At 63.6% G+C, this 57,010-nt stretch carries 49 protein-coding genes, 3 tRNA genes, 1 pseudogene and 1 riboswitch (2 of these 54 running past the window's edge); of the genes and pseudogenes, 15 read left to right on the top strand and 38 right to left on the bottom strand.

Translation table 11 applies throughout. The features are described from left to right. Both tsf and rpsB read right to left on the bottom strand, forming a co-directional pair. Positions 1-823, bottom strand: partial view of a translation elongation factor Ts gene (gene tsf, locus QN084_RS18770; protein ID WP_021472575.1) — the 5' portion only. Its footprint begins 14 nt before the window's first position; 823 of the gene's 837 nt are visible here — the first part of the coding sequence; it begins with the start codon at positions 821-823; its stop codon lies off the left edge, out of view. A gap of 123 nt (positions 824-946) precedes the next feature. After that, a complete protein-coding gene (gene rpsB, locus QN084_RS18765) occupies positions 947-1,786 on the bottom strand; it encodes a 30S ribosomal protein S2 (RefSeq protein ID WP_062095912.1) in 840 nt (279 codons plus the stop codon). 410 nt (positions 1,787-2,196) lie between these two features. Between rpsB and QN084_RS18760 the strand changes: the two genes are divergently transcribed. Next, entirely contained in the window at positions 2,197-2,727 is a 531-nt protein-coding gene (locus QN084_RS18760) for a M23 family metallopeptidase (protein WP_069694531.1), read from the top strand. Positions 2,728-2,797: 70 nt separating this feature from the next. Here QN084_RS18760 and QN084_RS18755 read toward each other — a convergent pair whose 3' ends face one another. Beyond that, the gene (locus QN084_RS18755; protein ID WP_069694485.1) at positions 2,798-3,988 is read right to left on the bottom strand and encodes an acyl-CoA dehydrogenase family protein; all 1,191 of its coding nucleotides are present in this window, start codon (positions 3,986-3,988) and stop codon (positions 2,798-2,800) included. Positions 3,989-4,149: 161 nt separating this feature from the next. On the opposite strand from QN084_RS18755, the pseudogene QN084_RS24115 reads away from it, so the two are divergent. Then, a pseudogene (locus tag QN084_RS24115) lies at positions 4,150-5,637 on the top strand (AAA domain-containing protein); the annotation flags it as partial. 46 nt (positions 5,638-5,683) lie between these two features. Beyond that, positions 5,684-6,970 carry an AAA domain-containing protein gene (locus tag QN084_RS18745; protein WP_352231291.1) on the top strand — a complete coding sequence of 429 codons (1,287 nt, stop codon included), beginning with the start codon at positions 5,684-5,686 and terminating at the stop codon, positions 6,968-6,970. Positions 6,971-7,057: 87 nt separating this feature from the next. Here QN084_RS18745 and QN084_RS18740 read toward each other — a convergent pair. The 5 genes from QN084_RS18740 to QN084_RS18720 all read right to left on the bottom strand — a co-directional run bounded on the left by QN084_RS18740 (position 7,058) and on the right by QN084_RS18720 (position 10,946). After that, positions 7,058-7,131: transfer RNA gene (locus QN084_RS18740), tRNA-Ile, on the bottom strand. Between the two features lie 83 nt (positions 7,132-7,214). After that, positions 7,215-8,411: a glycosyltransferase gene (locus QN084_RS18735; protein WP_069694484.1), complete on the bottom strand. Its 1,197-nt coding sequence runs from the start codon at positions 8,409-8,411 to the stop codon at positions 7,215-7,217. A 110-nt stretch (positions 8,412-8,521) separates the two neighbouring features. Further along, positions 8,522-9,424: a DMT family transporter gene (locus tag QN084_RS18730; RefSeq protein ID WP_021472569.1), complete on the bottom strand. Its 903-nt coding sequence runs from the start codon at positions 9,422-9,424 to the stop codon at positions 8,522-8,524. Beyond that, on the bottom strand, positions 9,424-10,050 hold the full coding sequence (locus QN084_RS18725; protein ID WP_021472568.1) for a CDP-alcohol phosphatidyltransferase family protein: 627 nt from the start codon (positions 10,048-10,050) through the stop codon (positions 9,424-9,426). Before QN084_RS18725 ends, QN084_RS18730 begins: the two co-directional genes overlap by 1 nt. A gap of 47 nt (positions 10,051-10,097) precedes the next feature. Next, positions 10,098-10,946 carry a phage holin family protein gene (locus tag QN084_RS18720; protein ID WP_021472567.1) on the bottom strand — a complete coding sequence of 283 codons (849 nt, stop codon included), beginning with the start codon at positions 10,944-10,946 and terminating at the stop codon, positions 10,098-10,100. Positions 10,947-11,118: 172 nt separating this feature from the next. Between QN084_RS18720 and QN084_RS18715 the strand changes: the two genes are divergently transcribed. The 5 genes from QN084_RS18715 to QN084_RS18695 all read left to right on the top strand — a co-directional run bounded on the left by QN084_RS18715 (position 11,119) and on the right by QN084_RS18695 (position 16,933). Next, positions 11,119-12,348, top strand: a complete 1,230-nt coding sequence (locus QN084_RS18715) for a multidrug effflux MFS transporter (RefSeq protein ID WP_031216611.1) — start codon at positions 11,119-11,121, stop codon at positions 12,346-12,348. 35 nt (positions 12,349-12,383) lie between these two features. Next, positions 12,384-12,563 (top strand): YMGG-like glycine zipper-containing protein, encoded by a 180-nt coding sequence (locus tag QN084_RS18710; RefSeq protein WP_069694483.1) that lies wholly within the window; start codon positions 12,384-12,386, stop codon positions 12,561-12,563. Positions 12,564-12,646: 83 nt separating this feature from the next. Then, a complete protein-coding gene (locus QN084_RS18705) occupies positions 12,647-15,175 on the top strand; it encodes a DUF2156 domain-containing protein (RefSeq protein WP_069694482.1) in 2,529 nt (842 codons plus the stop codon). Beyond that, the gene (locus QN084_RS18700; RefSeq protein WP_069694481.1) at positions 15,172-16,455 is read left to right on the top strand and encodes an alpha/beta hydrolase; all 1,284 of its coding nucleotides are present in this window, start codon (positions 15,172-15,174) and stop codon (positions 16,453-16,455) included. Before QN084_RS18705 ends, QN084_RS18700 begins: the two co-directional genes overlap by 4 nt. Positions 16,456-16,525: 70 nt before the next feature. After that, complete coding sequence (locus QN084_RS18695) at positions 16,526-16,933, top strand: hypothetical protein (RefSeq protein ID WP_021472562.1); 408 nt, start codon at positions 16,526-16,528, stop codon at positions 16,931-16,933. Positions 16,934-16,979: 46 nt separating this feature from the next. Here the strand turns inward: QN084_RS18695 and QN084_RS18690 are convergent. From QN084_RS18690 to QN084_RS18650, 9 genes are all read right to left on the bottom strand, one after another. Beyond that, positions 16,980-17,052: transfer RNA gene (locus tag QN084_RS18690), tRNA-Asn, on the bottom strand. A 115-nt stretch (positions 17,053-17,167) separates the two neighbouring features. Further along, a tRNA-Asn gene (locus QN084_RS18685) sits at positions 17,168-17,240 on the bottom strand. Positions 17,241-17,322: 82 nt separating this feature from the next. Continuing rightward, a complete protein-coding gene (dnaG, locus tag QN084_RS18680) occupies positions 17,323-19,206 on the bottom strand; it encodes a DNA primase (protein WP_069694480.1) in 1,884 nt (627 codons plus the stop codon). A gap of 16 nt (positions 19,207-19,222) precedes the next feature. Continuing rightward, positions 19,223-20,539, bottom strand: coding sequence for a deoxyguanosinetriphosphate triphosphohydrolase (locus QN084_RS18675; protein WP_021472560.1), 1,317 nt, complete (start codon positions 20,537-20,539; stop codon positions 19,223-19,225). A gap of 62 nt (positions 20,540-20,601) precedes the next feature. After that, entirely contained in the window at positions 20,602-21,783 is a 1,182-nt protein-coding gene (dusB, locus tag QN084_RS18670; protein ID WP_021472559.1) for a tRNA dihydrouridine synthase DusB, read from the bottom strand. 59 nt (positions 21,784-21,842) lie between these two features. After that, entirely contained in the window at positions 21,843-23,309 is a 1,467-nt protein-coding gene (locus QN084_RS18665) for a YibE/F family protein (protein ID WP_021472558.1), read from the bottom strand. A 19-nt stretch (positions 23,310-23,328) separates the two neighbouring features. Further along, on the bottom strand, positions 23,329-24,291 hold the full coding sequence (locus QN084_RS18660) for a GNAT family N-acetyltransferase (protein WP_021472557.1): 963 nt from the start codon (positions 24,289-24,291) through the stop codon (positions 23,329-23,331). A gap of 2 nt (positions 24,292-24,293) precedes the next feature. Next, positions 24,294-25,679, bottom strand: a complete 1,386-nt coding sequence (locus QN084_RS18655) for a glycine--tRNA ligase (protein WP_021472556.1) — start codon at positions 25,677-25,679, stop codon at positions 24,294-24,296. Positions 25,680-25,749: 70 nt separating this feature from the next. After that, positions 25,750-26,754, bottom strand: a complete 1,005-nt coding sequence (locus QN084_RS18650; protein ID WP_069694479.1) for a DMT family transporter — start codon at positions 26,752-26,754, stop codon at positions 25,750-25,752. Positions 26,755-26,777: 23 nt separating this feature from the next. Here QN084_RS18650 and QN084_RS18645 point away from each other — a divergent pair, with 23 nt between their 5' ends. Continuing rightward, a complete protein-coding gene (locus QN084_RS18645) occupies positions 26,778-27,008 on the top strand; it encodes an RNA-binding S4 domain-containing protein (RefSeq protein ID WP_021472554.1) in 231 nt (76 codons plus the stop codon). Here QN084_RS18645 and QN084_RS18640 read toward each other — a convergent pair. After that, entirely contained in the window at positions 27,005-27,652 is a 648-nt protein-coding gene (locus QN084_RS18640; RefSeq protein ID WP_021472553.1) for an alpha/beta hydrolase, read from the bottom strand. The two genes, QN084_RS18645 and QN084_RS18640, sit on opposite strands and share 4 nt — an antisense overlap. 77 nt (positions 27,653-27,729) lie before the next feature. Between QN084_RS18640 and QN084_RS18635 the strand changes: the two genes are divergently transcribed. From QN084_RS18635 to QN084_RS18625, 3 genes are all read left to right on the top strand, one after another. Continuing rightward, entirely contained in the window at positions 27,730-28,545 is an 816-nt protein-coding gene (locus tag QN084_RS18635; protein ID WP_069694478.1) for an SGNH/GDSL hydrolase family protein, read from the top strand. A gap of 82 nt (positions 28,546-28,627) precedes the next feature. Next, a complete protein-coding gene (locus QN084_RS18630; RefSeq protein WP_021472551.1) occupies positions 28,628-29,728 on the top strand; it encodes an ATP-binding protein in 1,101 nt (366 codons plus the stop codon). A gap of 276 nt (positions 29,729-30,004) precedes the next feature. Further along, positions 30,005-30,418 (top strand): hypothetical protein, encoded by a 414-nt coding sequence (locus QN084_RS18625; protein WP_069694477.1) that lies wholly within the window; start codon positions 30,005-30,007, stop codon positions 30,416-30,418. Here QN084_RS18625 and metX read toward each other — a convergent pair. Further along, positions 30,405-31,544, bottom strand: coding sequence for a homoserine O-acetyltransferase MetX (metX, locus tag QN084_RS18620; protein WP_069694476.1), 1,140 nt, complete (start codon positions 31,542-31,544; stop codon positions 30,405-30,407). The two genes, QN084_RS18625 and metX, sit on opposite strands and share 14 nt — an antisense overlap. A gap of 15 nt (positions 31,545-31,559) precedes the next feature. Beyond that, positions 31,560-31,675, bottom strand: a riboswitch (SAM riboswitch). 159 nt (positions 31,676-31,834) lie between these two features. Beyond that, positions 31,835-33,151, bottom strand: coding sequence for a bifunctional o-acetylhomoserine/o-acetylserine sulfhydrylase (locus tag QN084_RS18615; protein WP_062095884.1), 1,317 nt, complete (start codon positions 33,149-33,151; stop codon positions 31,835-31,837). A gap of 236 nt (positions 33,152-33,387) precedes the next feature. Here QN084_RS18615 and QN084_RS18610 point away from each other — a divergent pair, with 236 nt between their 5' ends. Further along, on the top strand, positions 33,388-34,026 hold the full coding sequence (locus QN084_RS18610) for a VOC family protein (protein ID WP_021472547.1): 639 nt from the start codon (positions 33,388-33,390) through the stop codon (positions 34,024-34,026). Between the two features lie 133 nt (positions 34,027-34,159). On the opposite strand, the gene QN084_RS18605 is transcribed toward QN084_RS18610, so the two are convergent. The 8 genes from QN084_RS18605 to QN084_RS18570 all read right to left on the bottom strand — a co-directional run bounded on the left by QN084_RS18605 (position 34,160) and on the right by QN084_RS18570 (position 41,962). Then, positions 34,160-34,915: a CPBP family intramembrane glutamic endopeptidase gene (locus tag QN084_RS18605; RefSeq protein WP_069694475.1), complete on the bottom strand. Its 756-nt coding sequence runs from the start codon at positions 34,913-34,915 to the stop codon at positions 34,160-34,162. 43 nt (positions 34,916-34,958) lie between these two features. Continuing rightward, positions 34,959-35,759 (bottom strand): DeoR/GlpR family DNA-binding transcription regulator, encoded by an 801-nt coding sequence (locus QN084_RS18600; RefSeq protein ID WP_062095880.1) that lies wholly within the window; start codon positions 35,757-35,759, stop codon positions 34,959-34,961. Positions 35,760-35,780: 21 nt separating this feature from the next. Then, complete coding sequence (locus QN084_RS18595) at positions 35,781-36,635, bottom strand: class II fructose-bisphosphate aldolase (protein WP_069694474.1); 855 nt, start codon at positions 36,633-36,635, stop codon at positions 35,781-35,783. Further along, positions 36,617-37,585, bottom strand: coding sequence for a 1-phosphofructokinase family hexose kinase (locus QN084_RS18590; protein ID WP_069694473.1), 969 nt, complete (start codon positions 37,583-37,585; stop codon positions 36,617-36,619). The genes QN084_RS18595 and QN084_RS18590 overlap by 19 nt, the downstream gene beginning before the upstream one ends. Next, positions 37,582-38,505, bottom strand: coding sequence for an ROK family protein (locus QN084_RS18585; protein ID WP_069694472.1), 924 nt, complete (start codon positions 38,503-38,505; stop codon positions 37,582-37,584). Before QN084_RS18585 ends, QN084_RS18590 begins: the two co-directional genes overlap by 4 nt. 10 nt (positions 38,506-38,515) lie before the next feature. Further along, complete coding sequence (locus QN084_RS18580) at positions 38,516-39,433, bottom strand: SIS domain-containing protein (protein WP_062095872.1); 918 nt, start codon at positions 39,431-39,433, stop codon at positions 38,516-38,518. Positions 39,434-39,635: 202 nt separating this feature from the next. Further along, a complete protein-coding gene (hutI, locus tag QN084_RS18575) occupies positions 39,636-40,865 on the bottom strand; it encodes an imidazolonepropionase (protein WP_069694471.1) in 1,230 nt (409 codons plus the stop codon). 11 nt (positions 40,866-40,876) lie between these two features. Beyond that, positions 40,877-41,962: an NAD(P)/FAD-dependent oxidoreductase gene (locus QN084_RS18570; protein WP_069694470.1), complete on the bottom strand. Its 1,086-nt coding sequence runs from the start codon at positions 41,960-41,962 to the stop codon at positions 40,877-40,879. 337 nt (positions 41,963-42,299) lie between these two features. Here QN084_RS18570 and QN084_RS18565 point away from each other — a divergent pair, with 337 nt between their 5' ends. Next, complete coding sequence (locus tag QN084_RS18565) at positions 42,300-43,538, top strand: IS256 family transposase (RefSeq protein WP_168529793.1); 1,239 nt, start codon at positions 42,300-42,302, stop codon at positions 43,536-43,538. Between the two features lie 61 nt (positions 43,539-43,599). Here the strand turns inward: QN084_RS18565 and QN084_RS18560 are convergent. The 3 genes from QN084_RS18560 to tdh form a co-directional block, all read right to left on the bottom strand. Further along, positions 43,600-44,795 (bottom strand): IS3 family transposase gene (locus QN084_RS18560; protein WP_259362723.1). Its coding sequence is split into 2 segments (ribosomal slippage): positions 43,600-44,528 and positions 44,528-44,795, totalling 1,197 coding nucleotides; the frame shifts between segments, so codons are not numbered across the junction. 214 nt (positions 44,796-45,009) lie between these two features. Next, positions 45,010-46,209 carry a glycine C-acetyltransferase gene (locus tag QN084_RS18555; RefSeq protein ID WP_069696420.1) on the bottom strand — a complete coding sequence of 400 codons (1,200 nt, stop codon included), beginning with the start codon at positions 46,207-46,209 and terminating at the stop codon, positions 45,010-45,012. Positions 46,210-46,252: 43 nt separating this feature from the next. Then, on the bottom strand, positions 46,253-47,299 hold the full coding sequence (tdh, locus tag QN084_RS18550; RefSeq protein ID WP_021471366.1) for an L-threonine 3-dehydrogenase: 1,047 nt from the start codon (positions 47,297-47,299) through the stop codon (positions 46,253-46,255). A gap of 108 nt (positions 47,300-47,407) precedes the next feature. Between tdh and QN084_RS18545 the strand changes: the two genes are divergently transcribed. Then, the gene (locus tag QN084_RS18545) at positions 47,408-48,337 is read left to right on the top strand and encodes a LysR family transcriptional regulator (protein WP_021471367.1); all 930 of its coding nucleotides are present in this window, start codon (positions 47,408-47,410) and stop codon (positions 48,335-48,337) included. Here the strand turns inward: QN084_RS18545 and QN084_RS18540 are convergent. The 7 genes from QN084_RS18540 to gatA form a co-directional block, all read right to left on the bottom strand. Further along, a complete protein-coding gene (locus QN084_RS18540; protein WP_069696419.1) occupies positions 48,326-49,528 on the bottom strand; it encodes a Gfo/Idh/MocA family protein in 1,203 nt (400 codons plus the stop codon). The two genes, QN084_RS18545 and QN084_RS18540, sit on opposite strands and share 12 nt — an antisense overlap. 26 nt (positions 49,529-49,554) lie before the next feature. Then, on the bottom strand, positions 49,555-50,598 hold the full coding sequence (locus QN084_RS18535) for a LacI family DNA-binding transcriptional regulator (RefSeq protein WP_069696418.1): 1,044 nt from the start codon (positions 50,596-50,598) through the stop codon (positions 49,555-49,557). Between the two features lie 53 nt (positions 50,599-50,651). Continuing rightward, positions 50,652-52,310, bottom strand: coding sequence for a type 2 periplasmic-binding domain-containing protein (locus tag QN084_RS18530; protein WP_069696417.1), 1,659 nt, complete (start codon positions 52,308-52,310; stop codon positions 50,652-50,654). 82 nt (positions 52,311-52,392) lie between these two features. Next, positions 52,393-53,316: a carbohydrate ABC transporter permease gene (locus tag QN084_RS18525; RefSeq protein ID WP_069696416.1), complete on the bottom strand. Its 924-nt coding sequence runs from the start codon at positions 53,314-53,316 to the stop codon at positions 52,393-52,395. A gap of 57 nt (positions 53,317-53,373) precedes the next feature. Then, a complete protein-coding gene (locus QN084_RS18520) occupies positions 53,374-54,408 on the bottom strand; it encodes an ABC transporter permease (RefSeq protein WP_021471372.1) in 1,035 nt (344 codons plus the stop codon). A gap of 243 nt (positions 54,409-54,651) precedes the next feature. Continuing rightward, positions 54,652-56,160: an Asp-tRNA(Asn)/Glu-tRNA(Gln) amidotransferase subunit GatB gene (gene gatB / locus QN084_RS18515; RefSeq protein WP_069696415.1), complete on the bottom strand. Its 1,509-nt coding sequence runs from the start codon at positions 56,158-56,160 to the stop codon at positions 54,652-54,654. Beyond that, a protein-coding gene (gene gatA / locus QN084_RS18510) for an Asp-tRNA(Asn)/Glu-tRNA(Gln) amidotransferase subunit GatA (protein ID WP_062095855.1) crosses the window boundary here: on the bottom strand, positions 56,160-57,010 show its 3' portion. 706 nt of this gene lie beyond the right edge of the window; the window shows 851 of its 1,557 coding nt (coding positions 707-1,557); its start codon lies beyond the right edge, outside the window; it ends in the stop codon at positions 56,160-56,162. Before gatA ends, gatB begins: the two co-directional genes overlap by 1 nt.

Genomic DNA, 57,010 nt, shown 5'->3' with positions numbered 1-57,010 from the left:
GGAAACGGGTAACTGCGGTTGCCTTGACGCCGGCTTCCTCGAGGACCTGGGCAACGGTCTTCTTGGAGTCCTTGGCGAATGCCTGGTCAACCAGAACTTCACCCTTGTAGAAGCCCGTCACGCGGCCTTCGACGATCTTGGGAAGTGCAGCTTCCGGCTTGCCTTCAGCCTTGGCGGTCTCTTCCGCAATGCGGCGCTCGGACTCGACCAGTTCGGCCGGAACGTCTTCGCGGGTCAGGTAGTTCGGAGCCATGGCGGCAACGTGGACGGCGATGTCGTGTGCTGCGGTGGCAGCGGCTTCGCCTTCGCCGTCAACAGCGAACAGAACGCCGACCTGGGCCGGGAGGTCCTTGGAGGTCTTGTGCAGGTAAGCGTCAACCGTGGTTCCCTCAACGCGGGAGATACGGCGGACAACAACCTTCTCGCCGAGGACTGCGCCCTCTTCGATGACGACGTCGGCAAGCTTCTTGCCGTCTACCTCGGTGGCGAGCAGGGTGTCGAGGTCGGCTGCGCCGGACTCGACTGCAACGTTGAGGACCTTGTCAGCCAGCTGGATGAACTTGTCAGCCTTGGCGACGAAGTCGGTCTCGCAGTTGACCTCGATCATTACGCCAACGCCGCCGGTGACCTTGGCAGCAACCAGGCCCTCGGCAGTGGAACGGCCTTCGCGCTTGGTAGCGCCCTTGAGGCCCTTGATGCGAATGATTTCGATGGCCTTCTCGGCGTCACCGTTGGCCTCGTCAAGAGCCTTCTTGACGTCCATCATGCCGGCGCCGGTGCGCTCGCGCAGGGCCTTGATGTCAGCAGCAGTGTAGTTCGCCATGGGAACCCCTCTGTCTAGAAATTTTTGGTGTTTACGTAACTAACAGGACGGCAACCCACAGTGTGGGCCGCCATCCTGTCAGTAGCCCCCGACGCGGTTTCCGGCGTCAGGGAAGGTACAGATTTACTTGGCTTCTTCAGCTTCGCCGGCTGCGGGAGCCTCGGTTGCTTCAGCGGCCTTGGCTTCTGCTTCTGCCTTGCTGCCTTCGAGGAGTTCGCGCTCCCACTCGGCAAGCGGCTCTTCCGGAGCTTCGGTGGTGCCGGAGGAGCGCTGGTTGCGGGCGATGAGGCCCTCAGCAACGGCGTCGGCAACAACGCGGGTGAGCAGGTTCACGGAGCGGATGGCGTCGTCGTTGCCCGGGATCGGGAAGTCGACTTCGTCCGGATCGCAGTTGGTGTCCAGGATGGCAACAACCGGGATGTTCAGCTTCTTGGCTTCGTCAACAGCAAGGTGTTCCTTCTTGGTGTCAACAACCCACAGAACCGAAGGAGCCTTGGTCAGGTTGCGGATACCACCGAGGTTGGCTTCAAGCTTGGTGAGTTCGCGCTTGAGGAGCAGGAGCTCCTTCTTGGTGTATGCCGAGCCTGCGACGTCGTCGAAGTTGATCTCTTCGAGTTCCTTCATGCGCTGGATACGCTTGGCGACAGTCTGGAAGTTGGTCAGCATACCGCCGAGCCAACGCTGGTTGACGTACGGCTGGCCAACGCGGGTAGCCTGCTCGGCAATTGCTTCCTGGGCCTGCTTCTTGGTGCCGACGAACAGGACCGTGCCGCCGTGGGCGACAGTAGCCTTGACGAACTCGTAGGCGCGGTCGATGTAGGACAGCGACTGCTGGAGGTCAATGATGTAGATGCCGTTGCGCTCCGTGAAGATGAAGCGCTTCATCTTCGGGTTCCAACGACGGGTCTGGTGTCCAAAGTGGACGCCGCTGTCAAGCAGCTGGCGCATGGTTACGACGGGCATGCCGACGCTCCTTCCGGCAGGTCATTCATGAGAGAGCCCCGAGGGCTGCTCTTACCCTGCCAATAGTTGACGGTTTTTTAGCCATGGCCCGGACGGGCACGGCTCCTGGCATCCATTGCACTTCCCATCCGGACAAGTCAGGCCGGACCGCAGGAGGCACAATCCTCCGCAGCGTGGAGCCACGAGGCTCCGCTGATGGAGGGCTGGATACGCGTAGTCAGGTTGAGCCCCTCACGCACCTGAATGAGACGCGCTCCTGAATAAGCTTGAGGGCACAGCAAACTGCTCCATCAAGTGTACTACAGCAGACCCGCATTTTTGACCGTCCGCCGGGGCAGGCCAAGGCGTGCTTATTCACATACGGAACCCGGGCCATGGCCCCGTGCAGCCACACGCTGGAGGCTGGTTCCATGACCCTGCCGAAGATCGCTCACCTCCTGCTGGCAGCCGCCGTGTTGGCAGGCTCCGCCCCTGCCGCGCCTGGCGCGGCACCGGCTCCTGCGCAGCCACGCTGGGACTGGCCGCTGTCCCCCAAACCCAAGGTGGCGCAACCGTTCGATCCTCCGGACAAGCCTTGGCTCAGCGGGCACCGCGGCGTGGATCTGGCGCCGGAGTCCTCCAGCACTCCCGGGAAGGCGGATTCGCAGGTCTTCGCCCCGGCCGACGGCGTGGTGACCTTCGCCGGCGTCGTTGTTGACAGGAAGGTCATCACCATCGACCACGGCGGCGGCCTGCGGAGCAGCTTCGAGCCGGTGGCCAGCGAACTTCAGCAGGGCGACCCCGTGGCGAAAGGGCAGGTGATCGGCACAATCGAGGACATCGCGGGGCATTGCCCGGCAGCTAAGTGCCTCCACTGGGGTGTCCGGCGCGGCGACGACTACGTCAATCCCTTGGCGTTCGTGCAGGACCTGCGTCCCTCAATACTGCTGCCGCTTGATTGAACAGACCGGCCCGCCCTTGAACCGGCCCATGCCGCGGCACCATTGTGCCCACCCCCGGCGCGCCCGATCCTTAGACGATCGCGGAGACTCCCGTGATGGCGCGCCCAGTGACCAGCGTGTTGATCTCGTGCGTGCCCTCATACGAATAGATGGCCTCGGCATCAGCGAAGACCTTGGCCATGCCGTAGTCGGTGACTATTCCGTTGCCGCCCAGGATGCTGCGTCCGAGCGCAACACTTTCGCGCATGCGGGCTGTAGTGAAGGCTTTCGCCAGCGCCGACTGTTCATCCTTGGCAGCTCCGGCGTCCTCCAACTGGGCCAAGCGGACCATCATGCCCATGGAAGCCACGGTATTGCCAAGGATCTGCACCAACTGGTTCTGCACCAACTGGAAGCGGGCCAATGGCCTGCCGAACTGCTGGCGCTCCACAGCGTAGCTGCGCGCCACATCGAAGGCTGCCAACTGCAGTCCCACGGCTTGCCATGCAACCGCAAGCCGGGTGACCTTCAGGACCTTGTTGGTGTCTCGGAAGCTGTTGGCGTGCGCCAGCTTGAAGAAGTCCGGCACCACCACGTCCTCCAGCGTAATGTCCGCGTTCTGCACGGTCCGGAGGGAAATCTTGTTCTCGATCTTGCTCGCAGAGAAACCGGGGAGGGAGGTGTCCACCAGGAACGCCTTGACCTGATTGTCCTCAACGTCCTTCGCGTAGATGACAACCCAGTCCGAGAACGTCGCGTTCCCGATCCACCGCTTGGCGCCATTAAGAATCCAGTTGTCACCGTCCCGCCGGGCGGTGGTTCGGGTTCCACCGGCCACGTCGGAACCTCCCAGCGGCTCGGTCAGCCCAAAGGCTCCGATCTTCTTCAAGGAGTAGATGTCCGGAAGCCACGCGTCCTTCTGCTCCTGGGAAGCCAGGGCTTCGATGGAACCTGTGAAGAGCCCGTCATGGACACCCATGAACGTGGCGATCGATGCGTCAGCCCGCGTCATCTCGGCATGCAGGATACCTGCGAACACATTGGAGTAGCCCTGCCGACGGACTGGGCTGACAAGGTCCAGTTCGGCAAGTTTGGGTATCAGGTCCGTGGGAAACTCGGCGCGGTTCCAGCAGTCCACGGCGATCGGCTTGACCTCGCGGGCCAGGAACTCACGAACTTCTGCCAGGCGGTCCTGTTCCTTTCCTGTCAGCAACTGCTCGAAAGCATAGAAGTCGCCGTCGGCGTAGGGCAGGGTGGCGGGATCGAAGGGGGCGTTCGACATGTTCTCTCCTCCTGGATTGGTCCACAGCGACCAAGACGGGTTTCGGCAAGTTACCGACGGGTATGTTACTGGTCAGTAACATACCTCACTCCCCCGCTTCGGGCAATGTCTTCCCTCCGGAGTGGGACTCCTGCCAGTAGCCTCGGGGCTTAAGGGCAAGAATGATTGGGGCAGCCATGATCGATCCACGTCAGGAAGTAGTCCTCATCCGCAACAAGGAGCGGGGCGGGTTTGACGACAAGACAGCCCAGGTGCTGGCGTACCACGAAGCCGGAAACGTCATCAACGTGACCTTGGGTTCACGGAACGGCGGCAGGAGTTACCGCTATGCGGCGACGAACGTCGTCGTCCTTGGCAATCCGGAGGTCATCGTTATCCATCGCGCGGACGTGGTACAGATTCGGGGCGGCACCATTCAGGGCGTCACGGAGGTCCTCCGCTTTCCGGGCGGGCGCGAGTCCTGGTTTCGGGTCTTCTACAGCAGCGAGTCAGGCGACGGGTACACGACATGCCCTGAGACCCAATTGAGGGTGACCAGAAAGCCGGAAGAGGTCCAGGCAGCAGAAGCAGTACTGGACTATTGGCGGGACCTCGCCGCCAACCTGGCGCCGAACGATTTCCTTCGTCGTGAGTATTCGAACTTCAAGGACATCCCTGCTGACAGCGCCTTGCGGCTCTTACTTGAGGGCAGGCCCCCAATGTCCGTAGATCCCGCCGCCCCAGTACTGGAGCCGTTCTCATCCAATATCAGCCAGCGCGACGCCTTGGTCATGGCGCTCGGAAACCGGATCTCCGTTATTGACGGCCCTCCGGGGACAGGCAAGACACAGACGATTGTGAACCTGATAGCCAACCTGGTCAGCGTTCAAGGGAAGACCGTCGGAGTTGCCTCCTTGAACAACGCAGCGGTGGAGAACGTCCGCGACAAACTCATTGATCATGGTCTGGGACATATCGTGGCCGACCTCGGCCGCCAGGACAAAAGGGATGAGTTCTTCCTTCGCCAAGGCGACCGGAACTCCGACCTGGACGCCTGGCTCCGTGGTCCCATACCTGAAGAGATCCCCAATGAAGATCTGGAAAGTTCCACCCGGCAATTGCGGACGCTGCAGGAGACATCCCGGCAGCTGGCACTGTGGCAACAGGAGCTGGATGCTTTCCAGCTTGAACGGGATCACTTCCTGCTAAGCGTGGACCGGGCAGACTTGCCGGAGTTGGAGGGCCTTTCGCGTCTGCAAACCTCCGGCCAGGTACTGCGGTTCCTGGCTGAAACGGTCTCTGCACCGCCAGCCCCTGGCAGGCTGGGGAAGTTCATCCGCCGGCTCCGGCTTCGACTTCGATATGGACGTCTTAGCCAACTGGACCTGGGCGACAGCAACACAGTCCTTAGCCTCCACCAGGCCTTCTACGATCTCAAAGTCGCCGAGCTTGAGAAACAGGTGGAGAAGGCTTCCGGGCTGTTAGCTTCTTCGGAGTATGCCCACGTTCAGACGGAATATTGCAGCTCTTCCAAGCGGCGCTTGGAGGGACTGCTCCGCCGGCGGTACATGGCCATGCCACGGCGGATCTACGCCAAGGAAACCTATAACAAGCAGTTCGCAGACTTTACTGCCGACTACCCGGTACTTCTCAGCACGTGCCACTCCCTCCGCCGGAACGTCCCAAGAGGGCAGTTGCTGGACTATCTGATTATCGATGAAGCCTCGCAGGTGGGTGGATCTGCTCGCTGCCGGGCTGGCATTGTCATGTGCCAGGAACGTAGTGATCGTTGGCGATCTGAAGCAACTTCAGCACATAGCCACCCCAATCAGGGCCGCCAAAACCCCTCCGGTCCCCCACTTCGATTACAAACGGCACAGCATCCTCTCCGCCGTCATCGCGGCGTACGGGCCATCACTCCCCCGCACCATGCTCCGGGAACACTATCGCTGCGACCCCGCCATCATCGACTTCTGCAACAAGAAGTTTTACGACGGTCAATTGATACCGGTCCCTCCAGCGGGTCCACGACACCACCCAGCCCTGGTAGTCGTCCGGACCACGGCCGGCAACCACATGCGGGCCCATAGCTCCGGAGGCCGCACGAATCAACGCGAAGCGGAGGTCATCGCGAAGGAGGTACTCCGCGACTTCTGCCAGGACGTGCGCCGGGAGAACATCGGCGTCATTAGTCCCTACCGCCGGCAGGTGGACAAGATAACGGACGCCCTCCTCGAGCGCATCCAGACGGACGATGCCTTGATCAATGACGTCCAGGCGGACACGGTCCACAAGTTCCAAGGCCGGGAGAAGGAAGTGGTCATCATGAGCACAGTCGTCGATGAAACCGCAGAGGGTCACCGCGGAATACAGTTCGTCGATGATCCCAACCTCGTCAACGTGGCTGTCTCGCGGGCCACGAAGCGGTTCGTGTTGGTCACTAATTACGACATGGTGCCCCAAAGCCGCAACCTCCGGGACCTCGTCCTGTTCATCCGCTACAGCAATCCGGGTGAAGGAGTGGTCGAGAGCACGGTCGTGTCGGTATTCGATTTGCTCTACAGGGAGTACTCGGCGGTGCTGCAACCCCTCGCGGACAGGCTCAAGAAGGATTCAGCGTTTGCTTCGGAGAACATCATTCACACGGTGTTGAGCGAAATACTCACAGAAGCCCCGTTCACCGACCTTGCGTTGGCGCCCCAGGTCCTCTTGAAGAGTTTGCTGCGGGCTACCACGGCGCTCACACCGGAGCACATCAGCTACATCAACAACGGAGCTACTTTCGACTTCGTGATTTACAACCGCATCACGCGGCAGGCAGTCCTGGCAGTAGAGGTCGATGGCTTCGAATTCCACGAGAACAATGCCGTCCAGCGGGTGCGTGACGCCCATAAGAATGCCATCTGTGCGGCGCACGGGCTTCCTCTCATCCGCCTGGCTACTACGGGCAGCCGTGAGGAGGCACGGATCCGGCAGGCGTTGTCGCACGCCTTGGACAACTAAGCATCCGCTGCCCTGGCTCCGAATCACCAGGAGATACAAAAGGAGCCGTGGTTGACCTCCCGGACGTCAACCACGGCTCCCGTGATGTAGGGCTACTCGGACTTGAACCGAGGACCTTAGGATTATGAGTCCCGCGCTCTAACCAGCTGAGCTATAGCCCCGTGAAGCCCTTCAATCCGCCATGAAAGACGTTTGGAGGGCAAAGCACTCTAGCAATACTAATAGCTGGAAGGCAGTGCTCCGGTCACACCACCATGTCGTCATAGCTCGCGCCCCGGTACAGGTCCTCGAAAGTCTGCAGGGTGCTGTTGATGCTGTGCGGTTCCACCATCTCGCGGCTGACCTTGCCCATGGCACGCAACTGGTCCTCGGGAAGCTTCACCAGCTCGGTGATCTTCGCGGCCAGTTCGTTGCTGTCATTCGGGGTGAACAGGTAGCCGTTCTCCCCGTCGCGGACCAAGTGCGGCAGCGCCATGGCGTTCGCCAGCAACACAGGCGTGGACGCAGACATGGCTTCGAGCGTTACCAAGGACTGGAGCTCCGCGGTTCCAGGCATGCAGAAGACATCGGCCTTGATGTAGGCCTCCCGCAATTCTTCATCACTGGCCAGGCCCAGGAACTTCACGCGATCCTGCAATCCGAGCTTTGCCACTTGCGCTTCCAGTGCCGGGCGGACTTCGCCACCTCCCACGATCTCAAGGTGCACGTTCAATTCGCGCGGGGTCTTGGAGACGGCGTCAATGAGCACGTCCACATGCTTTTCTTCGGCGAGGCGACCGACGAAGAGCACGGTGGGATGCGCAGGCCGCTCAACGGTCTCTCCGGGCTGCAGCTCATAGGCGGCCGAGTCGATGCCGTTGGACAACGGCAGGACCTTGCGAAGGAAGGCGTGCTGGTGCATCGCCTTTGCCGCGAGGGGCGTTGGCGTGGTGACGACGTCCGCCTTGCCCATCACCTTGCCCATGTCCTTCCACGAGATCCGTCCGACGATGTCCTTGAACCACTGTGGGAAGGGCAGGAACGGGTTCAGGTTTTCAGGCATGAAGTGGTTGGTGGCCACGATCCGCACACCGCGCTTTACAGCCTCATAGAGGACATGCTCGCCGATCATGTAGTGGCTCTGGATGTGGACGACGTCAGGCTGGACCTTGTCGAAAAGAAGTCTGATTTCCTTCTTGATCTCCCACGGGAAGCAGATGCGGAAGTATTCGTGCGTGGGAACGCTGTGCGAACGAAGCCGGTGCACCGTGGCTTCATCCCGGAACTCCGTGAAGCTCTTGCCCTTGTCCTGCCGGCACGCCAGGACGTGCACATTGTGTCCACGCGCCGTCATTCCCTTGGCCAGGCGGTACCCGAACTGGGCTGCTCCGTTGACGTGCGGGGGGTATGTGTCCGCCGCAATCAGGATGGTAAGGGGTTTATTGGTGTCGGGAATGGTCACGTGGAGAACTCCTGATGGTCACGGTGCGGACAGCATGGAAGGTGGCTATGCTGCGGTGTCGCCGGTTTTGCCGGACCGCCGAAGCGGTGGCACAAGGTACTGCTTACCCCCTAGGCCTTCCGGTGAGGTCCCTTGGCTTCTTTCTTGCGCTTGGTAACTTCCGGGTGATGGCGGCTCAGGGCGATTACCCCCACGATAGCAAGGACGGCCGCCGCAGCCATGGCGATTGCCATGACGGTGTGGACATCGGGACGAAGCTCACCCAGGATGATGATGCCGATGGCAATGCCCACCATGGGGTCGATGACGGTCAATCCTGCAATGACCAGGTCCGGCGGTCCGCTCGAGTAGGCGCTCTGCACAAACCAGGAACCGAGTCCGCCCGCGGCGGCGATGGCGATCAGCGTGTACCACTGGACGTTGAGCAGGAACAGCCCGTTGGGATCCAGCAGGTGCTTGCCGATGATCCGCGTCAGAACGGCGACAAAACCGAAAAGGACACCTGCCCCAATAATGTAGATGAAGGCGCTCATCCTGTGCTTGAAAAGCACGGCCAGTGTCCCGAACAAACCGACGGCCAGGGCCAGCAGCAAGACGATGGTCAGCTCGTCCTCAGCGCTCACGTGGTGGTTTTCCTGCGTTACCGTCACCGCCAGCAGCACGAACAATGCCGATCCCGTGACGCACGCCGTGATGGCCACTACCGTGGCGCGGTTGATGCTGAGGCCTTGGTCCTTTGCGTTCACCACAGTGGTGATCACCAGCGCAATCGCGCCGATGGGCTGCACCACGGTCAAAGGCGCCGAGACGAGGGCCACCGCGTTCGCTGCCATGCCCAGCGCCAGCAGCAGGAGGCCGAACATCCACCGCGGGTTACGGAGCAGGCGCAGGAACCCGTTGGAGCTGAGGGCGAGGCCGCCGGTATCGGCTTTGACCGCACTGCCCTGCCGCTGGGCACCGATGGCGAGGAAAAATGCGCCAAGCACTGCCAGGACGACCGCAAGCCAGACCATCAGCCGTTTCCGCCGTCGTCTTCGCTTTGCAGGTCCTTGCCTTTCCGCAGGATGGCCCAGAAATAGTTGTAGGCGGCGATCCAGTGCCCCACCAGGCCAAGGCCAAGGAACGTCCACGCCGCCACGAAGTACACGTCAGTGAAGGGAATCTGGAGTTTGGAAAGCACCAACAACGGAGTGCCCAGCAGCAACAGCGCCGTACGGATCTTACCGACGACGCTCACGGGGAGGTCCGGGTGGCTGCGGAAGTAGATCAGGGAGGCAGTGGCCAGGATGATGTCCGGAACCACCAGCGCGGCCAGGTACCACCACTGCACGACGCCGGCAACCGCCAGGGTGACGGCCACCGCTATGAGGGCTGCCCGGTCCGCCATCGGATCCAGTATCCGGCCAAGCTTGGAGGTCTGGTCGAAACGCCGGGCGATGTAGCCGTCCACCCAGTCGGTGCTGCCCATGACCACCAGGACCAGCACGGCAAAGCCGTACTCCCGCTGGGACAGGACAAGCCAGACGAAGAGCGGGACACCCATGAAGCGCAGGACCGTCAGGATGTTCGGGACGGTGACGATGAGGTCGTGGTCCACTTGGGGACGGTCGGGGCGTGACCCTGCACCGATCAGCCTCATGATGTCCCCCTCCTCTACTTCAGTGTGTGCGTTACTGCCGCAAGCTTTTACTTCTTGAGCAGCTTCCGTAGCGCAACCACGAAGACGGCGGCAGCGGCAGCAAACGCCACGAGGTCCTTCCAGCGGGCGGCAAGGCGCCCGGTGAAGTCCTCGGGAACCGATTCGCCGGCAGCGGCGAACTTGGCGGCCGCAAATTCACGGCCTTCCTGCAGTTTCTGGTTGGCAGTCTCCAGCAATGCCTGCCCCTGCTTCTTGACGTCAAGCTCCTCGCCAAGTTCGTCGCGGACACCGGTAAGGTGCTCGCGGCGCTTGTCCAGCCGGCGCCGCAGTTCAGCTTCGGTGGGTGCCTTGGCGGCATCGGCGTCCTTGGCGGCCTCCTTGGCCGCTTTCTCAGCCTTCGCTTTTTGCGCTTCAGCTTCCTTTTGGGCCTTGGCCGCCTTGGCTGCGGGGGAATTGGGATCAAGGATGGACTCATCGAAGGCCGAGCCTTCCTTGGCAATGCCCAGGTCATGCTTGATCCCGCGGATAGTATCCTCCGGAACCAGCGGCATGGCTGCCCTGAACTTGGCGGTGCCTATCAAGGCACCCAAGGCAACAATCAGCAGGAACACCGCAGCAACGATCAGGGCTGCGAGCCATCCGGGCATAATGGTGGCAAGGCCGAGGATGGCTGCCACCACCAGTGCAATGACCAGGAGCATCAGGAAGACGAGGGCAACGCCGAAGAACGCACCCGCCACACCTACCTGTGCGGCTTTGCGTTTCAGTTCGACCCTGGCCAGCGCCAGTTCGTCATTCAGTTGCCTGGGTGCCAAACGGGCAACGAGCTTGAGGGTCTTCGGCAAACTACGGATGGCTGGGCCTTTGCCGGTCCGACTGGTGTGACGTCCGCTCATGGGTTCCGCCTAACTGCTTCCTCTGGGCTTCGTGATGGGTGAAAGCGGCCAAACAGCACGCCGCAGGCACTTGTCCTCAAAACTATCATTCAGGTTCGTGCTGAACTTCAGCCATCGAGCCTGCGGCGCGCCCGGCATGGGCCCATAAATATGATGTTTCACCATAGGATGGATAATCGTGACCCATCACCTCACTCCGGGCGATTCCCTGAGCCGACGCGAAAAGCTTGTCTATATCCTGCTCCTCGGTGCATTGACGGCTTTGGGCCCCTTCACGGTAGACCTCTACCTGCCGGCGTTTCCCGCGCTTGAGGAGAGCTTCGACGTCTCCGCGGCCGCTATCCAGCTGACACTGACCGGCACCACGGTCGGGTTCGGCCTGGGACAACTGGTGGTGGGGCCCTTCAGCGACAAATTCGGTCGCAGGTTGCCGCTGATTCTTGCGACGGCGCTTCACATCGGTTCCTCTCTGGGCGCCGCCCTTTCCACGGACATCGGCGTCCTCTCCCTGTTCCGCGTGCTGATGGGCATCGGCGCGGCCGGCGGCGGCGTGGTGGCAATGGCGATGGTCCGTGACCTCTTCCACGGCTACGCCATGGTCCGGATGTTCTCGCGCATGTCGCTCGTGAACGGTTTGGCTCCCATCCTTGCCCCGATCATCGGGTCCCAATTGCTGCTGGTGCTCCCGTGGCCCGGCATCTTCTACTTCCTTGCCTGCTACGGCACGCTGGTGATCCTGGCGGCCATCTTCTTCATCAAGGAAACCCTTCCGGCCGAGCAGCGCGGAAAGTCCGACGTCACTGTCCGCCAGCGCTACAAGAAGGTGCTGACGGACCGTATCTTCGTGGGCATGCTGATGGTGGGAAGCCTGAACTTCGGCGGCCTGTTCGCATACTTGTCTGCCTCGACGTTCCTCTTCCAGGACATTTACGACTTCTCCGCCCAGGAGTACGGCCTGTTGTTCGGCGTCAATTCACTGGGCATCGTGGCAGGCGTGCAGATCAGTTCCCGGCTCATCAAGCGGGTGGCACCGCAGTGGATTGTTGCCGGAGCCACACTCTTCATGCTGGTGATGGCCGCGCTGATCATCGTCCTGGACCTGATGCAGGTGGGACTGTGGGGCATCCTGGTCCCGCTGTGGTTCTACATCTGCGCCACCGGCTTCATGTTCCCATGCGTCCAGGTCTTGTCCCTGGCCAATCACGGGGCCCAAGCCGGCACAGCGGCCTCCATGCTGGGCGCAGCCCAGTTCCTTATGGCAGGTGTGGTTCCCCCGGTGGTCGGTTGGCTCGGCGTCAGTTCGGCAGTGCCCATGGGCGCTGTCCAGGTCGTGTGCATCTCCGGAGCCATTTGTGCGCTGTGGCTGGTGGTCCGTCCCCGTTCGGTCCCGTCCATCCACTGAGGCGATTCACCCGTGGTGCGCATAGGCTGGAACCCATGGCGAAAAAACCGCACCGCAACGGCCGTGGCCTGTTCCTCGGAGCCTTGCTTGGCGCCGTCGTCGGAGCCTTGCTGGGCCGCCTCGCCGGCAGCGCGTTGTTCGGCGCCATCCTGGGCGCCGTCATTGGCTCGGCCCTGCTGTACCGCGTGAATCCCGGTCCCTGGAACAGGGGGTAGGAACGTCTCCCCTTCCAAGGGCCCGCAAGGCAGAATAGTGGCCAGCCGGGGTTACCCGCGCCTGCCTGTGGAGGGGACATCACATGAGTACGGCTGTGGAACAAAAGGGCAACTGGCGACGCTTGGCTGCCTTGCGCAAGTTGCCGTTGACGCTGGGACTCATCGCAGTCCTCTGGATTGTGGGTGCAACCACCGGTAGCTTGCTCGCCGGCCCTCCTGAACCGCTTCTTGAACAGGTGGGAATCGGCTTGGCCGTGGAGCCCGGGCCTTGGTGGGCGGTCTTTACGTCAGGGTTCTTTGCCTCCTCCCTCCTGGACTATCTCGCCTGCACCGTGATGATCCTCATCGGGGTGGGCATCGCCGAGCGGACCATGGGCCCTTGGCTTGCCTTGGCCGCCTTTGTGGCGGGTTCAGCCCTGAGCGCGTTGGTGCTGGTGGCACTGGTGGAATACGGCACGGACAACAGCGATCAATGGCTCAGCTTCCTGGGCGGCGAGTATGTGGTGGGTGCTTACGGCGGTGCCGCTGCCGCCCTGGGATGCTCGACGGCGGCGCTTGAGTCCCTGTGGCGCCGGCGGCTGCGGACGTGGCTGGTGGCGGCGACGCTCATGTTTGCGCTCTTCGTGGGCGTGGCCCAGACCTTGCAGGCCCTCAGCGGAGCAGTCATCGGCATCCTGGCGGGTTGGGCCGCCCAATCGTGGATACTCCGGCGCCAGGCAGGGAAGCTGCACTCGTCGAGCCTTCGGGAGACCCGTTTCCTGGTGGGCACCGTGGTGGGCGTGTTCGCTGTGGGACCGCTGCTGACGCAGCTCACCGGCACTCTGGACGTCGGTCCCCTGTCGGTGGTGTCGCAGGTGATGCTGCAGGCCAGTCCGACGGCGGACGAGGTCCGCGAGGCCTGCGACGACGACCAAAGCTGCGTCACCCTGCAAGGCGTGGTGGGTGTCCAAAGCTTTGGTGCCACCATCCTGAGCTTGATACCGGTCTTGCTGCTGCTGGTGTGCGCCGAGGGCCTGCGCCGGGGACGCCGCCTTGCCTACCGGCTGACCCTCACCATCCAGTTGTACCTGGCGGCTGTCACTACCTTCGCCGTGCTCCAGTACGTCACCGACCCCGACGTGACGCTCGGCAACGACGACGTCGGCTACTTGCTGCTGTACGCCATCCCCGCCATTGTGGCCCCTTTGATCATCGTTTTCCTCCTCCTGGCCAACCGGCATAAGTTCAGGGTCGAATCCAGTGACGCCAGCTATCGCGTCCTCGGCCGGACCACGTTGATCATGGCTGGTGCGGCAGTAGCCCTCTATGCGCTTTTTTGGTTCCTTGAGGGAAATCCGGGATGCTCCACGGGGTGGGACCTTGCAGGGCAGCTGACGCACATCCTCGTACCGTTCCCGGTCCCGTTCGTCACCGAACTTCCCCAAGGTCTTCTCAGCACCGTCCTCTACGGCCTGGGCGGGGACGTCATCTGGCTGTGCATCCTGTTCCTGGTGCTGGGCAACTACCAAAAGTTCCGGGCCGTCGCGACCGACCCTGCAGCCGACCTTGGCCACGCCCGCGAGCTGATCCACGACGGCGGCGGGTCGTTGTCCTGGATGGCGCTGTGGGAGAACAACCAATACTGGTTCACGCCGGATCGCAAAGCAGGCGTCGCCTACCAGGTCCACAACGGCGTTGCCCTCACGGTGGCCGGGCCGTTCGGTGCCGCGGAACACCATGCGGACGCCGCCACGGGATTCCTGGCCCACTGCTCGGCCCTGGGCCTCACTCCCTGTTTCTATTCCGCAACGGACGAGCTGGATGGCCCGCTCCTCCCCCGCGGCTTCCGCAAGCTCGAGGTCGCCGAAGAGACCCTCCTGAACATCCAGACGATGACGTTCAAGGGCAAGGAATGGCAGAACGTCCGCACGGCCCTCAATCGCGCGGACAAACTTTCCATCACGGACCAGTGGCACCATTACCGGATGATGCCGCCGGGCATCCGGGCACAGTTGGCGGAGATCTCCGAGGAGTGGGTGGCGGACAAAGCCCTGCCGGAGATGGGTTTCACGCTGGGCGGCCTTGACGAACTCAAGGACCCCGAGGTCCTGTGTTGCGTGGCTGTGGACGATGACGGCCTGGTCCACGGTGTTACCAGTTGGCTGCCTGTTTTCACCGATGGGGCAGTGACCGGTTGGACACTGGACTTCATGCGGCGGCGCACAACCGGGTTCAAGGGAGTGATGGAATTCCTCATTGCTTCGGCGGTGAACCACTTCAAGGAGGACGTGCCGCAGATCTCGTTGTCCGGCTCCCCGCTCGCCAACACCGACAGCCGGAACACCACAGGCAGCGGCGACGGTACGGACCCGGGCGAAGGCGACCACAGCGCCTTGGACCGGGTGCTTGCCCTCCTGGGGAACGCCTTGGAACCCATGTATGGCTTCAAATCGCTCGCGGCCTTCAAATCCCGTTTCCAGCCCGAACACCGGACCCTGTACATGTACTACCAGGATCCCCTGTCCCTTCCGTCAATCGGCCTGGCGGTGGGCTCGGCCTACCTGCCGGGATTGTCCCCTGCCCGGAGCGCCGGACTGCTGCGCCACATGGTGGCCCGGGAACCGGCGCAGTGAGTGCCATCCTGAGGACCGACATCACCGGTCCCGTGGTGATGTCCATAGCCATTGCGATCGGCGTCGGCTTCTTTCTCCTGCTGCTCCTTCGTCCGTCGTGGCGGTGGCTCAGGACCGCACTCCTGGCGATCCTGGTGGCCGGCCTGCTGGGCTGGCTGACAGTATGGCTCGTGGAGGACGTCATGGATGTCTTCCATGTGGGCCTGACCCCATGGGTGTGGTTCTGGTCCATCGCTGCGTTCGCTGCCCTCGGACTGGCGACGGTGAGCTTCAGGAGCAGCTCAGTCCGGCGGAAGGTACTGGCGGCTTTCTCCATCCCTGTTTTCCTCGTGGTCCCGGTACTGGGCATCAACACCGAGTTCGGTCTGAACAACACCTTGGGATCGGCCTTTGGCATCTCAACCGAGGGCCAGATCCAGCTGGAGAAGCCCAATCCGGACTCCGCCATACCAACCGGACCGCTGTGGCAGAACTGGGAGCCCCCGGCTGACATGCCCACGGCGGGCAGGGTGGGCACCCAGGTCATCCCGGCCACGGCCTCGGGCTTCAATGCGCGCCCGGCGGGCATTTATCTGCCACCTGCCGCGCTGACGGAGAACCTGCCACGGCTTCCGCTTTATGTGCTGATGATGGGGCAGCCGGGGCTGCCCGATCCCCAGTACGTCTCGGCTGCCCTGGACGATTTCGCGGCGAAGAACAAGGGCTTGGCGCCCATCGCGATCGTGGCAGACCAGATCGGACCGGACCAGGACGACACGCTTTGCCTGGACACGGCCAAATACGGGAACGTCGAGAAGTACATCAACGTGGACGTCGTCACGTGGGCCAAGGAAAACCTGAACATCCTCCCGGACCGCAAATACTGGACCATTGCCGGGTACTCCAACGGTGGACAGTGCGCCATTTCCTTCGCGGTAAAGTACCCGCAGATGTGGGGCAACGTGGTTGACATCTCCGGCGAAGAATTCCCCGGCGCCGAAGATCCGTCCGGGAACCTCGCGGAGATCTTCCACGGCGACCAGGCAGCGTACGATGCCCTGAAACCCATCAACATGATGAAGGGCCGGCAGTTCCCGGACACCACCGCCATCTTCACGGTCGGGTCCGACGACGTCACTTACGTAGCTGCCGCCAAGGCCGTTTCCGCGGCGGCCCGGGAGTCCGGCATGGCGGTGACGTATTACGAGATACCCAACGGGGGCCACGTAGGCATCGCGCTGAACGCAGGATTGACCAAGGGATTCGACGTGCTCTATCCGCGGCTGGGGCTGGCTCCTTGAGCCGCAACAGGCCGTCCGGCAGGCAATCCGGCCCCTGTTGCGCACCCGTCCCGAACGATAAAGTTGATGTGTGCCTCACTGGCAAGAACTGCAGCCGCTTCCGGCACCGTGGCAGCGCAGGGATGAACGCATCCTGCCGCTGTGGTGGGACAGGCTGTGCTCCGTCACGAGTCCCCAATCGGCGGCGCTCTATGCCGCAGGGCTTTTCACGGATGATCGTCGCCGCCCCATAGCCCAGTGGTACAACCCGGATGCTGATGCCGCCCTTTTGGTGGCCCCCGAGACGTCCCCCGAATGGCCTGTGCAGCGCTTCGGAATTTTCTACGCCCCGCCCGGGGGCGGCTTCACGCGCGTCTACTCGGCTCCGCACGAATGGCATCCACGGGAACCCCGGACGCCGCCCACCGAGCACGAAGCTTTTGAGGCGGCCGTCGCGGAGGCGGCCCGCTTCCTCCAAGTGGAGATGGACTTCGTGTAAAAAAATGAACCCCGCACCAGGAAGATCCGGTGCGGGGTTCTGTACGCTCCTCCGACTGGACTTGAACCAGTAACCCTTCGATTAACAGTCGAATGCTCTGCCAATTGAGCTACGGAGGAATGAAGCGGTAATTAGCTTAACAGGGGCTGGCCGAAAAACGAAATCGGCCCCGCATACCTCCCGGGGGTATAAAAAAACCCCCGTTCCGGCTGACCGGAACGGGGGTTTTGCGCGCTCCTCCGACTGGACTTGAACCAGTAACCCTTCGATTAACAGTCGAATGCTCTGCCAATTGAGCTACGGAGGAATGAAGCGGTAATTAGCTTAACAGGGGCTGGCCGAAAAACGAAATCGGCTCTTCCGCGGGCTGCGACGCCCTCGGGAGAGCCTCACGCCTCGGCCCGAAGCGCCCGCCGCTGCATCTCCAACTGCATCAGCTCACGGTTCAGGCGCTGGAATTCTTCCGGGTACGCAGCCGCATCCAAGCGCTGCAGCTGCCCCATCTTGTCCGCTTTGATGCGGGTGATCTGCAACTCGAACAACCGGGCCAGAATGTCCCGGCAATACCTTTGCATCGCTTCGGGCGTGCTGGCCGGCAGCGGGGTGACGGCGAGCTCCGAGACGAGGGGACGCAAGGGGTCCGGCACTTCCTGCCGCACCCTTTCCACCCAGGCCACGGGGTCCGCTGCCTGGGCAACACCGGTTGCCCTGATTCCCGCATGAACAGCGGCATAGGCCGGCGTCGAGAAATGCGATGCTTCGAAGCGTTCCCAGTTCCCCCCGCCCAGGACGGAGGGTTCCTGAAGCACCACCTCGAGCGCCTGCCGCTCCATGCCCGCCACGGGATCGCGCGGGTCCGGACGGTTGAATGCCGGAGCGTTCGACGGCGGTGCTGTCGCCGCCGTCGGCTGCTCCGGCTGGCCGTTGGGGGTGCCACCTGAGGCAGCACGCTTGGCGGCAGCCCCTACGTAGCGGCTGACTTCCTCGATGGGCATGCCAAGCCACCCGGCGAGTTCCCGGGTGTAGGCAGGCCGGATTCCGGTGTCGCGGATTTGTGCCACCACAGGAGCGGCTTCGCGCAGGGCAGCCACCCGGCCCTCCACGGTATCCAGGTTGTGCTTGCGAAGGGTGGCGCGGATGGCGAACTCGAACAGGGGCTTGCGGCTGCTGATCAGCTCACGCACAGCAGGATCACCTTTGAGCTGGCGCAGGTCGCAGGGATCGGCGCCCGTGGGTTCCACCGCGACGTACGTCTGGGCGACGAAGCGCTGGTCTTCCTCGAACGCCCGCAGCGCCGCCTTCTGGCCGGCTGCGTCGCCGTCAAAGGTAAACACCACCTCTCCCCCGGTGCCGTCGTCGGAAAGCAGGCGCCGGGCGATCTTGATGTGTTCGGTGCCGAACGCGGTTCCGCACGTGGCCACCGCCGTCGTGATTCCTGCCAGGTGGCAGGCCATGACATCCGTATATCCCTCCACCACCACCAGCTGCCGGTCCTTGGCGATACTGCGTTTGGCGAGGTCGATGCCGTAGAGGACCTGGGACTTCTTGTACAGCGTGGTCTCGGGCGTATTCAGGTACTTGGGGCCTTGGTCGTCCTCGTAGAGCTTCCTGGCGCCGAAGCCGATGGTATCCCCCGCGATGTCGCGGATAGGCCAGATGAGCCTGCCGCGAAAACGGTCGTAGATGCCCCTGTTGCCTTCGGAAAACATGCCCGTCAGCTTCAGCTCCGCGTCCGTGAAGCCGCGGCCGCGGAGGTGCTTCAGCAGCGCGTCCCAGCCCTGCGGCGCGTACCCCACCCCGAAGTGTTCTGCCGCGGCGCGGTCGAATCCGCGGCCGTCCAGGAAGCTGCGGGCTTCCCCTGCACCGGGGGTCAGGAGTTGGGCACGAAAGAACTCGTCGGCAATTTTGTGGGCATCAAGGAGGCGCTGCCGCTTGCCCACTTCTTCGCGGCTGGGACCCGTTCCGCCGTCCTCGTACCGGAGCTCGTAGCCGATCCGGGCGGCGAGCTTTTCCACGGCCTCATGGAAAGAGCTGTGGTCCATTTTCTGGATGAAGGAAATGGCATCGCCGTCCTCCCCGCAACCGAAGCAGTGGTAGCGGCCTGCCTGCGGGCGGACGGTGAAGGACGGGGAACGCTCATCATGGAAGGGACACAATCCCTTGAAACTGCCCAGCCCGGCCGTCTTGAGGGTGACGTAGCCATCGACGATTTCCTTGATGTCCGTGCGCTGGCGTACTTCGTCGATATCTTCACGTTTGATCAAGCCAGCCACGTGACCATCCTAGTGCTTACCACAGCGACGGCAGGCTCCCTACCAAACGTTCGTACATGGCCAACGCCGAGCCGTCCGTCAGCGAGGCAACCTGGTCGATCACCACACGCAGCCTTGCGCCGTCGTCGACGGCGGCCCGCCAGTCAGCAGCGAACATGGGCTCCAGGTGACGGTCGCCGGTGGCATTAAGGACTCCGACCAAGGCGTGCAGGACTTCGCGCTGGCGCTCGTACACGGGTTGCCGGTGGTCAGTGGAGATGACGAACGTCGTTGCCAGCCCCTTGAGGACCGCAATTTCAGTGACGGTCTCCTCGGGCACCATGAGCTCGGCACCGTACCGCGTGAGGTTGGCCGGGCCGAAGTGCGCCCGGGTGGTCTCCATGGCACTTTGGCAGAACCGGCCGATCAATTGGCTGGTCATGTCCTTCAACGCGGCCATGGACTTGCGGCTGCCATCGGCTTCCCGGACCCACACACGGGTGGCTTCCAGGCGTGCCAGGGCGGCATCGATCTCGGCGGGATCGTTATGCGGCAAATACCACTGTTGGGTGTAGCCGACGACGCGTGCGCGGTGGTCCGGGTTGTCCATCCATTTGAGCTGGAAGTGTCCGGCCACGATGGCATCCTCCACGTCATGGACAGAGTAGGAAATATCGTCGGCCAGGTCCATCACCTGGGCTTCGATGCACGAACGGTTACCTGGGGCGCCTTCGCGGAGCCACTCGAACACCGGAAGGTCGTCCTCGTAGGCGCCAAACTTGCTGGTGCGGTGGCCGTGGATGACGGGGGCATCCAACGCTGACCACGGGTACTTGGAGGCGGCATCGAGACTCGCACGGGTGAGGTTGAGCCCGGCAGGACGGCCGTCGTCGGTCAGGACTTTGGGCTCCAGCCGCGTGAGCAGGCGCAGGGTTTGCGCGTTCCCCTCGAATCCGCCGATTGCGTGGGCAACCTCGTTCAATGCCGATTCGCCGTTGTGGCCGAACGGCGGGTGGCCGAGATCGTGGCTCAGGCAGGCTGTGTCCACGACGTCGGGGTCGCACCCCAGCGAACGCCCGAGTTCCCGGCCCACCTGGGCGACTTCCAGGCTGTGGGTCAGCCTGGTCCGGACGAAGTCGTCCGTATCCGGGGCTACCACCTGGGTCTTCGCCCCCAGCCTCCGAAGGGCGGAGGAATGCAGGACCCTGGCGCGGTCACGTTCAAAGTCCGAGCGGTAGGTGGTCTTGCTCGGCTCTTCGACCCAACGCGCCGAGTCCGCCTCGGTGTAACCGGGGATCGCCTGGACATAGTTGCCTGCGTTGCCGGTGCGGCCGATTATCGCTTCGGTTCCCATGGGTCTCTGCCTCCTTCAAGCGCCGGGCGGGTGCCTCTTGAGCCAGTCTTTCACGCGGAAAGCTACCCGCCTGACACGTCCAGCTCGGCAGCGGCGATGTCGGCACTTTGTTCAGCGTTCAGCTGGCGGCTGTCCAGCCAGTCCTTGGGCAGGGCGGGCCGTTTGGGCGAGCCGGCACGCCCCCGGGGGCCTTCCGAATCGACGCCCGGGTACGGCAGGTCCAGGTCCAGCTGGTCCAGGAGTTCCCGCAAGACCGCCAGGGTGGGAACCGTGGCCAGCTTGGCGCGGAGCTCCCCGCCCACGACGTAGCCCTTGAAGTACCAGGCCATGTGCTTGCGGATCTCCCGCAGGGCCTTGTATTCGTCGTTGCCGAACGTCTCCACCATGAGCTCGGCGTGCCGGTAGACGCCCTCAGCCACTTGGCGCAGGCCGGGACGGTGCCGCTGGTCGCTGCCTTCGAACGCTGCCTGAAGGTCACCGAACAGCCACGGACGCCCTTGGCAGCCGCGTCCCACAACAACGCCGTCGACGCCGGTCTCCCGGACCATGCGGACAGCGTCCTCCGCGGACCAGATGTCGCCATTGCCCAGGACCGGGATGTCCGGGAGGGCCTCGCGCAGGCGCGCGATCGCGGACCAGTCAGCCTGGCCCGAGTAGAACTGCGCCGCAGTGCGGCCATGAAGTGCGACGGCGGCAACCCCGGAATCGCGGGCAATCCGACCGGCCTCGAGGTACGTCAGGTGGTCCTCGTCGATGCCCTTGCGCATCTTGATGGTCAGCGGCAGCCCGCCCTTGGAGGCTTCCTTGACTGCCGTTTGCACGATCGCGGTGAAAAGGTCGATCTTCCACGGCAGCGCGGATCCACCGCCGCGGCGCGTGACCTTGGGCACAGGGCACCCGAAGTTGAGGTCGATGTGGTCCGCACGGTCTTCCTCCACCAGCATCCGGACTGCTGCGCCCACGGTCTTGGGGTCAACGCCGTAGAGCTGAACCGACCGGACTTTTTCATCCTCATCGTGGGAAATGATGCGCAGCGATTCCGGAGTCCGCTCCACCAGGGCGCGGGAGGTCACCATCTCCGCTACGTAGAGCCCGCCTCCGTACTCACGGCACAGGCGGCGGAAGGCGGAGTTGGTGATTCCGGCCATGGGAGCAAGGATCACCGGGGTGTCCACGGTGATCCCGCCAAGCTGCAATGGCGGAAGTTCAAGCTTTGGGGTGGGGGGCGTTGCTACGACGGTCACTTATCCATTGTTGCAAATCAGGGCAAATCGGCCGATCCCGCTGATACCGCTGATCCCGATCAGTCCGATCCGGCCTCGCGGCGCTCGGCCTGGCGCCTGGCCCGCCTGCTGCCGGGGCTGGCCGGTGACCCGCCGTCGGCGGCTGTGCCGCCCTGGTGTGTCCCGGCGTCGTGCGTTCCGGCGTCGTGTGTGTCGTCCGGAGTGGAACCGACGACGGCGGCCGCGGCAGCCAGGGAACCGGCGTCGTTGACGTCGTCCGGGCCCACGGCAGACGTGCCGGCCAACCGCCGCATGCCCGTCGCCTTGACGACAAGCACTGCGATGAAAGTGGTGACCGGAATCGCGAGGACCAGGCCGATGGAGCCGACGAGCGTGCGGATGACTTCCTCCGAGAGTTCGGCGCTGGTGAGTGCCTCGGCGAGGGGGCGGTCGTACAGCATGACGATGATGAGGATGGGAAGTGCGGCACCGGCGTAGGCGAACGCGATGGTGTAAACGGTGGACGCGATGTGGTCCCGGCCGATCCTCATGGCGGAGGTGAAGAGTTTCCGTGCCGTGGTGTCCGGGGCGAGTTCGTAGAGCTCCCACACCGCCGAGGACTGGGTGATGGTCACGTCGTTAAGCACTCCAAGCCCGGAGATGATGAGGCCGCAAAGGATGATGCCGGAAATGGAGATGTTCCCGGACATGTTCACGAGCGTCGCGGCATCATGGTTGCCCACGCCCGCGAGGTTCGCGGCGTCGGTGGCCCACGCCGCCAGGAGCGCAGTGATTCCCAGCCCGAAAATCGTGCCCAGCAAGGCGGTGGATGTCCGGGCGGAGAAGCCGTGGGCGAAGTAGAGCACCCCGATCATGATCACCGTGGAACCCACCAACGCCAGCAGGAGTGGCGGCTTGCCCTCCACCAGGCCCGGAAGGATGAAGCTGACCAGGACGGCGTACGCGCCCACCAGGCCCAGCAGGGCCCGGAAGCCGCGCCACCGGGCGACGGCGATCACCACGACGGCGTACAGGACGGCCAGCAGGGTGATCGGGACGTCGCGGACAAAGTCCACAAAGACGAACGATGGCGAACCATTGCTTGCCGCCGCGCCCTGGACGCCGGAGAGATTCAGGTAGCGGATGGAGTCGCCCACGTCGACGCCGTGGGACTTGGCGACATCCGGGTTGATGACCACCTTGACGGGTTCACCGCCCTTGTCCGGCTCGGTGAAAGCAAAAGTGCATTCCGAGCCGCCGGACTGGCCGCCCGCTTCACCGGTGGCCTGCCCGGTCTGGGTGCAGCTCTCTTGGACCACCCTTTGAATCTTGCCGGTGTCGAACGTGACCCCCGGGGCTGCCTGGTAGGGACTCGCGAACGAGATCCCTTCCCGGCTGCCCGAGGGCCACATCAACACCATGGCCACGAGCGTCAACACGCCCAACGGAACCAGCACGGCCGCGAGGAGCCAGTTGGCCCGTTTGCGGGAGGCGACCGCTTCAGCGGTCGGAGCTGAAGTACCGGAGTGCGGGTGTCCGTGGCCCATCAGGAATACAACCTCGAGTTCAGTCGCTGACGATCAGTGTGTCCGCGCCGCGTACATGCGCTTTGCCGGATTCAAGCAACGGTTCCAGGACGGCGCCGAGGGCAGTCATGGATTCGTCCGCTTCCAGCAGCACCGGGTGCTGGTACGCAATGAGGGCCAGCAGGTCCCGGACGGCTGATTCGGCATCTTCCGCGGACAGCTCGGGATCGTGGCCGAGGAACACGTCCGAGGGCTCTTCCGAGTTCCCCTGGGCATAGCTGATGGCAAACGCCTGGAGCTTGCCCTTCTTCGAAGCGGGCACACCGGCTCCAAAGGCGCTGGCCTTCGGCGCACGGAGTACAATCGCACCGTGAGCCCCGGTCAGGTCATGCAGGAACAGGCGCTGGACGGTGGCGATACTGAGCTCTCCCGGGCTGTCCCAGTGGTGCACGGCAGAGTAGTACCGTCCTACGACGTCGCTCAGTTCCACCGAACCGGTGGCCAGGTCTTCCACGCGCTCGGACGCGGCTTCTTCCGAGCCGTCACCGAACCTTGGCAACTTCAGCGGCTCGGGATCCACCACCACAAGCCTGGAGCGCTGGATGGGGGCAAGCCCGGCCGCCTGCGCAAAGGCCGCACCCGGCGTTCCCGGCTCCACCTTGCTGCGGAGCTTGGAAACGCCCGACGGCGAGTTCGCGGCTTCGCGGCGCAGCATGGCCAGGAGCGTGGCGCCTATGCCCGAGTGACGGTGATCCTTGGCAACCTCGATGTAGGCCCACAGCCGTTCAGGATGCAAGGAAGCCTCATGGACCACGCCTGCTGCCACCGGAATGCCGACTCCGTCCACGACGTCCTCAGCCACGATGCACCGGCGCCACGGCTGGTTGCTTGACGGCGCCAGTGCAGCACGGAACTGCTCCGCGGGCAGGGTCTCAGGGTCTCCCCAGATCTCCAGGAGGGCGAGGTCGTCGCCCTCCTTCCATTCGCGGTACTCGATGGCCACTGCTAGGCGCCGATCAGGCGGGCTGCCAGGTAGGACTCCACCTTGTCCAAGGAGACGCGCTCCTGGCTCATGGTGTCGCGCTCACGGATGGTCACGGCCTGGTCTTCGAGGGTGTCGAAGTCAACGGTGATGCAGAACGGAGTGCCGATCTCATCCTGACGGCGGTAGCGGCGGCCGATGGCGCCGGCATCGTCGAAGTCAATGTTCCAGTTCTTCCGCAGCTGGGCGCCCAGGGCCTTGGCCTTCGGGGACAGGTCCTCGTTGCGGCTCAGCGGCAGGACAGCGGCCTTGACCGGCGCAAGGCGGGGGTCAAGCTTCAGGACCGTGCGGACATCGACGCCGCCCTTGGCGTTGGGTGCCTCGTCCTCGGTGTAGGCATCGATGAGGAACGCCATGAAGGAACGGGTCAGGCCTGCCGCGGGCTCAATCACGTACGGCGTGTAGCGTTCGTTGGTGGCCTGGTTGAAGTAGCTCAAGTCAGTGCCGGAGGCCTTGGCGTGGGTGGAGAGGTCAAAGTCGGTGCGGTTGGCGATACCTTCCAGCTCGCCCCACTCGGAGCCCTGGAAACCGAAACGGTATTCGATGTCCGTTGTGCCCTTGGAGTAGTGGCTCAGCTTCTCCTGCGGGTGCTCAAAGAAGCGGAGGTTTTCTTCGCGGATGCCCAGGCCCGTGTACCAGGCCATGCGCTCCTTCATCCAGTACTGGTGCCATTCCTCGTCCGTGCCGGGCTCGACGAAGAATTCCATCTCCATCTGCTCGAACTCGCGGGTACGGAAGATGAAGTTGCCGGGGGTGATCTCGTTGCGGAAGGACTTGCCGATCTGTCCGATGCCGAACGGCGGCTTCTTCCGGGACGTGGTGAGCACGTTGTTGAAGTTCACGAAGATGCCCTGCGCCGTCTCCGGGCGCAGGTAGTGCAGGCCTTCCTCGCTGGCCACCGGGCCAAGGAAGGTCTTCAGCAGGCCGGAGAACTCCTGGGGTTCGGTCCACTGCCCGCGGGTTCCGCAGTTGGCGCAGGCGATGTCCGCCAAGCCGTTTTCCGCGGGGCGGCCCTTCTTTTCCTCGTACTCTTCTTCGAGGTGGTCGGCCCGGTAGCGCTTGTGGCAGGAGAGGCACTCCACCAGGGGATCGGAGAAGACCTCCACGTGGCCGGATGCTTCCCATACCTGGCGGGGCAGGATCACCGAGGAATCCAGGCCCACCACGTCTTCACGGCCGCGGACAACACTCTGCCACCACTGGCGCTTGATGTTTTCCTTCAGCTCTGCACCGAGGGGACCGTAGTCCCACGCAGAGCGGGAGCCACCATAGATCTCACCGGCCTGGAACACGAAGCCCCTCCGCTTGGAGAGGGAAATGACCTGGTCGAGGACGGATTTTGCTGCCATGGGGTACTCCATATTTCTACAGGGCCGCTGGGTGCGGTCCGCGGTTGCTTGGGACAATGCCTGTTCTAGCCTACCGGCCTTTGGCGCCTGGCCTTCCGGGGAAGGATCCCCTGGGCCAGGGAAGGCTGGCCACGACGATCGCGGCCAGCGTCAAGAGCGTGCCCAGCACCGTGGGCAAGGCGACCACCGTGCCCGCAGTGGGGATCACGACGTCGAGCACCAAGGACCCCACCAGTTGCCCGGCGATCATGCCAAGCCCGGTGACCAGCACGCCAAGGCTCCGCACCAGCAGGGCCGCCAGGCCGATGGCGATGCATCCCAACGGTCCGCCGGCGTAGTACCACCACTCGGAGGGAAGGGGGTTCCCGGCCCCGGCTACCGCGAGCTTGATCAGCAAGGCCACCCAGAGGACAAGGGAACCGGCCAGGAAATTGACGAGCGTGGCCGCGATGGGGGTGCCGTAGTGGACGGTGGCGGTCCCGTTCATGGCCTGTTGGAAGCTCATGAGGAAACCCGCCACCAAAGGCAGGATGACCGGCAGCACCAAAGCGCCGACGTCGGCCGTTCCACCAAAGCGCGGGGACACGGCCCAGGCGACCGCGGCCACGGTGAGGACGCTTCCCAGGACCCGTACGCCCGTGATCGACCGCTTGCCGCCGGGAGCGATGCCCATGCGGTCCACCAGCAGGCCGCTGAGGGTCTGTCCGGTAACGGTGGCAACGGTGAACAGCGCGACGCCCAGCAAGCCGACCGTGAAGGATTGCGCAAAAACGAAAAAGGCGCCGACGGCCCCGGCCATGACGTAGTACGGCGGGAAGCTGCGGTTGCGGACGGCCGGGAGAATACTCTGCAGCCCCGACCTGCCTTTGGGCGTAGCGAGCGAGATAGCCGCAATCACCACCAGGCCTGTGGTGAAGCTCACCACAGAAGCGGTAATGCCGTCCTCGAGCTTGACGGCGAGCGCCCCGTTAATGCGGCCTTGGAGCGGCAGGACCAGGCCTGTCACCAGGGCAAGCGGCAGCCCGAGGGCAAGCGGAAAGGCGGGACGGTGGGAAGGATTCGGCACTGTCACCACACTACTTCAGGCATTATTGCTCTATGAGCAATCCCGAAATCGAAGAGATTCCCATCCGCGACGACATGATCCGCCTGGGCCAACTGTTGAAGCTTGCCAACCTGGTGGAGGACGGGGTCGAGGCGACGGAGCTCATCAAGAACGGACTGGTCAAGGTCAACAACGACATCGAAGAACGCCGCGGCCGCCAACTCCATCCCGGCGACACCGTCACAGTGAACGGCCAGACGGTCAGGATCGCCGGCCGTTCCTAGCCAAGTACCTTGTGGGTGAGGAATTCGCCCACGTGGCCGATTTCCTGCTGGTTGATGCCGTGCCACATTCCCGTGTAAAGCACCTTGGTGAGGTCCACATGCTTGCGGACCCAGCCCATGGTGTATTCGATCTTGTCCGGAGTGATCACCGGATCCTGCTGGTCGCGTCCCCAGAACATCGGCACCGAGCCGTCCAGTTCGTCGTCGCGGAAGTCCGCGTCAGCTCCGGCGTCGATCACGAAGCCTGAAAGCCCGACGACGGCAGCGAAGTCGGCGGGCCGGTACCGGAGCATGGTGGTTGCCATGGCCATGCCCATGGAGAACCCCAGCAACGTCACGGACGAGTGGTTCGCCTTGACGGTGTCCAACCATTCGAGGGCGTACTCTGCCGCCAGCTTCACGGCGTCCAGGGAGTAGTCGATCGAGGCAGTCAGCGGGAACCACGTGAACCCGGGGCCCATGGGCATGGGAGCCCGCAGGGAGGCCACGACGAAGTCGGCGGGCAGCAGGCCGGCGAGGCTGAAGAGATCGTCCTCGTTGGAGCCGTATCCATGAAGCAGGACCAGAAGGGGCTTGCCGGCCCGTTCGGCTTCGTCATGGGACCACAGGACAACGGGTGCGGGAAAAGCTACGGCTTCAGTCATGGGTCCATTCTTGCAGTTACCCGCGGGTAACAACTTACGGTCGCGTAGGTTCGCATGTACGGGGCAGGATATGAATCGTGAGTGAGAGCAATTCGTTGGTGACGCCCGGAGGAACTGTCCAAAAGCATCCCTGGAGCCGGTACGTGGCGCTGGGAGATTCGTTTACCGAAGGCATCGGAGATCCTGAACCCGGGAGCCCGGGCGGGTTCCGCGGCTGGGCCGATCGCGTGGCCGAGGAACTCGGGCGAGGGCATGCCGATTTCGCCTACGCCAACCTCGCCATCCGCGGGCGCCTGCTGCAGCAGATCGTGGACGAACAGGTGGGGCCGTGCCTGGAACTCAAGCCGGATCTGGTGTCCATTTCGGCTGGCGGCAACGATCTCATCCGCCCCGGCGGGGACCCCGATCTGCTGGCCACCAAGCTCGATGCCGCCGTCCAGGAGCTCAGCTCGGGCGGCGCCACCGTGGTGCTGTTCAATGGCCCTGACACGGCGTCCTCGGTGCTTGGCCGGATCCGCGGCAAGGTAGCCATCTACAACGAGAACCTGCGAACCGTCGCCGCCCGGCACGACGCAGTGGTCGCCGACATGTGGTCCCTGCGGCAACTCGCTGATCCGCAGATGTGGGACGTGGACCGGCTGCATTTCTCGCCGTTGGGCCACCACACCATCGCCACCATGGTGCTGGAGGCACTGAACGTGCCGCACACCCTGGAACCGATGGCACCCAAACCGCTCCCGCCGCGCACGTGGCGCGAAGCCAGGTCCTCGGACCTCGTGTGGGCCCGCGAGTACTTCGTTCCGTGGGTCATCCGCAGGTTGCGGCACCAGTCTTCCGGGGACGGCATCACGCCAAAGCGCCCGACGCCGGGTCCCGTTTCAGGTGCTAACTGACCATGAGGATACTCACAAAACTCATAAGCCTCACCAGGAGCGCCAAACTCACAAAACTCACAACGACTCATAAGCTTGATACATGATCGAGAATCCATTCAGGCCCTCAGCAGGAGCAACTCCTCCGGAAATCATTGGACGGTCAGGCCTGCTTGATGAGTTCAAATACGGTTTGCGGCTTGGTTCCGGGGCACCGGGACTGCTCACGATCTTCACCGGAGCCCGCGGGATCGGCAAGACGGTGATGCTCGGGGAGGTCCATGACGCCGCCCGCCAAGAAGGCTGGGCAGTCATCGCGGAGACTGCAACGGAAGGCTTCATGGGTCGCGTCGGCGAGGAAATGCTCAGCCTGACCCAGGAACTTGGCAGCGGTCCGCAGAACCGGCGGATCACCGCCATCGGCGCCGCAGGATTCAGCATCACCACCCAGTTGGCACCCGAACGCCAAGTAGCATGGCGCAAGCTCGGCGAAGAACTTCTCCACATCCTCGACAACAAACACACCGGCCTGATCATCACGGTGGATGAAATCCACGCCGCCGACCGCAACGAACTCGCTCAATTGGCGGCCAGCGTCCAGCACTTCATCCAGGACCGGATGCCGATCGGCCTGGTATTCGCCGGACTGCCTGCAGCCGTATCCGACCTGCTCAATGAAGGCGTTGCCACGTTCCTGCGCCGGGCCGACAAAATCGACCTCCATGCGGCGGGCATCCGCGACGTTGAACGGTCTTTCGCCTCCATCTTCGCCACCGCCGGCTTCCGTGTCCCGCCCCACCTGGTCCAAAAGGCAGCCGAGTCGACCGGTGGCTACCCCTTCTTGATCCAGCTCGTCGGCTACTTCCTCTGGCGCGAAGCGGAAAATAACAACGGCACGCTGACAGATGCCGAGGCGGACCGCGCGGTACAGGCCGCCCACAGGCGCAATGCCCGCACGGTCATCGAAGCCGCACTCTCAACCGTGTCGGCAAAGGACCTCCAGTTCCTTCGCGCAATGGCGCAGGATGACGGTCCTTCGATCGCCGGAGACCTTGGAGAGAGGCTGAAGGCAAAGACCAATCTAGTCGCCAACTATCGCTCGCGCCTGCTCGCCGCCGGCCTGGTGGAACCTGCCGGCCACGGGAAGATCGATTTCGCGATACCGGGCCTTCGACAGTATTTGCGCAATCTGAACACAGACTAGTCATCTCACGGTACTAGTGCGCCGAGCCCGATCCCGTAGGCTGCCAAAACAAGTCATCGGTGTAGGCTCGTATCAAGGGCCTGGGCTTCGTATACATCTTGATGGGATCATTTTTCGCGTTCGGAGCTCTCTGGACCCTACTCACGTCGGCAAAGTAGTTCTCTTTTTGGTTTGTCTGGCGCTCCCCAACCTGGAGGTTTGATGGTTGGGCTGCCGCGGCGGCGAAGCCCTGACGCGACGGGGCTAAGCTGGGATAGGACCTAGGAGGGCTCCACTGTGAACAATCTGATCTTCTGGATCATCGTCTGCTCATGGGTGATTCCAGTTGGAATCCGCATGTACAACCGGTCCAAGGCGCGCCGAATCCATAACGACGGCTTCCGTGGCTACCCGCCGCAGAACCTTCCCGGGCCAGGCTACCCGCCGCACAACTACCCCGGCCAGGCCTATCCGCCGCAGAACTACCCCGGGTATCCGACGGGACCCGCCGACATCCGCCCGGCTGATGCAACGCCGCCGGAGGTACCGCCGTCGGGCGCTTCACCACAGGTGCCGCCCCCGGCAAGTGGAGGCTCTGCGCCGCAGGGCTACCGGGCGCGGAAGCTCGCAGAGCTGGACGCGAAGTTCAGCAACGGCGAGATCGCCATGGAGGACTACATGAAGCAGCGCGGCGAGATCATGAACGGCTGAAGTCTTCGGCAAAGAAGGCTGCGCCCAGCTGGCCCGCGAGCTGGCCGATCTCCGTGAGGAAGCCGTCGTGCCCGATGGGGGCTTCGATGATGTGGACCGGGACGTCGCCCGGCAAGGCTTCGGCGAGTTCGTGCGACTGTGCCGGGAAGTAGAGCCGGTCGGAGTTCACGGCCGCCACAAAAAACTGTGCCGTGGCCCGGGACAACGCTTCCTTGAGCGGGCCGCGTCCCCGCCTGACGTCGTGGGACATCAGGGCCTCGGTGATCGCGATGTAGCTGTTGGCATCGAAGCGGCGCACCAGCTTGGTGCCCTGGTGGTCCAAGTAACTCTCCACCTGGTAGCGCCCCCGCTCCCCCAGCACGGCGGCGGTCAGCGGTTTCTCCTGCGGCTGCGCTTCCCGGCCGAAGCGGAGGTCCAGCTCCAGCGCGGAACGATACGTGATGTGGGCAATCCGCCGCGCCAAGGCAAGGCCGGTTTCAGGTGCCGGGCCATGGTAGTAGTCACCGTTGTTGAAGTTCGGATCCTGGCGGATTGCGAGCGTCTGTGCCTGCGCAAACGCGATCTGCTCCGCGGTGCTGTAGGCACCTACGGAAATCACGGCGCAGCGCTCCACCCTGTTCGGGAAGGTCACTGCCCATTCCAAGGCGCGCGCCCCGCCCATCGAGCCGCCCAGCACTGCATGCCACTGCCGGATCCCCAAGGCGTCGGCGAGCCGGGCTTCGGCCACTGTGCTGTCGCGCAGGGTCACCAGTGGGAAACGGGAGCCCCAGGGCTTGCCGTCCGGGGCTTGCGACGACGGCCCTGTGCTGCCGTAGCAGCCGCCCACGATGTTGATGGAAATGACAAAGAACCTGTTGGTGTCGATCGTTGCGCCCGGGCCAACGAGCTGCTCCCACCAGCCTTCCTCGTCCGAGGCGCCGCGTGCAACATGCGTACTACCCGTCAGGGCGTGCTCCACGAGGACGGCGTTTGAGGCGTCGGCATTGAGCTTGCCCCAGGTCTCATAGGCCAGGACAACGTCCGGGAGAAACCCGCCGGCTTCCAGCTCCAGGGAACCCACGCGGGCGTATTTGACGGTTCCGTCCTGTTCTTCCGACGTGGGAAGGGATGTGGCAGTAATGGTCATTCCTTTGACACCTAAACCTCGCGCTTGCCCGCCGCCGTTATTGCGGCAGGCCAGGTCCTCACCCGGGGCACCCCACCGCGGAGGAGGGTTGCCGGCCAGCAAGCCGGGGCTGATCGCTGGCACTCATGACCTAACACCTAGAGTTTAGGAAGAGAACGGCCGTTCTGGCGAAGAATGTGACAGCAGTATGACGGTTCAGGGCGTTTTAGTTCACGAACGCGCACGTGACGGGGCCGCCCGGCGAAGAATCCTCAATCCGGGCGGCCCGCCGCGACGCACGTCAGGCGGGTTCAGGCACCCTTTGCCGCGCGGAATCCGGCCTCGAGGTCGGCAATGATGTCATCGATGTGCTCGATTCCCACGGACAGGCGGACGAGGCCCGGGTTTACTCCGGCAACGGCCTGCTGTTCCGCGGTCAGCTGGCTGTGGGTGGTCGACGCCGGGTGGATGACCAGGGAACGGACATCACCGATGTTTGCCACATGGGAGTGCAGTTCCAAGGCATCGACGAAGCGCTTGCCGGCTTCGACGCCACCCTTGATGGTAAAAGCAACAACGGCCCCCGTGCCACGGGGACCGTACTTGCGGCCACGGTCGTACCAGGGGCTGGACGGCAGGCCCGCATAGGCGACCGCTTCGACGTCGTCACGGGCTTCAAGCCATTCGGCCACCTTGGTGGCGTTGGCCACGTGACGCTCCACCCGCAGGCTCAAGGTTTCCAGGCCTTGGGCAATAAGGAAGGCGTTGAACGGCGATACTGCGGAACCAAGGTCGCGCAGCAACTGGACGCGGGCCTTCAGGATGTAGGAAAGGTTGGCGCCGAGGGCGCCGTCCTTGCCGAGGTCGCGGGCGTAGACCAGGCCGTTGTAGCTGGGGTCGGGAGTGTTGAAGTTCGGGAAGCGCTCCGGGTCCTGGCTGAAGTCGAAGTTTCCGGAATCCACGATCACCCCGGCAATGGCAGCACCATGGCCACCCAGGTACTTGGTGGCCGAGTGGACCACAATGTCCGCACCCCACTCGATGGGACGGATCAGGTAGGGCGTGGAAAGCGTGTTGTCCACGATCAGCGGGACACCCGCTTCATGGGCAACCGCGGCGACGCCTTCGATGTCCAGCACGTCCTGGCGGGGGTTGGATACAACTTCGCCGAAGAACAGCTTGGTGTTGGGCTGCACGGCGTTGCGCCACTGCTCCAGGTTGTCCGGATCCTCGACGAAGGTCACGGAAATACCGAACTTCTTCAGGGTGTGCGCCAGGAGGTTGTAGGTTCCGCCGTACAGGCTGGGGCTGGCCACCACGTGGTCACCGGCCTCGGCGATGTTCAGGATCGCGAAGGTCTCCGCCGCCTGGCCCGAGCTGAGCAGCAGGGCCCCGAGCCCGCCCTCAAGGCTGGCAATGCGCTGTTCCACTGCGTCCTGGGTGGGGTTGCCAATGCGGGTGTAGATGGGAGCCAGTTCCGCCAGCGCAAACCGGTTGGCGGCACTCTCCGCACTGGGGAACACGAAGGAAGTGGTCTGGTAAATCGGCAGCGAGCGTGCACCGGTTGCAGCATCCGGCTCCTGGCCTGCGTGGATCTGGCGGGTTTCGAAAGACCATCCCTGGGACATGACGTGGCTCCTCTTCGTAGCGCATGGGTTTAGTAACGGGGAGTGCTTGGAACTGCGGCCAGTCTAGGAAGCCGGCACGGAATTACCCACCTTTATGACGAAGACAGTATTTTTCGGTCTTTCCGCGACGGGACAGGGCCGGGGACGGTGCCCGGCCTCAGGGCACGCCGTAACATCCCATCTTAGTTAGGCAAGACTTAGCTGAGACCCGAATCACAAAGTGCCAAGATGAAGCCATGCGCATGGATCACGTCTCTTACGCTTGTGAAAAAGATGGCCTCCTGGCCACTACCGAACGAATTTCCGCAGCACTGGGAGTGGACGCAGTCCGGGGCGGAGTGCACCCCCGCTTCGGCACCCGGAACATGATCATTCCCCTCGCGGACAGCAAATACCTTGAAGTCGTGGAGGTCCTGGACCACCCCGCTTCGGATAAGGCACCCTTTGGCCAGGCAGTCCGGGCACGCTCGGCAGCCGGCGGTGGATGGATGGGCTGGTGCGTCGCCGTTGACGACCTTGCCCCGTTCGAAGCACGCCTCGGCCGCTCCGCAGTACCGGGCAACCGCAAGTTCCCGGACGGCCGCGAACTCGTGTGGCAGCAGATCGGCATCCTCGGCTTGATCGCCGACCCGCAGGTGCCGTACATGCTCAAGTGGGAAGGCGACCCCTCCCTGCACCCGTCCAAGGTCTACGAGAGCGACGTCAAGATGTCCAGCCTCACCATCGCCGGTTCCGCAGAGCGCGTGACCGAGTGGTTGGGTGAACCCGTGGAGAAGCCGCTCGAGGACGTCGCCGTCCAGTGGATGGCACCGCACGGAACCCCCGGCATCATGTCCGTCACTTTCGAAACCGCCGCAGGAGCCGTCACCATCTGACGCTGTTCCACACAATACTTCGGCCGCCATCAGCGGGTGCCAATGACGTCACCCACCGATGGCGGCCGAATACCTTTAAGGGGCGGGTCCGGGCCTCCATGCCCACAGGCCTCCCGGCCCTACGCCTACCCGGTCAGCCCAGCCCCACGGCCTTCCCAAAGAGGCTGAAGCCGACGAATGCCACGATGTCCAGCAGCGCGTGGGCTATCACCAGCGGCATCACGCGCTTGGTCTTGGTATAAAGCCACGCGAACACCAAGCCCATGACCACGTTGCCGATGAACGGACCGAACCCTTGGTAGAGGTGGTAGCTGCCCCGCAGCAACGCGCTGACCACGATTGCCGCGGCTGTGCTCCACCCGAACTTGCCGAAACGGTCCAGCAGGTAGCCCACCACAATGACTTCTTCGACGATCCCGTGGCGGATGGCGGAGAGCACCAGCACAGGCACGGTCCACCAGTACGTGTCCAAGCCGCTGGGTATGATCGCCGTGGTGATGCCCAGCGCCCGGCCTGCGGCATACAGGCCAAGGGACGGAATCCCGATGGCCGCTGCCAGGCCGAGGCCTTGCAGCGCATCCTTGCCTGGCCGGGCGAAGTTGAAGCCAAGACGGGCAAATGCTGATCCTCCCGAGGCTTGGAGGGACAGGAAGTAGAAAACCAGGACCACCGGCACCAGGGCGAACAGGATGTCCAGCAATTGGTAGGTGAGGTCGAAGTACTCGCGCGTGCTTTGGGACCTGTTGAGCGTCGAGGTTGCCTCCGACAACGGCGCCCTGGTCATCTTGTCCAGGAGCTGGACCACCGAATACACGGCAGACTGGCCCAGCGAAAGACCCAGGACAATGAGTACTTCGGCGCGCAGGCGGCGTCGTGAGGCTAGGAGCATGTTCCTATCTTGCCTTCAGATCCTGTTGCTTCCCCGGGAGCTGTCAGTCCGCAACGTGCGTGGCGGCGACGATGACCTCGGTCCCCTTGGCTTCAAACGCCGCGCGGTCTGCGGGCTTGATCCCGGAGTCCGTAATGAGGTGCCGGAACTCATAGCCGGCCATCGCGGCAAAGGCCCTGTGCCCCACCTTGGAGGAGTCAGCGAGCACGTAGGACTCCGTGGCCCTCCCCGCCATGACCGTATTCACCATGGCTTCGCCCTCATCGGTGATGGTGGGTCCCAGCTCCGGGTCCACTCCGTTGACGCCGATGAACGCGATGTCCAAGGCCACTTTCTGCATGATGACATCCGTGTAAGGTCCCACGAGTTCATAAGAACGCGGATTGAGGATCCCGCCGGTCACCATGATCTTGATGTGGGGCCGCACTGCCAGTTGCGCGGCGATGTTGATGGCGTTGGTGACCACCGTGAGGGTGGGCCGGTTGGAGGGGGCGTTGAGGTCCTCCCTGGTGGAGAGGATCTGGGCCAAGGCCGTGTTGGTTGTTCCCCCGCTGAGCCCGATGACGGCGCCGGGTCCGATCAGCTCGGAGGCCGCCTGGGCGATCGCCTGCTTGGCCTCGGCGTGGTCGTCACGGTTGTAACGGCCCGGAAGGTCATAGGCAACAGAGCCCGTGGTCGCCCCGCCCCTGGTCCGGCTCAGCAGGCGCTGCTTGGCCAGGCTGTCCAGGTCCCGTCGCGCCGTTGCCGGCGACACCCCGAGCCGGGTCACGATGTCCTCGACCTCGATCCGGCCGGACTCGGCCAGGAGGTCCAGGATGGCGGTCAACCGGTCGGTGCGGGTCATGACTAGCCTTTCACGGTCCGGCTATTTCGCCTTGGCGAACAGCGTGAGCATACGAGCAGATTCCAACACCAAGGCGTCCCGCCCTGCCTTGATGTACTTTCGGGAATCCACCACTGCTGGGTTGGCATCGAGGTACTCACGGACGGCGCGGGTAAAGAACCCGTTCAAATGTGTGGATACGTTGATCTTAGTCATACCAGCGGCAATAGCCGCTACGAGCGTCCCGTCTGTGACGCCGGAGGAGCCATGCAATACCAAAGGCTTCCCGACGGCGGACTTCAGTTTGGTGATCAGGTCCAGGTCAAGGACGGCGCGGCGTTCGGTCATGGCATGTGAGGAGCCCACCGCCACGGCCAAGGCGTCGACGCCGGTCGCGGCCACGAACGCTTCGGCTTCGGCGGGGTCGGTGCGGACCCCCGGGGCGTGCGCGCCGTCCTTGCCTCCTACCTCACCCAGCTCTGCCTCTACGTAGACCCCGTGTTGGTGCGCGTAGGCGGCCACGCGCCTGGTGACTTCCACGTTCCAGTCGTAAGGGAGATGGGCGCCGTCGAACATCACCGAACCGAACCCAAGATCCACCGCTTCCAGCGCCAGGTCCTCGGATTCAGCGTGGTCGAGGTGGACCGCAACGGGAACCGCGGCAGTCCGGGCAATGGCAAGTGCTGCCAGACCGATTGCTTCGAGCCCGCCGTGGTACTTGGCGCAGTTTTCTGAAATCTGCAGGATGAGCGGAACTCCCGCCGCCTCCGCGCCTCCCACCAGCCCCTCCGCCGTCTCCACGTGGATGACGTTGAAGGCGCCTTGGCCGGTTCCTGTGGCGGTGGCCCTGTTCATGAGTTCCCGGGTGTTGACCAGGGTCACGGGACCTCCTTCCATGTCACGATGAGTTGGTCTTGGAGTTCCTGGTACCGCGGCGAGATTTCGCCAGCGGCGGGCATGAGCACGGCCGCGGCGGACCACGCGGTGGCCCGGCGGAGGATTTCCCGCGGTTCGGTGATGCCTTCGGCGAGCGCGACGGCGGCAGCGGCCACACCGGCGTCGCCCGCCCCTGTGGGGTTGCCGCTGAGCGCCTCCGGCAGGCGGGCGCTCCAGTATCCGCCCGGGGCGGCGTGGTCGAAGGCGAGCATGCCGTCCGCGCCGGCGCTGACGAGGACCGTGCGGGCACCCTCGTCGATCAGGGCGAGGGCGGCAGCTTCGAGGCTGGACTCCCCTGTCGCTTCGGCGAGTTCATGATGGTTGGGCTTAAGGATGTCGGCGCCGGCTTTCGCCGCGGCGATGATGCCGGGACCGGAGGTGTCGATGATTGCCGGGATGCCGGCGTCGTGGGCCAGTCGCACCAGCTCCGGGTAGAAATCCGCGGGAGCCCCCGGCGGCAGGCTTCCCGAACCGACCAGGACGGAGGCCGGCAGGTTGCGGTTGCCGCTCACGGCCTCAACGACGGCGACCCGCAGTGAACGCCACTCGTCCGGCAGAAGGGCCTGGCCTTCCTCGTTGAAGATGGACGTCTCCCCCGCGACCGTATCCACCAGCGCGATGCTGCGGCGGGTTTCGGCGGCGACTGCCACCAGAGTGTGCGGAACACCGCTGGTCCACAGTTCGGCCGCGAGTGTCTGCCCTGCCGCGCCACCTGTAGGTGCAATGGCGAGTACGGGGTATCCCAGCTGGTGGGCGACCCGGGCTACGTTGATGCCCTTGCCTCCAGCACGGCTCAAGGGCGTGGGAACCCGGTGGCTGGCACCCTCGGTGATCCCGTGCACGGTGTAGGTCATGTCGATGGCCGGATTGGCAGTCACCGTAATAATGCGGTTCACGCTGGCTCGTTTCATGGGGTGCCTCCCAGAAGGGCGCGGGCATTCAGTGCGGCACCGAGCAAACCGGCGTCCTGTCCCAGCTGGGCACGGATGAGTTGGGGCCTGCGCTGGAAGTCCAGGATGGCGTCCACCCGTTTCCGGAGTGGCTCGAGCAAGTCGTCGCCTGCTTCAGCCAGCCCTCCACCGACCACAACGGCTTCGGTTCCAATAATGTTCACGCATTGGCAGATAGTGAAGGCCAGGGCATCAACGGCATCAGCCCAGACACGGGCGGCAACTGCATCTCCGGCGTTTGCCCGGAGCAGCACGCCGCGTGCACCGTCCACCCGGATTCCCGATTCCCGGTGGTAACGCTTGGCAATCGCCCCTGCCGAGCCCACTGCTTCCAGGATGGTGGAGCCTGCGGCGTCGGGGTCCGGAACCTGGGCGTGGCCGAGCTCGCCGGCGAAACCGCCTGCGGTGACAGCCTTGCCACCCGAGAACACTGCTGCCGCAATCCCTGTCCCGACCACCATCACTACAACGTCGTTGAATTCCTTGGATCCGCCAAAGCTGTGCTCAACCGCGGCCGCGGAGCGGACATCGTGATCGAACGCAACGGGGATGCCAAGCCTTTTTGTGGCTTCGGCCGTGAAAGGGAAGTTGCGCCATCCAAGGTTGGCGGAATAGATTCCCACCCCCGCTACGGAGTCCACGATTCCCGGGACGATGATGCCTGCTGCTTTGGCGGGCGCTTCAGGAAATTCCGATGCCAACTCGGCTTTTAGCTCAGCAAGCCTGTCCAGGACGGCTTCGCCGGGTCGGGCAGGGTCCAACGGCGTGGGGACGCGGCGCATGCCCAGGACCTGCCCCCTGGCATCCACCACGCCGGCCTTGATGTCCGTCCCGCCGACGTCGAAACACAAGACCGCTGATTCTGCGGTTCCGAGAACCATGACCGGTTGCCTAGGCCGGGGCGTCGAGAATAACGGAGCGCGTCAGGTTTCGCGGCAGGTCCGGATTCAAGCCACGAACGCGCGCACGTTCCAAAGTGACCTTATGGACACGGACCAGTTCAGCCAGCGGATGCTTGTCCGTGTGGATATAAAGGGCGCCGGTGACGGCCATGTCGCTGTCCAAGCCTTCCGGCTGGGCACCGAACAACCACGTGACGCGCCCCGGTGCCGCGATGGAGATGGGGCCATGGCGGTACTCCATGGCGGGGTAGGACTCGGTCCACCCCTGCACTGCTTCGCGCATCTTCAAGCCGGCCTCGTGGGCCAGCCCCACTGTCCAACCGGTGCCGAGGAAAGTGAATTGCTCTGCATCCAGAAGTTCCCGGGAGACCGGCGCTGCCACGGCGCCACAGGCGTCATCAATTGCTTGCTGAACGTCGATGCCAAGGCTGGTGAGCATGTAGACCAAGGCCGTGGTGGCGAAGCGGGTCTGCACCACCGAGCGTTCATCGGCGTAGTGGAGGTCCACCACGGTGTCTGCCAGCCCGACGATCGGCGAGGAGGTGTCGCCGATGATGGCTACGGTGGGGACATTCCCCTGCAACTCAGCCAGAATGCCGAGCACCTCCGTGGTGGTGCCGGAACGGGTGATGGCCACAACAGCGTCGTACTTCCGCCCGGGGCTGTTGCTGTTCAGGAATGCTTCCGACGCGGCGAACGCGTCCGTCACGCCTTTGCCCGCGCTTTCCCTGGCAGCGGCATAGCTCTGGGCCATGAACCATGACGTGCCACAGCCAATGACGGCGACCCGTTTGCCGTCCTCCGGCAGCAAATGCTCGGTGCGGGCTTGTTCCATGGCACGCTGCCAGACCTCGGGCTGGGAAACCAGCTCTTCTTCCATGAAGGCGCCCAGCATGTTCTCGCTCATCGTAAGTTTCCGCCCCTGCTCATCTAATGACGTTTTCTGATCTATAAAAACACTAAACGATCATTTTCGATCTAACAAGGATCATTGGCGGGGATGGGACCGCCCCTTCGGTGCGCATCATCGGCCAGCAGTCCGGAAAGCAAAAGAGGGGCTGCGTTCCACCCGGAACACAGCCCCTCTTTGTTGTACTTCTGAATCGTCCTCAAACAGCCTGCACGCCGGCCCGCCACACCGAATGCGTCAACGGAATCCCGGGACGGTACGCCAGATGCGTTGCCGAGGGAGCCTTCAGCATGTGCAAATCCGCGCGATGACCGACGGCGAGCGAACCCACCGCCCGCTGACCGTCGACGTCGTTCCCTGAGTCCCTGCCAAGTGCCAAAGCGCCGCCATACGTCGCCGCCCGGACCGCTTCGTGGACGCTCAAGCGCATCTGAAGCACAGCCGTGGTGACGCAGAACGCCATGGACGTGGTGTAGGACGTGCCGGGGTTGCAGTTCGCCGCCAGCGCGATCTGCACGCCCGCGTCAACCAACTCACGGCCGGGCGCCAAGGGCTGTCGTGTGGAGAGATCGCAGGCGGGAAGGCAGGTAGCCACTGTGCCGCGCGTGCCGGTACCGGTGGACGGGTTCCAATGGGCCCACGTCTCGGCGAGCGCCAGGACATCCTCGCCCGAAAGGTAGTTCACGTGGTCCACGCTCGCGGCGCCGAACTCGACGGCCAGCGCCACCCCCGGCCCTTCGCCCAGCTGATTGCCATGGACGCGCAAGCCCAAGCCCGCATCCTTGGCGGCCTTGAGGACGCGCCGGGACTGGTCCTCGTTGAAAGCGCCCTGCTCACAGAAGACGTCCGCCCAACGGACATGCGGCAGGACGGCGTCGAGCATTGCTCCGCACACCAGGTCCGTATATTCCTCCGGATCCGCACCCGCCGGCACCAGGTGCGCGCCAAGATACGTGACCTCGTCCACCAGCTCCGCCGCGATGCGGGCACTGCGCTCCTCGTTCGCCACGTCCAGTCCATAGCCGGTCTTGCTTTCGAGGTACGTGGTCCCTTGAGAGAGGGCCTCGTGGACCCGCTCCCTGACCAGGCCCGCCAGCTCGGCATCGCTGACACTGCGCGTGGCGCCCGTGGTCACCGCAATCCCGCCCGCGGTGTAGCTCGCCCCCGACATCCGGGCTTCGAACTCCGCTGTGCGGTCCCCTGCGAAAACCAGATGGGAGTGCGAATCGACCCAGCCCGGCAGGACGGCGCGGCCACCGGCGTCGACCCTTTCATCTGCGGCGGGAGCAGCAGCGCTGGACCCGATCCAGGAAATCCGCTCGCCTTCGAACACCAGGGCTGCGTCCTTCAAGACCCGGTGTTCCAGGTCCTGGGTCATCAGCTCCCCGATGTTGGTGATGAGTGTGCTGGCTGGGGTTGTTCGGCTCATGTCCCTATTGTTCAGCGCCGGATGGACCAGCGGACGGCAGCCAACTGTTCAGCTGTCCGGGATTCCGGACTGTCCCCCATGATGATGGCGGCGGCCAGCTCGGCTATTGCCGAGGAGGTCTGGAAGCCGTACCCGCCCTGGCCGGCAAGCCAGAAGAAACCTTTGGCCTCGGCGTCGAACCCCACCACCGGGACGCCGTCAGCTGCTTCCGTCCGGAGGCCGGTCCATGATCGGTCCGTGCCCTGGATGCCCAGGGTGGTGACCGAATTCAGCACGCTGATGAGTTTGTCCACGTCGCCCGCGTAAGGTTTGGCATCTTCGGCACCGCTTGGCACATGCTCCGACGGCGAGATGAGAACCTGCTGACCTTCCGGGCGGAAGTAGAAAGAATCGTCCGCGGCGCACACCATAGGAGTTTGCGGCGCGAGCGGCGTCTGCACGTTGACGATCGCCGCGGTCCGGCGGTAGGGCTGCAAGCCCAGTTTTTCCACGCCGCTGATGACGGCCAGTTCGTCAGCCCATGCACCCGCGGCATTGACAACGACGGCGGACTGGAAGGCCTCGACGCCGGCGCCCACCTCCCAGCCGCTTCCCAGTCGCTGCGCGGAATGGACCCGCGCGCCGGTGATGATGTCGACGCCGGCAGCCTCGGCCTTTTGGCGGTGGTCCTCGAGCAACAGCGGGGCATTACAACCGAAGGAGCCGCTGTCCAGTCCGGCTGCAGTGAAGGAACCCGGCTTGAGGACGGGACACAATTCGAGCGCCTCGGCGTGCGGAATCGGCGTCATGTTCCCGCTCGCTTCGGCCCGAACGGTTTCTTCATCGCCCACCAGCATGAAGCTGCGCGGCGTCAGGACGGGTTCCGGGGCGTCGTCGTCCCTGGCCTTCAAGAGTTCCAAGGTCCGCATGGTCAGTTCCTGCACCACGGGCGGGCCATAGCTGGGAATCAGCTGGCGGGCGGATCTGGAGGAGGTATGGAAGGCCAGCTCCTGTTCAGCTTCCAGAAGCGCCACCGAACACTTCCCGGCCAGCGCCGAAGCGAGGGACAAACCGGCGATTCCGCCGCCAACGATCACAACGTCATAAATCGAAGCCATGGGACCATCCTCTCTCACATCCCACCCCAAAACCCCCACCGCTCTATCACATCCCACCCCAAAACCCCCAACGCTCTATCACATCCCACCCCAAAACCCCCAACGCTCTATCACATCCCACCCCAAAACCCCCACCGCTCTGCCACATCCCACCCCAAAACCCCCACCGCTCTGCCACATCCCACCCCAAAACCCCCAACGCTCTGCCACATCCCACCCCAAAACCCCCGTCGCTCTATCACTCTCCTGATGGGGTTGCCCGCAAGGGGACTGTCTGATTAACGGTGGATCTGGTCTGGCCTGACCGAAAGGAAGGGCGATGACCGATGTCATCGAGATGATCGATCCTGTGACGGGAGAGATCATCGATGAGCAGCAGCTCGCGGAGCAGCTGCTGAAGCAGGCGAAGGAACAGGGTGTCGACCTCGTCGGCCCCGACGGGGTGCTGAACGGGCTCACCAAGCGGGTGCTGGAGACAGCGCTCGAGGCGGAGATGACCGAGCATCTTGGCTACGAGAAGCACGGCAACACGATCGCCGAGAACGCTCGCAACGGGATCCGATCGAAGACGGTGCTGACCGAGGTCGGTCCCGTCGAGATCGACGTTCCCAGAGACCGTGAGGGGTCGTTCGAACCGAAGATCGTCAAGAAGCGGCAGCGGCGCCTGACCGGCGTCGATGAGATCGTGCTGTCGTTGACCGCGCGGGGGCTGACGACCGGCGAGGTCGCGGCGCACTTCGACGATGTCTACGGGGCGTCGGTGTCGAAGGACACGATCTCGAGGATCACCGACAAGGTCATCGAGGAGATGACCGAATGGCAGAACCGTCCGCTGGATCGCGTCTACCCGGTGGTGTTCATCGATGCTCTGGTGGTGAAGGTCCGAGACGGCCAGGTGCGGAACAAGCCGTTCTATATCGCCGTGGGCGTTACTGTGAACGGGGAGCGCGACATCCTCGGGATCTGGGCCGGCGATGGCGGGGAGGGGGCGAAGTTCTGGCTCGGCGTGTTGACGGAGATCAAGAACCGTGGCGCCGAGGACGTGTGCATCGTCGTCTGTGACGGGCTGAAGGGTCTGCCGGAATCGATCAACACCGCCTGGCCGCTCGCGACGGTGCAGACCTGCATCATCCATCTGATCCGCAACACGTTCCGGTTCGCGTCCCGCCACTACTGGGAAGAGATGGGCAAGGACCTGCGTCCTGTCTACACGGCGCCGACCGAAGCGGCCGCTCGTGAGCGATTCGTGGAGTTCGACGCGAAATGGGGTCAACAGTATCCGGCGATCAGCAAGCTCTGGCAGAACGCCTGGTCCGAGTTCGTGCCGTTCCTGGACTGGGACGTGGAAATCCGCCGGATCATCTGCAGCACGAACGCGATCGAGTCACTCAACGCCCGGTACCGCAGAGCAGTCCGGGCGCGCGGGCACTTCCCGAACGACGCCGCCGCGCTGAAATGCCTCTACCTCGTGACCCGCTCGCTTGACCCGACCGGGCGCGGCAGGGCACGCTGGGCGACGAGATGGAAGCCGGCGCTGAACGCGTTCGCGATCGCATTCGAAGGCCGAATCAACTAATGAACGCCAAACCAGATCCACCGTTTATCGGACACACCCCCCGCAAGCTGTGGACAGTTGGTCAGGCGGCTTGTGCCGGCTGAGGTTGGTCCGTGGTGAGCAGCAGTTCGTGCTCCACGGGGGTGTTATAGCCCAGTGCTGAATGGAGGCGGGTGCGGTTATAGAACTCCTCGATCCAGCGGCCGGTGGCCCGGATGGCGTCCTGTCTGGTTGCCCACCGGCGCCGGTCGTAGAACTCCGCTTTCAGGGTGGACCAGAACGATTCCTGCATCGCGTTGTCCCAACACACGCCCGTCCTCCCAACGGACTGGCGGATACCAAGCCCGGTACAGACGTCATTGAGCTGGGTGGAGGTGTACTGGGTGCCCCGGTCGGCGTGGAAGACGACCCCGGCCGGGCCGCCGCCGCGCAGAATGAAGGCCATGCGCAGGGCCCGTTCGACCAGAGCGCTGGACTGGGTAGAGTCCATTGCCCAGCCGATCACCCGCCTCGAGCAACCGTCCCTGACTGCGCACAAGTACACCCAGCCCTCACCGGTACGAAGATAAGTGATATCCGAGATCCAGACCGCGTCCAGCACACCGGTGTCCCATTTCCTGGCCACCAGATCCGGGATCGAATGGACCCGCCCCTCACCGATCGGGGCCACGGGCCGGAACCGGCGCGGCGAGATCCCTTCCAGACCCTGCCGACGCATCGAGGCCGCGACGGTCTTCCGGTCAACGCCGGTCCCGTTCCTGGCCAGCGCTGCCCGGACCCGCGGCGCCCCATAGACTCCGGTCGAATCCTGATGAACCCGCCGGACTTTTGCATCCAGTTCAGCCCGGACCACCGTCCGCAGTGACCTCACGGAGGTCCTCCGCCGCCAAGCGTAAAACCCCGATCGTGACACGCCCAGCAGTCTGGCCATCCGCTGGATCGAGTAGTTAGCCTTCTCGGCCTCCATCAGTTCGAAGCATTCCGATTCTGCTGCTTGGAGGCGAAGAAGGCTGCGGCTTTTCCCAGGAACTCGTTATCCATCCGCAACTGCGCGTTTTCCCGGCGCAACCGCTCCAACTCCGACTTCTCTGTCTCGGCCGCCGCGACCTCTTCCGGGGCCGCCAGACGTGCCCGTTCCTGAGCCACCCACCGGCCCAACATCTGCTCTCCAAGCCCGAGTTCCCTAGCCACCGGCGCTACCGGCCTGCCGGTATCGATAACGAGCCGTGCAGCCTCCCGCCGATACTCCGGAGTGAATTTACGTCGTGTCGTGCTCACAAGAACACCTTCCCGCAGAATCCCAGGATCCCGCTACTTCAGGTGTCCACCAACAGAGGCTAACCCCACTGAAGAAAGTTGGGAGCGACGGGAAGTGACAGAGGGACGCCAAAAGAGCGACGGGACCTGACAGAGGGACGCCAAAAAGGGGGCGGGAAGTGATAGAGGAACGCCAAAAAGGGGGCGGGAAGTGATAGAGGGACGGGTGGGGCGTTTAGGCGACAGCGACCGCGGCGCGACTCTTGACGAACGCCTGAACGCAGGCCTCGACGTCGTCCGCGCTGTGGGCGGCAGAAAGCTGGACGCGGATGCGGGCGGCCCCCTTGGGCACCACGGGGTAACTGAAGGCAGTCACGAAAACGCCGTTGTTGAGCATCTCGTCGGCAATCCGGGCCGCGACCACGGCGTCGCCGAACATGACCGGGATAATGGCGTGTTCGCCGTCGAGCAGCTCGAAGCCTTCCTCGCTCATCCGGCGGCGGAACAGCGCGGCGTTTTCGAAGAGCTTGGTGCGCAGCTCCCCCGAGCCCTGGACGAGCTCGATCGCTTTGATGGTTGCCGCAACGATCGCCGGGGCAAGCGAGTTGGAGAACAGGTAGGGGCGTGCCTTTTGACGGAGCATCGCCACGATTTCGCCGCGGCCGGAAACGTAACCACCGGAGGCGCCACCCAGTGCCTTGCCGAACGTGCCCGTGTAGATATCCACGCGCCCGGAAACCCCGGCGTGCTCCGGCGTGCCGGCACCAATGGGGCCCATGAAGCCGACTGCGTGGGAGTCATCCACCATGACCAGCGCGTCATGCTTCTCGGCGAGGTCGCAGATGGCCTCGAGAGGGGCGAGGTAGCCGTCCATGGAGAACACCCCGTCGGTGACGATGATCTTCCGTCGCGAACCGGAGGCTTCCAGCAGCTTGGCTTCGAGATCAGCCATGTCCCGGTTGGCGTAGCGGAAGCGCTTGGCCTTGCTGAGGCGGATGCCGTCGATGATGGACGCGTGGTTCAGGGAGTCGGAAATGATGGCATCGTCCGGCCCGAACAGGGACTCGAAGACGCCGCCGTTGGCGTCGAAGCAGCTGGAGAAGAGGATGGTGTCCTCGGTGCCCAGGAACTGCGAAACACGGGCCTCGAGTTCCAGGTGAAGGTCCTGGGTTCCGCAAATGAACCGTACGGAAGCCATGCCGAAGCCGCGCTCGTCCATTGCCGACTTGGCCGCGGCAATGATGTCCGGGTGGTCGGCCAGGCCCAGGTAGTTGTTGGCGCAGAAGTTCAGGACCTGGTTGGCCGGCTGCCCCAGCTGGCCCGCTGCGATGTGGCTGGCCTGCGACGAATCGATGTGGCGTTCGGTCTTGAAGAGTCCGGCACTCCGGATCTCGTCCAGTTCGGCCTGAAGTTGGTCTTTGATGGCTGAATACATGGTGCTCCTCAGTCTTTCCGGGGTCGAATGCGGTGCGGGGCGGTTACAGTTCAGTCCAGTCAAGGACCACTTTGCCGCCCACACCGTTGCGGGCGATCTCGAAGCCCTTCTCCCACTCAGTGGCGGGCAGCTTGTCCGTGACGACGGCGGAGATGCTGCGGTGAAGTACGGGGTTGGAAGAGAGCATGGCGCTCATCGCGTACCAGGTCTCGAACATTTCACGGCCGTAAATGCCCTTGAGGGTGAGCATGTGGGTGACAACCTTGCCCCAGTCGATGTCGATGGATTGGCTCGGAAGGCCAAGCATGGCGATGCGTCCGCCGTGGTTCATGTTGTCGATCATCTCAGGCAGTGCCGTGGGGTGTCCGGACATTTCGAGTCCGATGTCGAAGCCTTCGCGCATGCCCAGTTCCTGCTGCGCTTCACGGACGCGCATCTTGGAAACATCGACGGCGAGGTCCACGCCCATCCGGCGGGCCAGCTCAAGCCGCGGAGCGGACACGTCCGTGATGGCAATTTTCCGGGCGCCAGCGTGGCGGGCGACGGCGATGGCCATCAGGCCGATGGGCCCGGCACCGGTAATGAGGACGTCCTCGCCCACCAAGGGGAAGCTCAGCGCGGTGTGTACTGCGTTGCCGAAGGGGTCGAAGATGGCGCCGAGTTCAGGGGTAACGGACTCGTCGTGGTGGACCCAGACGTTGGTTTCCGGGATGACGACGTATTCGGCGAAGGCACCATCGCGCTGCACGCCGACGGAAACAGTATGAATGCACATCTGGCGGCGTCCGGCACGGCAGTTGCGGCAGATTCCGCACACCACGTGGCCTTCGCCGGAGACCCTGTCCCCTACTTTGACGTCGCGGACGGCCTCGCCGATTTCCACTACTTCGCCGTAGAACTCGTGGCCGGCGATGAGGGGCGTTTCGATGATGCCCTGCGCCCAGGCGTCCCAACTCTGGATGTGGAGGTCGGTGCCGCAGATGCCGGTGGTCATCACACGGATCTTGACATCGCCGGGACCCGCCTGGGGCTCTGGACGTTCGACGAGTTCGAACCCTGCGTGTGGTCCGGATTTGTAGAGAGCCTTCATGGAATTCCTCACTGCCAGGGCTGCTTCGCTGCTGCTGACTTCTATTAGAGCCTCGCCAACGATTTAGCACAATTAGAATCTTCTCAATCAACGATTTAGGATTTGCTAATGGAAATTCACCAGCTGCAGATGCTTCGCGAACTCGGCGACCTGGGCAGCGTCAAGGCCGTCGCAGACACGCTCATGGTGACGCCCTCAGCCGTATCCCAACAGCTCGCGCTGCTGCAGAAATCAGTCGACGTGCCGCTGACGCGCAAGGAGGGCCGCGCCCTGGTGCTGACCGACGCCGGCCGCGTCCTCGCCGAGGCGGGCGCCGCCGTCGTCAACGCCATGGCGGATGCGCGGGCGGCGATTGGCGCCTACCACGACGCCCCGGACGCGCCCGTCAGCGTCAGCGCCTTCCATAGCGCCGGGCAGGCGCTGTTCGCTCCCCTGGCAGCGCTGCTGGCTTCGAAAACAGAGTCCGACGGCGGGAAGTCACCCCGCCTGCGCCTCGCAGACGAGGACGTGGCCCAGGAGGATTTCCCGGGGTTGGCAGCGCGCTACGACCTGGTCCTCGCCCACCGCATGGACAACAGCCCGCCATGGCCCGAAGACAAAGTTGCTGTTATTCCGCTGGCCGATGAACCCCTGGATGTCGCTTTGCCGGCAGGACACCCGCTGGCTTCGCGGCGCCAACTGGGTCCGTCCGACGTCGTGGATGAACCGTGGGTGACCAGCCGCGATGGCTATTCGCCCGCGGACGTCCTTGCCGCCGTCGTTGCCGTGAGCGGGCGGCCTGCCGAGGTGCTGCATCGCATCAACGACTATTCGACCGTGGCGGCGCTGGTATCTGCCGGTGGCGCGATCGGTCTGCTGCCGCGGTTCACGGCACGGCGGGTGCTGGACGCCGGGGTGGTGCTGCGTCCACTGTCGGGCGTGAATTCGGTCCGCAAAATCGACATCCTTGCACGGCCCGAAACGCTCAAACGGAAATCGGTCATGACGGTTTGCGAGTCACTTCAAACCGTCATGACCGGGCTCTCCTCACCCAAGTAGACCGCAGTTGACGGCGTGGTGAGCGGGCTGGCCGGCGTCGAAGTACGCCACCAAATCGGCCGGGAGCTCCGGTACCTCCCGGGCCGAGCCGTCACTGCGCAGCGATTCCGTGGCGAGGATGCCGGCCACTACTGCCTGCCGGGCGGCAACCGGGCTTGTCCGGGTCCGGCCGCCTTCGGAGGCGAAGCGCAGGAACTCCCCGATCAGGAGAGGGTCCGCACCGCCGTGACCGCCTTCGCCGTCCTGAATGGGGATGACCTGGTCCGGCTCCGCGTAGCCGGAGGTCCGGCTGGTCCACACTTTGATGGTCTCCCCTGGCCCGTCGCCGAAGTTCTCGATCCGGCCTTTGGTGCCGATAACCGTGTAATTTCGCCAGTAATCAGGGGTGAAATGGCACTGCTGATAGCTGGCCAGGACGCCGTTGTCGAGCACCATGTTCATCATGGAGATGTCCTCGACATCAATGACCTTCGCCAGGTCTTTCTGCTCGGTGGGCGGCCAGTTGTCGATCGAGAACCAGTCCCCCATGCGCTTGCCGGTGTTATCACCGCGGTTGGCCACGTCACCATAGACTGCGAGGTCTCCGACGGCGGCAACCCGCTTGGTGTATCCGCCGGCCAGCCAGTGGATGACATCAATGTCGTGGGCACCTTTTTGGAGGAGAAGGGACGTGACGTTGGCGCGCTGGGCGTGCCAGTCCTTGAAGTAGAAGTCTCCCCCGTGGCCCACGAAGTGGCGGCACCAGACCGCTTTGACGTCGCCGATCCTGCCATCCTCGATCAGGTTGCGCATCTGGACCACCACAGGCATGTGGCGCATGTTGTGGCCTACGTACAAGCGGGTTCCGGTTTTAAAGGCCGTCTTCAGGATCAGGTCCGCAGCGTCCACCGTGATGTCCAGGGGTTTCTCGCAGAAAGTGGGGATGCCCGCCTTAAGCGTTCGGACGGCGACGGCCGCGTGCTGGTTGTCGGGGGTCAGGACGAGGACGGCGTCGATCCCGCTGTCCAGCAGTTCCTCCAGATCTCCGGTGATGCGGGCCGTCGGGATGCTGCCGGCGGCGTCTGCCCGGCCACGTTCACTGAGGTCGCAAACAACGGTGACTTCGGAGCCTTGGCCCGGCTTGTGGGCGTGCTTCCACAGCCCTGAACGCAAGCCGAAACCCACGATGCCGACCTTCAAATCCTTTTCCATGGCGTGTAATTTTTCCTTCTGCTGTTTTAGTTGAGTCTGGTTTCGGCATTTCGGTGCGGCGCCGATTCGCGCACGAACAAGTGCCAGGGGAAGTCGAGGACTCCGGGTGCCTCCGGGGCGGCGTGACCGGTTGCCCGCCGCAGGAGCAGCCGGGCGAGTTTGTCGAAGAAGTCAACGGGGCCCACAGTGCTCAGCGAGGGCGACATCCGTTCGCCTTCCACTGTGTTGCCCACACCGACGATGTCCACGTCTGTGCCCACGGCGAGGCCCAGGCGTTGGGCCGCGTTGATGGCGCTGACCGCGGCGTAATCCGTGGTGGCGTAAATGGCTGTGGGCCGGTCCGGCATGCTGAGCAGCCGTGTTGCCGCAGCGTAGGCTCCGGCGGTGGTGCCGTCGAACAGGCCGACGTAATCGTCTCTTTCCGGGATCTTCGCCGCAGCCAAAGCGGACGAGTAGGCCTGGTATCTGGTCCCGCCGGTCTTGCCTCCCGCTGATGCCGGGGTCAGGCAGGCAATCCGCCGATGGCCGTGGAGCAGATGCTCCACGGCCATGCGGCAGCCTGGTCCGGCGATGGAACGGATGACATCGAAGCCCTCCGCGGGCAACTCCTCGTCAAAGACCACCAGCGTGGTGCCGTGCCCGGCGAGCCGGAGCAGGGCTTCCCGCTGCTCAGGACGGACTGCGTCCACGAAGACCGCATCGGCATTGTGCGTGCCCAGAACCTTGACCCAGTCGGCGTCACCCAAGATCATCGGCGTGATGCCCAGTGGAGCTGACGCTTTCTGAACGGCCTCGATGACCGACAGCGACCAAGGGTCGGAGAGCATGGTCAGGGACAGGATCACCGTATTTGTCCGGCCCGTCCGAATGGCCCGGGCAGCCTGGTTGGGGCGGTAGCCGAGCCGCTCGGCTACCGCCTTGACCTTGTCCGCCGTCGCATCCGACACCCCGGGTCCGCCCTCACCGCGGCGACCGGACAGCACATAGGAAACCGTGGCTGTGGAAACGCCCGCGAGTTCGGCCACCATGCGGATGGTGGGCCTGACTCCTGTGGTGCCCGCTTTTGCCATGGTTCCCCTTGCTGTGTTCTTCGCGTCCGAGTGGTTTCGTTGTTGGTTTGAGGCTAGCTCCTGAAGACAGGCGCGTTGGTGTCCAACGCGGCCTGGTACTCATCGCGCATCTTGTCGCCCCCTTCGCTCTTCCAGCGCTTGACCGCGTCCTTGAGTTCGTCGATCTTTGCGCGGCCGGTGATGATATCCACCACCTTGTCGCGCAGCTGCTTGGTGATCTTGGCACCCACCTTCGCGTTGGTGTCCGAGTAGGAGCCGTTGGTGGGGTTGCGCCAGGCAAACTCGAGCAGTTTCTCTTCCTGCCGGCTGACGTACCGGGTGTCGTCGTCGAACCCGGGGTTGAAAATGACGTTCTCGGGGCTGGACATGATGTTCAACGCCGACACCAAACCGGGTGCATTGATAGCTCCTGCCTCCGTCAATGCAGGATTCCCTGAGGCATCAAGGGTGTAATCCTGGCCAAGCTCGCCGAAGTTCTTCTGCATGTACTCCACCGTGCCGAACGGCGCCGACAGGTAGTTCATCAGCGCCAGCAACTCACGGATCTTTCCCTCCTCAGCCTTCTTGAACGGGGTGAAGCCCACCGTTCCATAGCCCATGTCGTAGACGGGCTTGACCTTGCCGTCGGCACTGAACGGGATCAGGATGTCGAATTTCGCGCTCTTGTTCAGGGCGCGGTAGCTGCGGATATCGTGCGGGCCCACCAGCACCTGCGCGGCAACGCTGCCGTTGGCCACCCGCGTGCGGATGTCCGAGGCCTTGGCATCCGGGTAGAAGACACCGGCCGCGAACATCTTGGCCGTGAACTCCACGCCCGCCATGTATTCGTCGGTTTCATACAGATGGGTCAGCGTGCGGTCTTTATTGACGGCCCAACTGTTCGGCGCACCAAACCACTCAGTGACCATGTGGAGGGCGTTAATGTAGGCAGGTTCCAGCGCGTATTTCTGTTCACCGGGACGGGTCAACTCCTTGGCCTTCTCCAGGAATTCCTCGGCGTTGGCAGCTTCGAAGCCACCCACCTGCGCCCACACGTCATGGTTGCCCGCGTAGACCTGCCCGAAGGGGGTACTCGGGATGGGAGCTCCCCAGATCTTGCCGTTCACGACGGCGGTCTTCCAGGAATCGGGCTTCAGTGCGGCAAGGTTGGGGTACTCAAGGACGGAGTCACCGGAAAGGTACGGGGTCAGGTCCTGGAACTTGGCCTCGAGCATCGGGCCAACGTTGGGGATACCCTGGTTCGGCGGAACCCACATCATGTCCGGAAGATCATTGCTGGCAAGCACCGTGGCGAACTTGGCCGGATAGCCGTCGCCAATGTCTTCGGCAATCTGAAGCTCCAGGTCGCCGCCGAGCTTGGCATTGAGCCGCTGCCAGAAGGGATTGTCCTTCAGGCCGGGGCTCATGGTTTCGAAGGTTTCCGTCAGGCCGGTGACTTTGCCTTTGAGCGGCGGCGCCTTCACGGACTGCACGGCGGTGGGCAGCTTGAAGTAGGCGGCTTGGAGGCCCTTTGCGTTACCGGCGATATCCGGAGTGACGCCGGTGAATTCCTTGTACGTGGGCAACGTGACCGACGCGGAGGCGGCGGCGCCTCCGTTGCCTGCGGCCCCGCCGCCACCGCAGGCGGACAAGCCTGCGGCGGTGACGGCCAGCCCGGCGAGGCCAAGGAAACCGCGGCGGCTGAATCCAGCCTGAGAGGTAGTGCTGGTCATGGCATAACCCTTTCTGGTTACTTGCTTCATAGCTGATATGCGTGATTGAAGTGCTTGGTGAACCCGTGTTCCCGGCGTGGCGCTAGCCCTTGACGGCGCCGGTGATCACGCCCTTGGCGAAGTGCCTTTGGAGGAACGGGTAGACCATCAGGATCGGGACAAGCGCTACCACCACCACTGCCATCTGGATGGACTGCGGTGGCGGTGAGGTGGTGATTCCCAACTGGTCCGCCGCACCGCTGCCCTGGACCACGAAATTGCGGAGCAGCAACTGGATGGGCCACTTGCTGTGGTCGTTGATGTAGAGCAAAGCGTTGAAGAACGAGTTCCAAAAGCCCACTGCGTAAAACAGCCCGACGACGGCGATCACGGCTTTGGACAGCGGCATCACGATGCGCCACAGGATTTGCCAGTCGTTGGCGCCGTCGATCCTGGCACTTTCGATGAGCTCGCCCGGGATATTCATGAAGAACGAACGCATGACCACAAAGTTGAAGGCCCCGAAAATGCCCGGAAGGATCAGCGACCACAACGAATCCAACAGGCCAAGCTGGCGGATCATCAGAAAGGACGGAATCAGGCCCGGTGCGAACAGGAGGGTCAACAGGACCGCAAGGACCACCGGACGGCCAAAAAGGACCGTGCGGCTGGTGGCGTAGGCCATGGTGATGGTCACAAACAGCGCCAGGATGGTACCCACCACGGTTACCAGCATGCTGACCCCGAGGGATTGGAGCACCATGGGGCCCTTGAAAATGGTGGCGTAGGCTTCCAAGGTTGGACGTTCGGGCCAGAGCACGAACCCGCCGGCCTTCACGAGTTGTTCGTTGTCAGCCAGGGACGTGGAGACGACCAGCAAAATGGGCGTCAGGATGGACACGCTGAAGACAACCAGGACTACCGCTTTGACCGTTTGATACAGGGCGGAAGGCTTCTCCTTCCACACGGGGCGCTTGGGGTTGTAGCTAAGCTCCCGGGGTTTCCTGGTGAAAAGTGTTGTTGCCATGGGGTTTCTCCTAATGCGGCGGGCGCAGCGCGGCAGGCGCGCGGGTCAGCGTGGCTGTCAGCGCACTCGTTGTGCGAAGATTCCGTCTTCGCCGAAGCGGTGGGCAAGTTTGTTGGCGCCATATATCAGCAGGGCGCTGACGATGCCCTTGGCCAGGCCGGCTGCCGCGCCCGAGCTCCAGCCGCCTCCCACCACGCCCGTGTAGTAGGTGAAGGTGTCGAGCACTTCCGCGGCGCCTGCCCCCACGGCGTCCCGTTGCAGGATGAACTGTTCGAATCCCACGGAAAGAATGTCGCCAATGCGAAGGATGAGCAGGAGGACGATCACGGGCCTGAGGCCGGGCAGGGTGATGTGCCACATCCTGCGCCAGCGACCCGCACCGTCGGCCGCTGCCGCTTCGTAGAGCGAGGCATCAATGCTGGCAAGTGCCGCAAGGAAGATGATCATTGCCCAGCCGGCGTCCTTCCAGATCATCTGGACCACCACCAACACCGGGAACGTCTCCGGGTTGGTCAGGAACGGGATCGGTTCCATGCCCCAGTCCCGGAGCACGTTGTTGACGAAACCTGCGCCGCCGAGCATCTGCTGGAAGAACGCGATGACCAAGACCCAGGAAAGAAAGTGCGGCAGGTAGGCGATGCTTTGGAAAATCCGGCGGACGCGGGTGCTGATCAGTGAATCCACGATCAATGCCAGTACCAGCGGCACCGGGAAGAGGAAGACCAACTGCCAGGCGGCCAGGTACAAGGTGTTCCAGAAAGCGTGGATGAAGTCCGGATTGCCGAAAAGGTCCACGAAGTTCTGCCAGCCCACCCACAGGCTGTCGCCGATGCCCAGGTAGGGCTGGTAGTCCTGGAACGCGATGACGTTGCCCAGGATCGGTATGTAGAAAAAGAGCAGGAGAAAGGCCACTCCCGGGAGCATCATGAGCAGCATCTGCTTGTCGCGCCGCAGGCGGGCCCGGAAACTCTGCTTCGGGACGTTGCTCCTCTTCCGCTTCTTCGGACCGGAGCCGCGGACTGTTACGCCCGCCGGATCCGGGACTCGGCGAGCTTCCGGCGGTGCCGGAGCCTGTTCCGTCGTCGAGTTCATGCAGTCTCCTCAAGTGCTGAGCGAAACCATCGATGTGATTCAAGCCACGCTCGTTAACCGTTTAACAAACCATAAGTGACTCGCATCTCTTTTTGCAACATCGTGATCGAAACTGCGCTTAGAAATCACTTTTCGTCACAGCGCGGGGCTGAGACAAAAACGCGGCTGAGACAAAAAAATAGCTGGCAGCAGTGGTTGTTTTGATCGCTCAAAACAACCCTTGCTGCCAGCTGGTTGGGCTAACTAGCCCTGGACACCGAGCTTCTCGAGGATCAGCTCACGGACGCGTCCGGCATCGGCTTGCCCGCGCGTGGCCTTCATGACCCCGCCCACGATGGCGCCGATGGCCTGGATCTTGCCGCCGCGGATCTTCTCGGCGACGTCCGGCTGGGCTGCCAGGGCTGCGTCAATGGCTTCCAGGAGGGGGCCGTCGTCGGAAACCACGGCCAGGCCGCGCTTGGCGATGATCTCCTCCGGGGTACCTTCTCCGGCGAGGACGCCGTCCAGTACCTGGGATGCCATCTTGTTGTTGATCTTGCCGCCCTCAACAAGCTTGTTGAGTTCAACAATCAGCTGCGGGGTGACGCCGAGTTCTGCCGGTTCCACGTCGGCAACCTTGGCGCGGCCAACAACCTCGCCCATCCACCACTTGCGGGCTACGTCGGCCGTGGCACCGGCAGCGACGGTTTCCTCGATGGAGTCCATGACCCCGGCGTTGACGACGTCGCGGAATTCGAGGTCGGAGTAGCCCCAGGCTTCCTTGAGGCGCTTCCTGCGCTCGGCCGGCGGCTCGGGGAGGGTGGCGCGAAGCTCCTCCACCCATTCACGCGAGGCAACCACGGGAACCAGGTCCGGCTCCGGGAAGTAGCGGTAGTCGTCGGCGTCGGACTTGGCCCGGCCCGACGTCGTCGAACGGGTGTCCTCGTGCCAGTGGCGCGTCTCCTGGACAACCGGCTGGCCGGAATCCAGCACCGCGGCGTGACGCTGGATTTCGTAGCGGACGGCGTGTTCTACGGCGCGCAGCGAGTTGACGTTCTTGGTCTCCGAGCGGATACCGAAGCGCTCCTGGCCGTGCGGGCGCAGGGACACGTTCGCATCGCAACGGACGTTGCCGCGTTCCATGCGGGCGTCGGACACGCCAAGGTTCTTCACGATCTCGCGGACGGCAGCCACATAGGCCTTCGCGAGTTCCGGTGCGCGGCTGCCCGCGCCCTCAATCGGCTTGGTGACGATTTCCACGAGGGGAACACCGGCGCGGTTGTAATCCACCAAGGAGTAGTCGGCGCCCTGGATGCGGCCTGCGGCGCCGCCCATGTGGGTCAGCTTTCCGGCGTCCTCTTCCATGTGGGCACGCTCGATCTCGACGCGGAAGACCGTGCCGTCCTCGAGCTCGATGTCCAGGTAGCCGTCGTAGGCAATGGGCTCGTCATACTGCGAGGTCTGGAAGTTCTTGGGCGTGTCCGGGTAGAAGTAGTTCTTCCGGGCAAAACGGCAGGACTCGGCGATCTTGCAGTTCAGGGCGAGGCCGATCTTGATGGATGACTCCACAGCCGCCTTGTTGACGACGGGAAGGACACCGGGCATGCCCAGGTCCACCTCGTTGACATTGGTGTTCGGCTCGTCGCCGAAGACGTTCGGGGCTGAGGAGAACATCTTGGTCTTGGTGTTGAGCTCAACGTGGACCTCAAACCCCAGGACGGGATCGTACTTCTCCATGGCTTCTTCGAAGCTCAGGATTGCGTCGATGGACATTAGTTGGAACCTCCGGCGGTAGATGTAACAGTGCCGAGCCCGGCTTTATTCAACAGAGGTGCCTGCGCAAGCATCGGGCCGCCCCACTTCTCTTCGAGGGCGGATTCGAGCACCGCGCCCACGCGGTAGAGGCGTGCATCCTCGCGGGCCGGAGCCAGCAGCTGGATACCAACCGGCAGACCATCTTCATCGGCCAGGCCGCCCGGCAGCGAGAGGCCCGGAATGCCGGCCAGGTTGGCAGGAATCGTAGCCACGTCGTTCAGGTACATGGCCAGCGGATCGTCGAGCTTCTCCCCCAGCTTGAACGCCGTGGTGGGCGCCGTCGGGGAGATCAGGACGTCCGCCTGGGCGAACGCAGCATCGAAGTCGCGCTGGATGAGCGTGCGGACCTTCTGCGCGGAACCGTAGTAGGCGTCGTAGTAGCCGGCGCTCAAAGCATAGGTTCCAAGGATGATGCGGCGCTTGGCTTCGTCGCCGAAACCAGCGGCGCGCGTGGCTGCCATCACACGTTCAATGGTCATGGGACCATCCTTGGGCAGTACCCGCAGACCGTACCGGACGCCGTCGAACTTGGCCAGGTTGCTGGAGACCTCGGAGGGCATGATGAGGTAGTAGGCACCTAGGGCGTACTTCAGGTTGGGGCAGGAGACCTCGACGATTTCCGCTCCGGCTTCCTTGAGCAGCTCGAGGGATTCGTTGAAACGGTTCTCGACGCCGGCCTGGTAGCCCTCGCCGTGCAGTTCCTTGATGATGCCGATCTTCATCCCGGCAACGTTGCCCAGGCGGGCAGCCTCAACCAGGTTGGTGAACGGATCGGTCAGTGACGTGGAGTCGAAAGGATCGTGGCCGC

Source organism: Paenarthrobacter sp. R1 (genome assembly GCF_030264015.1).
GTDB lineage: Bacteria > Actinomycetota > Actinomycetes > Actinomycetales > Micrococcaceae > Arthrobacter > Arthrobacter ureafaciens.
This window is presented reverse-complemented; position numbering and strand designations above follow the sequence as displayed.

What these genes read in the sequence shown, in the direction of transcription:
- rpsB (WP_062095912.1), bottom strand. Translation starts at nt 1,786, where the DNA reads ATGCCCGTCGTAACCATGCGCCAGCTGCTTGACAGCGGCGTCCACTTT.
- QN084_RS18760 (WP_069694531.1), top strand. Translation starts at nt 2,197, where the DNA reads ATGACCCTGCCGAAGATCGCTCACCTCCTGCTGGCAGCCGCCGTGTTG.
- QN084_RS18755 (WP_069694485.1), bottom strand. Translation starts at nt 3,988, where the DNA reads ATGTCGAACGCCCCCTTCGATCCCGCCACCCTGCCCTACGCCGACGGC.
- QN084_RS18745 (WP_352231291.1), top strand. Translation starts at nt 5,684, where the DNA reads ATGAAGCCTCGCAGGTGGGTGGATCTGCTCGCTGCCGGGCTGGCATTG.
- QN084_RS18730 (WP_021472569.1), bottom strand. Translation starts at nt 9,424, where the DNA reads ATGGTCTGGCTTGCGGTCGTCCTGGCAGTGCTTGGCGCATTTTTCCTC.
- QN084_RS18725 (WP_021472568.1), bottom strand. Translation starts at nt 10,050, where the DNA reads ATGAGGCTGATCGGTGCAGGGTCACGCCCCGACCGTCCCCAAGTGGAC.
- QN084_RS18720 (WP_021472567.1), bottom strand. Translation starts at nt 10,946, where the DNA reads ATGAGCGGACGTCACACCAGTCGGACCGGCAAAGGCCCAGCCATCCGT.
- QN084_RS18710 (WP_069694483.1), top strand. Translation starts at nt 12,384, where the DNA reads ATGGCGAAAAAACCGCACCGCAACGGCCGTGGCCTGTTCCTCGGAGCC.
- QN084_RS18705 (WP_069694482.1), top strand. Translation starts at nt 12,647, where the DNA reads ATGAGTACGGCTGTGGAACAAAAGGGCAACTGGCGACGCTTGGCTGCC.
- QN084_RS18675 (WP_021472560.1), bottom strand. Translation starts at nt 20,539, where the DNA reads ATGGGAACCGAAGCGATAATCGGCCGCACCGGCAACGCAGGCAACTAT.
- QN084_RS18665 (WP_021472558.1), bottom strand. Translation starts at nt 23,309, where the DNA reads ATGGGCCACGGACACCCGCACTCCGGTACTTCAGCTCCGACCGCTGAA.
- QN084_RS18655 (WP_021472556.1), bottom strand. Translation starts at nt 25,679, where the DNA reads ATGGCAGCAAAATCCGTCCTCGACCAGGTCATTTCCCTCTCCAAGCGG.
- QN084_RS18645 (WP_021472554.1), top strand. Translation starts at nt 26,778, where the DNA reads ATGAGCAATCCCGAAATCGAAGAGATTCCCATCCGCGACGACATGATC.
- QN084_RS18640 (WP_021472553.1), bottom strand. Translation starts at nt 27,652, where the DNA reads ATGACTGAAGCCGTAGCTTTTCCCGCACCCGTTGTCCTGTGGTCCCAT.
- QN084_RS18630 (WP_021472551.1), top strand. Translation starts at nt 28,628, where the DNA reads ATGATCGAGAATCCATTCAGGCCCTCAGCAGGAGCAACTCCTCCGGAA.
- metX (WP_069694476.1), bottom strand. Translation starts at nt 31,544, where the DNA reads ATGACCATTACTGCCACATCCCTTCCCACGTCGGAAGAACAGGACGGA.
- QN084_RS18615 (WP_062095884.1), bottom strand. Translation starts at nt 33,151, where the DNA reads ATGTCCCAGGGATGGTCTTTCGAAACCCGCCAGATCCACGCAGGCCAG.
- QN084_RS18610 (WP_021472547.1), top strand. Translation starts at nt 33,388, where the DNA reads ATGCGCATGGATCACGTCTCTTACGCTTGTGAAAAAGATGGCCTCCTG.
- QN084_RS18605 (WP_069694475.1), bottom strand. Translation starts at nt 34,915, where the DNA reads ATGCTCCTAGCCTCACGACGCCGCCTGCGCGCCGAAGTACTCATTGTC.
- QN084_RS18600 (WP_062095880.1), bottom strand. Translation starts at nt 35,759, where the DNA reads ATGACCCGCACCGACCGGTTGACCGCCATCCTGGACCTCCTGGCCGAG.
- QN084_RS18595 (WP_069694474.1), bottom strand. Translation starts at nt 36,635, where the DNA reads ATGGAAGGAGGTCCCGTGACCCTGGTCAACACCCGGGAACTCATGAAC.
- QN084_RS18590 (WP_069694473.1), bottom strand. Translation starts at nt 37,585, where the DNA reads ATGAAACGAGCCAGCGTGAACCGCATTATTACGGTGACTGCCAATCCG.
- QN084_RS18585 (WP_069694472.1), bottom strand. Translation starts at nt 38,505, where the DNA reads ATGGTTCTCGGAACCGCAGAATCAGCGGTCTTGTGTTTCGACGTCGGC.
- QN084_RS18580 (WP_062095872.1), bottom strand. Translation starts at nt 39,433, where the DNA reads ATGAGCGAGAACATGCTGGGCGCCTTCATGGAAGAAGAGCTGGTTTCC.
- hutI (WP_069694471.1), bottom strand. Translation starts at nt 40,865, where the DNA reads ATGAGCCGAACAACCCCAGCCAGCACACTCATCACCAACATCGGGGAG.
- QN084_RS18570 (WP_069694470.1), bottom strand. Translation starts at nt 41,962, where the DNA reads ATGGCTTCGATTTATGACGTTGTGATCGTTGGCGGCGGAATCGCCGGT.
- QN084_RS18565 (WP_168529793.1), top strand. Translation starts at nt 42,300, where the DNA reads ATGATCGATCCTGTGACGGGAGAGATCATCGATGAGCAGCAGCTCGCG.
- QN084_RS18555 (WP_069696420.1), bottom strand. Translation starts at nt 46,209, where the DNA reads ATGTATTCAGCCATCAAAGACCAACTTCAGGCCGAACTGGACGAGATC.
- tdh (WP_021471366.1), bottom strand. Translation starts at nt 47,299, where the DNA reads ATGAAGGCTCTCTACAAATCCGGACCACACGCAGGGTTCGAACTCGTC.
- QN084_RS18545 (WP_021471367.1), top strand. Translation starts at nt 47,408, where the DNA reads ATGGAAATTCACCAGCTGCAGATGCTTCGCGAACTCGGCGACCTGGGC.
- QN084_RS18540 (WP_069696419.1), bottom strand. Translation starts at nt 49,528, where the DNA reads ATGGAAAAGGATTTGAAGGTCGGCATCGTGGGTTTCGGCTTGCGTTCA.
- QN084_RS18535 (WP_069696418.1), bottom strand. Translation starts at nt 50,598, where the DNA reads ATGGCAAAAGCGGGCACCACAGGAGTCAGGCCCACCATCCGCATGGTG.
- QN084_RS18530 (WP_069696417.1), bottom strand. Translation starts at nt 52,310, where the DNA reads ATGACCAGCACTACCTCTCAGGCTGGATTCAGCCGCCGCGGTTTCCTT.
- QN084_RS18525 (WP_069696416.1), bottom strand. Translation starts at nt 53,316, where the DNA reads ATGGCAACAACACTTTTCACCAGGAAACCCCGGGAGCTTAGCTACAAC.
- QN084_RS18520 (WP_021471372.1), bottom strand. Translation starts at nt 54,408, where the DNA reads ATGAACTCGACGACGGAACAGGCTCCGGCACCGCCGGAAGCTCGCCGA.
- gatB (WP_069696415.1), bottom strand. Translation starts at nt 56,160, where the DNA reads ATGTCCATCGACGCAATCCTGAGCTTCGAAGAAGCCATGGAGAAGTAC.